The organism is Exiguobacterium artemiae, from assembly GCF_033342815.1.
GTDB lineage: Bacteria > Bacillota > Bacilli > Exiguobacteriales > Exiguobacteriaceae > Exiguobacterium_A > Exiguobacterium_A artemiae_A.
Map to the genome: position 1 here is coordinate 1 of NZ_JAWPEN010000006.1, position 57,671 is coordinate 57,671.

At 48.4% G+C, this 57,671-nt stretch carries 60 protein-coding genes and 1 pseudogene (1 of these 61 running past the window's edge); 20 read left to right on the forward strand and 41 right to left on the reverse strand.

What is annotated here, in order from left to right; genetic code table 11:
• Positions 1-158: 158 nt before the first annotated feature.
• From ccsB to R7V76_RS07570, 6 genes are all read right to left on the reverse strand, one after another.
• Entirely contained in the window at positions 159-1,325 is a 1,167-nt protein-coding gene (gene ccsB / locus R7V76_RS07545; RefSeq protein ID WP_318091871.1) for a c-type cytochrome biogenesis protein CcsB, read from the reverse strand.
• Complete coding sequence (gene resB / locus R7V76_RS07550; protein WP_318091873.1) at positions 1,322-2,863, reverse strand: cytochrome c biogenesis protein ResB; 1,542 nt, start codon at positions 2,861-2,863, stop codon at positions 1,322-1,324. The genes ccsB and resB overlap by 4 nt, the downstream gene beginning before the upstream one ends.
• A gap of 21 nt (positions 2,864-2,884) precedes the next feature.
• The gene (locus R7V76_RS07555) at positions 2,885-3,475 is read right to left on the reverse strand and encodes a redoxin domain-containing protein (RefSeq protein WP_318091874.1); all 591 of its coding nucleotides are present in this window, start codon (positions 3,473-3,475) and stop codon (positions 2,885-2,887) included.
• A gap of 126 nt (positions 3,476-3,601) precedes the next feature.
• Positions 3,602-4,363: a pseudouridine synthase gene (locus R7V76_RS07560; RefSeq protein ID WP_012369915.1), complete on the reverse strand. Its 762-nt coding sequence runs from the start codon at positions 4,361-4,363 to the stop codon at positions 3,602-3,604.
• Complete coding sequence (scpB, locus tag R7V76_RS07565) at positions 4,363-4,935, reverse strand: SMC-Scp complex subunit ScpB (protein WP_012369914.1); 573 nt, start codon at positions 4,933-4,935, stop codon at positions 4,363-4,365. Before scpB ends, R7V76_RS07560 begins: the two co-directional genes overlap by 1 nt.
• Entirely contained in the window at positions 4,925-5,680 is a 756-nt protein-coding gene (locus R7V76_RS07570) for a segregation/condensation protein A (protein WP_214765326.1), read from the reverse strand. Before R7V76_RS07570 ends, scpB begins: the two co-directional genes overlap by 11 nt.
• 94 nt (positions 5,681-5,774) lie before the next feature.
• Here R7V76_RS07570 and R7V76_RS07575 point away from each other — a divergent pair, with 94 nt between their 5' ends.
• Positions 5,775-6,239 carry a DUF309 domain-containing protein gene (locus R7V76_RS07575; protein ID WP_318091875.1) on the forward strand — a complete coding sequence of 155 codons (465 nt, stop codon included), beginning with the start codon at positions 5,775-5,777 and terminating at the stop codon, positions 6,237-6,239.
• Positions 6,240-6,271: 32 nt separating this feature from the next.
• Here R7V76_RS07575 and R7V76_RS07580 read toward each other — a convergent pair whose 3' ends face one another.
• From R7V76_RS07580 to R7V76_RS07625, 10 genes are all read right to left on the reverse strand, one after another.
• Positions 6,272-6,619, reverse strand: coding sequence for a GNAT family N-acetyltransferase (locus R7V76_RS07580; RefSeq protein WP_318091877.1), 348 nt, complete (start codon positions 6,617-6,619; stop codon positions 6,272-6,274).
• Between the two features lie 230 nt (positions 6,620-6,849).
• Positions 6,850-7,377, reverse strand: coding sequence for a type 1 glutamine amidotransferase domain-containing protein (locus R7V76_RS07585; protein WP_318091878.1), 528 nt, complete (start codon positions 7,375-7,377; stop codon positions 6,850-6,852).
• A 97-nt stretch (positions 7,378-7,474) separates the two neighbouring features.
• Positions 7,475-7,912 (reverse strand): peptidylprolyl isomerase, encoded by a 438-nt coding sequence (locus tag R7V76_RS07590; RefSeq protein WP_012369909.1) that lies wholly within the window; start codon positions 7,910-7,912, stop codon positions 7,475-7,477.
• Positions 7,913-8,016: 104 nt separating this feature from the next.
• Complete coding sequence (locus tag R7V76_RS07595; RefSeq protein ID WP_318091880.1) at positions 8,017-9,021, reverse strand: S66 family peptidase; 1,005 nt, start codon at positions 9,019-9,021, stop codon at positions 8,017-8,019.
• A gap of 86 nt (positions 9,022-9,107) precedes the next feature.
• Positions 9,108-10,409 carry a pyrimidine-nucleoside phosphorylase gene (locus R7V76_RS07600; RefSeq protein WP_318091881.1) on the reverse strand — a complete coding sequence of 434 codons (1,302 nt, stop codon included), beginning with the start codon at positions 10,407-10,409 and terminating at the stop codon, positions 9,108-9,110.
• A gap of 51 nt (positions 10,410-10,460) precedes the next feature.
• On the reverse strand, positions 10,461-11,273 hold the full coding sequence (locus R7V76_RS07605; RefSeq protein ID WP_318091883.1) for a purine-nucleoside phosphorylase: 813 nt from the start codon (positions 11,271-11,273) through the stop codon (positions 10,461-10,463).
• A 19-nt stretch (positions 11,274-11,292) separates the two neighbouring features.
• On the reverse strand, positions 11,293-12,465 hold the full coding sequence (gene deoB / locus R7V76_RS07610) for a phosphopentomutase (protein WP_318091884.1): 1,173 nt from the start codon (positions 12,463-12,465) through the stop codon (positions 11,293-11,295).
• Between the two features lie 123 nt (positions 12,466-12,588).
• Complete coding sequence (gene xerD / locus R7V76_RS07615) at positions 12,589-13,473, reverse strand: site-specific tyrosine recombinase XerD (RefSeq protein WP_318091885.1); 885 nt, start codon at positions 13,471-13,473, stop codon at positions 12,589-12,591.
• A gap of 125 nt (positions 13,474-13,598) precedes the next feature.
• The gene (fur, locus tag R7V76_RS07620) at positions 13,599-14,081 is read right to left on the reverse strand and encodes a ferric iron uptake transcriptional regulator (RefSeq protein ID WP_026828821.1); all 483 of its coding nucleotides are present in this window, start codon (positions 14,079-14,081) and stop codon (positions 13,599-13,601) included.
• Between the two features lie 96 nt (positions 14,082-14,177).
• Positions 14,178-14,714: an NUDIX domain-containing protein gene (locus R7V76_RS07625; protein ID WP_290830350.1), complete on the reverse strand. Its 537-nt coding sequence runs from the start codon at positions 14,712-14,714 to the stop codon at positions 14,178-14,180.
• 184 nt (positions 14,715-14,898) lie between these two features.
• On the opposite strand from R7V76_RS07625, the gene R7V76_RS07630 reads away from it, so the two are divergent.
• The gene (locus R7V76_RS07630) at positions 14,899-15,753 is read left to right on the forward strand and encodes an aldo/keto reductase (RefSeq protein ID WP_318091886.1); all 855 of its coding nucleotides are present in this window, start codon (positions 14,899-14,901) and stop codon (positions 15,751-15,753) included.
• 68 nt (positions 15,754-15,821) lie between these two features.
• Complete coding sequence (locus tag R7V76_RS07635) at positions 15,822-16,478, forward strand: type 1 glutamine amidotransferase domain-containing protein (RefSeq protein ID WP_290830347.1); 657 nt, start codon at positions 15,822-15,824, stop codon at positions 16,476-16,478.
• Between the two features lie 68 nt (positions 16,479-16,546).
• On the opposite strand, the gene R7V76_RS07640 is transcribed toward R7V76_RS07635, so the two are convergent.
• The 11 genes from R7V76_RS07640 to R7V76_RS07690 all read right to left on the reverse strand — a co-directional run bounded on the left by R7V76_RS07640 (position 16,547) and on the right by R7V76_RS07690 (position 26,056).
• Positions 16,547-17,170 carry a hypothetical protein gene (locus tag R7V76_RS07640; RefSeq protein WP_318091887.1) on the reverse strand — a complete coding sequence of 208 codons (624 nt, stop codon included), beginning with the start codon at positions 17,168-17,170 and terminating at the stop codon, positions 16,547-16,549.
• A 130-nt stretch (positions 17,171-17,300) separates the two neighbouring features.
• Positions 17,301-17,837 carry a PadR family transcriptional regulator gene (locus R7V76_RS07645; RefSeq protein ID WP_114596260.1) on the reverse strand — a complete coding sequence of 179 codons (537 nt, stop codon included), beginning with the start codon at positions 17,835-17,837 and terminating at the stop codon, positions 17,301-17,303.
• A 135-nt stretch (positions 17,838-17,972) separates the two neighbouring features.
• Complete coding sequence (locus R7V76_RS07650; RefSeq protein ID WP_318091888.1) at positions 17,973-18,566, reverse strand: NUDIX hydrolase; 594 nt, start codon at positions 18,564-18,566, stop codon at positions 17,973-17,975.
• Positions 18,563-19,144, reverse strand: coding sequence for a CDP-alcohol phosphatidyltransferase family protein (locus R7V76_RS07655; protein WP_012369896.1), 582 nt, complete (start codon positions 19,142-19,144; stop codon positions 18,563-18,565). Before R7V76_RS07655 ends, R7V76_RS07650 begins: the two co-directional genes overlap by 4 nt.
• Position 19,145: 1 nt before the next feature.
• Positions 19,146-20,036 (reverse strand): ABC transporter ATP-binding protein, encoded by an 891-nt coding sequence (locus tag R7V76_RS07660; protein ID WP_318091889.1) that lies wholly within the window; start codon positions 20,034-20,036, stop codon positions 19,146-19,148.
• Positions 20,008-20,754, reverse strand: coding sequence for an ABC transporter permease (locus tag R7V76_RS07665; RefSeq protein WP_318091890.1), 747 nt, complete (start codon positions 20,752-20,754; stop codon positions 20,008-20,010). The genes R7V76_RS07660 and R7V76_RS07665 overlap by 29 nt, the downstream gene beginning before the upstream one ends.
• Positions 20,751-21,515: an ABC transporter permease gene (locus R7V76_RS07670; protein ID WP_318091891.1), complete on the reverse strand. Its 765-nt coding sequence runs from the start codon at positions 21,513-21,515 to the stop codon at positions 20,751-20,753. Before R7V76_RS07670 ends, R7V76_RS07665 begins: the two co-directional genes overlap by 4 nt.
• Complete coding sequence (locus tag R7V76_RS07675; RefSeq protein WP_318091892.1) at positions 21,502-22,695, reverse strand: ABC transporter substrate-binding protein; 1,194 nt, start codon at positions 22,693-22,695, stop codon at positions 21,502-21,504. Before R7V76_RS07675 ends, R7V76_RS07670 begins: the two co-directional genes overlap by 14 nt.
• Before the next feature lie 15 nt (positions 22,696-22,710).
• The gene (locus R7V76_RS07680; protein ID WP_318091894.1) at positions 22,711-23,469 is read right to left on the reverse strand and encodes an SDR family NAD(P)-dependent oxidoreductase; all 759 of its coding nucleotides are present in this window, start codon (positions 23,467-23,469) and stop codon (positions 22,711-22,713) included.
• A complete protein-coding gene (locus tag R7V76_RS07685) occupies positions 23,453-24,439 on the reverse strand; it encodes an MBL fold metallo-hydrolase (RefSeq protein WP_318091895.1) in 987 nt (328 codons plus the stop codon). Before R7V76_RS07685 ends, R7V76_RS07680 begins: the two co-directional genes overlap by 17 nt.
• 177 nt (positions 24,440-24,616) lie before the next feature.
• A complete protein-coding gene (locus tag R7V76_RS07690) occupies positions 24,617-26,056 on the reverse strand; it encodes an NADP-dependent glyceraldehyde-3-phosphate dehydrogenase (protein ID WP_318091896.1) in 1,440 nt (479 codons plus the stop codon).
• A gap of 215 nt (positions 26,057-26,271) precedes the next feature.
• Between R7V76_RS07690 and R7V76_RS07695 the strand changes: the two genes are divergently transcribed.
• Complete coding sequence (locus R7V76_RS07695; RefSeq protein ID WP_214765352.1) at positions 26,272-27,150, forward strand: chemotaxis protein CheV; 879 nt, start codon at positions 26,272-26,274, stop codon at positions 27,148-27,150.
• 70 nt (positions 27,151-27,220) lie between these two features.
• Here R7V76_RS07695 and R7V76_RS07700 read toward each other — a convergent pair whose 3' ends face one another.
• Positions 27,221-27,586 carry an Hpt domain-containing protein gene (locus R7V76_RS07700; protein ID WP_318091897.1) on the reverse strand — a complete coding sequence of 122 codons (366 nt, stop codon included), beginning with the start codon at positions 27,584-27,586 and terminating at the stop codon, positions 27,221-27,223.
• A gap of 120 nt (positions 27,587-27,706) precedes the next feature.
• Between R7V76_RS07700 and R7V76_RS07705 the strand changes: the two genes are divergently transcribed.
• The gene (locus tag R7V76_RS07705; RefSeq protein ID WP_012369886.1) at positions 27,707-28,642 is read left to right on the forward strand and encodes a magnesium transporter CorA family protein; all 936 of its coding nucleotides are present in this window, start codon (positions 27,707-27,709) and stop codon (positions 28,640-28,642) included.
• Between the two features lie 138 nt (positions 28,643-28,780).
• On the opposite strand, the gene R7V76_RS07710 is transcribed toward R7V76_RS07705, so the two are convergent.
• Positions 28,781-29,884: a PP2C family protein-serine/threonine phosphatase gene (locus R7V76_RS07710; protein ID WP_318091898.1), complete on the reverse strand. Its 1,104-nt coding sequence runs from the start codon at positions 29,882-29,884 to the stop codon at positions 28,781-28,783.
• Between the two features lie 121 nt (positions 29,885-30,005).
• On the opposite strand from R7V76_RS07710, the gene ytzI reads away from it, so the two are divergent.
• Together ytzI and R7V76_RS07720 are read left to right on the forward strand one after the other, a co-directional pair.
• Positions 30,006-30,176: a YtzI protein gene (gene ytzI / locus R7V76_RS07715; protein ID WP_318091899.1), complete on the forward strand. Its 171-nt coding sequence runs from the start codon at positions 30,006-30,008 to the stop codon at positions 30,174-30,176.
• A gap of 131 nt (positions 30,177-30,307) precedes the next feature.
• A complete protein-coding gene (locus tag R7V76_RS07720; protein WP_318091900.1) occupies positions 30,308-30,865 on the forward strand; it encodes a hypothetical protein in 558 nt (185 codons plus the stop codon).
• 38 nt (positions 30,866-30,903) lie between these two features.
• On the opposite strand, the gene R7V76_RS07725 is transcribed toward R7V76_RS07720, so the two are convergent.
• Positions 30,904-31,491 carry a YdcF family protein gene (locus tag R7V76_RS07725; protein WP_318091901.1) on the reverse strand — a complete coding sequence of 196 codons (588 nt, stop codon included), beginning with the start codon at positions 31,489-31,491 and terminating at the stop codon, positions 30,904-30,906.
• A gap of 150 nt (positions 31,492-31,641) precedes the next feature.
• Positions 31,642-32,463 (reverse strand): endonuclease I family protein, encoded by an 822-nt coding sequence (locus R7V76_RS07730; protein ID WP_012369881.1) that lies wholly within the window; start codon positions 32,461-32,463, stop codon positions 31,642-31,644.
• A gap of 335 nt (positions 32,464-32,798) precedes the next feature.
• On the opposite strand from R7V76_RS07730, the pseudogene amyS reads away from it, so the two are divergent.
• Positions 32,799-34,261: pseudogene (gene amyS, locus R7V76_RS07735) on the forward strand (alpha-amylase).
• A gap of 59 nt (positions 34,262-34,320) precedes the next feature.
• Here the strand turns inward: amyS and R7V76_RS07740 are convergent.
• The gene (locus R7V76_RS07740; RefSeq protein WP_318091902.1) at positions 34,321-34,935 is read right to left on the reverse strand and encodes an NAD(P)-dependent oxidoreductase; all 615 of its coding nucleotides are present in this window, start codon (positions 34,933-34,935) and stop codon (positions 34,321-34,323) included.
• 225 nt (positions 34,936-35,160) lie between these two features.
• Between R7V76_RS07740 and R7V76_RS07745 the strand changes: the two genes are divergently transcribed.
• The 10 genes from R7V76_RS07745 to R7V76_RS07790 all read left to right on the forward strand — a co-directional run bounded on the left by R7V76_RS07745 (position 35,161) and on the right by R7V76_RS07790 (position 45,810).
• Positions 35,161-36,084 carry an AAA family ATPase gene (locus tag R7V76_RS07745; RefSeq protein ID WP_318091903.1) on the forward strand — a complete coding sequence of 308 codons (924 nt, stop codon included), beginning with the start codon at positions 35,161-35,163 and terminating at the stop codon, positions 36,082-36,084.
• A gap of 4 nt (positions 36,085-36,088) precedes the next feature.
• Positions 36,089-37,156: a DUF58 domain-containing protein gene (locus R7V76_RS07750; protein ID WP_318091904.1), complete on the forward strand. Its 1,068-nt coding sequence runs from the start codon at positions 36,089-36,091 to the stop codon at positions 37,154-37,156.
• A 23-nt stretch (positions 37,157-37,179) separates the two neighbouring features.
• Positions 37,180-38,046 (forward strand): ABC transporter permease subunit, encoded by an 867-nt coding sequence (locus R7V76_RS07755; protein ID WP_318091905.1) that lies wholly within the window; start codon positions 37,180-37,182, stop codon positions 38,044-38,046.
• The gene (locus tag R7V76_RS07760) at positions 38,043-39,065 is read left to right on the forward strand and encodes an ABC transporter permease (RefSeq protein WP_318091906.1); all 1,023 of its coding nucleotides are present in this window, start codon (positions 38,043-38,045) and stop codon (positions 39,063-39,065) included. The genes R7V76_RS07755 and R7V76_RS07760 overlap by 4 nt, the downstream gene beginning before the upstream one ends.
• Positions 39,066-39,313: 248 nt before the next feature.
• A complete protein-coding gene (gene iscB, locus R7V76_RS07765; protein WP_318091907.1) occupies positions 39,314-40,570 on the forward strand; it encodes an RNA-guided endonuclease IscB in 1,257 nt (418 codons plus the stop codon).
• Positions 40,571-40,603: 33 nt separating this feature from the next.
• Entirely contained in the window at positions 40,604-42,031 is a 1,428-nt protein-coding gene (locus R7V76_RS07770; protein WP_318091908.1) for an FAD-binding oxidoreductase, read from the forward strand.
• A gap of 10 nt (positions 42,032-42,041) precedes the next feature.
• A complete protein-coding gene (locus R7V76_RS07775; protein WP_318091909.1) occupies positions 42,042-42,638 on the forward strand; it encodes an MFS transporter in 597 nt (198 codons plus the stop codon).
• A 15-nt stretch (positions 42,639-42,653) separates the two neighbouring features.
• Positions 42,654-43,355 (forward strand): ABC transporter ATP-binding protein, encoded by a 702-nt coding sequence (locus tag R7V76_RS07780; protein ID WP_012369872.1) that lies wholly within the window; start codon positions 42,654-42,656, stop codon positions 43,353-43,355.
• Entirely contained in the window at positions 43,355-44,485 is a 1,131-nt protein-coding gene (locus tag R7V76_RS07785; protein ID WP_318091910.1) for an ABC transporter permease, read from the forward strand. The genes R7V76_RS07780 and R7V76_RS07785 overlap by 1 nt, the downstream gene beginning before the upstream one ends.
• A 146-nt stretch (positions 44,486-44,631) precedes the next feature.
• On the forward strand, positions 44,632-45,810 hold the full coding sequence (locus R7V76_RS07790; protein WP_318091911.1) for an MFS transporter: 1,179 nt from the start codon (positions 44,632-44,634) through the stop codon (positions 45,808-45,810).
• A 73-nt stretch (positions 45,811-45,883) separates the two neighbouring features.
• Here R7V76_RS07790 and R7V76_RS07795 read toward each other — a convergent pair whose 3' ends face one another.
• From R7V76_RS07795 to R7V76_RS07815, 5 genes are all read right to left on the reverse strand, one after another.
• Complete coding sequence (locus tag R7V76_RS07795) at positions 45,884-46,978, reverse strand: MFS transporter (protein ID WP_318091912.1); 1,095 nt, start codon at positions 46,976-46,978, stop codon at positions 45,884-45,886.
• Positions 46,979-47,181: 203 nt separating this feature from the next.
• A complete protein-coding gene (locus R7V76_RS07800; RefSeq protein ID WP_318091913.1) occupies positions 47,182-49,752 on the reverse strand; it encodes an ATP-binding protein in 2,571 nt (856 codons plus the stop codon).
• A gap of 229 nt (positions 49,753-49,981) precedes the next feature.
• A complete protein-coding gene (locus tag R7V76_RS07805; protein WP_318091914.1) occupies positions 49,982-50,512 on the reverse strand; it encodes a hypothetical protein in 531 nt (176 codons plus the stop codon).
• Between the two features lie 69 nt (positions 50,513-50,581).
• A complete protein-coding gene (locus R7V76_RS07810; protein WP_318091915.1) occupies positions 50,582-50,998 on the reverse strand; it encodes a hypothetical protein in 417 nt (138 codons plus the stop codon).
• Entirely contained in the window at positions 50,998-53,115 is a 2,118-nt protein-coding gene (locus R7V76_RS07815; RefSeq protein ID WP_318091916.1) for a DNA topoisomerase III, read from the reverse strand. The genes R7V76_RS07810 and R7V76_RS07815 overlap by 1 nt, the downstream gene beginning before the upstream one ends.
• 43 nt (positions 53,116-53,158) lie before the next feature.
• On the opposite strand from R7V76_RS07815, the gene R7V76_RS07820 reads away from it, so the two are divergent.
• Positions 53,159-54,052 carry a DMT family transporter gene (locus R7V76_RS07820; RefSeq protein ID WP_012369864.1) on the forward strand — a complete coding sequence of 298 codons (894 nt, stop codon included), beginning with the start codon at positions 53,159-53,161 and terminating at the stop codon, positions 54,050-54,052.
• 54 nt (positions 54,053-54,106) lie between these two features.
• On the opposite strand, the gene R7V76_RS07825 is transcribed toward R7V76_RS07820, so the two are convergent.
• A complete protein-coding gene (locus R7V76_RS07825; protein WP_318091917.1) occupies positions 54,107-55,567 on the reverse strand; it encodes an MDR family MFS transporter in 1,461 nt (486 codons plus the stop codon).
• Between the two features lie 156 nt (positions 55,568-55,723).
• Between R7V76_RS07825 and R7V76_RS07830 the strand changes: the two genes are divergently transcribed.
• Positions 55,724-56,536, forward strand: coding sequence for an SDR family NAD(P)-dependent oxidoreductase (locus R7V76_RS07830; RefSeq protein WP_290830274.1), 813 nt, complete (start codon positions 55,724-55,726; stop codon positions 56,534-56,536).
• A 62-nt stretch (positions 56,537-56,598) separates the two neighbouring features.
• On the opposite strand, the gene R7V76_RS07835 is transcribed toward R7V76_RS07830, so the two are convergent.
• The 3 genes in view from R7V76_RS07835 to R7V76_RS07845 are tightly spaced (at most 32 nt apart) and all read right to left on the reverse strand, a layout consistent with a single transcriptional unit that may run on beyond the window.
• Complete coding sequence (locus R7V76_RS07835) at positions 56,599-56,973, reverse strand: hypothetical protein (protein ID WP_318091918.1); 375 nt, start codon at positions 56,971-56,973, stop codon at positions 56,599-56,601.
• Positions 56,974-57,005: 32 nt separating this feature from the next.
• Positions 57,006-57,572: an ECF transporter S component gene (locus R7V76_RS07840; RefSeq protein ID WP_318091920.1), complete on the reverse strand. Its 567-nt coding sequence runs from the start codon at positions 57,570-57,572 to the stop codon at positions 57,006-57,008.
• Positions 57,563-57,671 carry the 3' portion of an ATP-binding cassette domain-containing protein gene (locus tag R7V76_RS07845; RefSeq protein WP_318091921.1) on the reverse strand. The gene runs 857 nt beyond the window's last position, so the window shows 109 of its 966 coding nt (coding positions 858-966); its start codon lies beyond the right edge, outside the window — the gene reads right to left on this strand; its stop codon occupies positions 57,563-57,565. Before R7V76_RS07845 ends, R7V76_RS07840 begins: the two co-directional genes overlap by 10 nt.

Below are 57,671 nucleotides of genomic sequence, written 5' to 3' on the forward strand. Positions count from 1 at the left end.
ACCCAAAGTATTGCCCGAGGGGCAATTTAATAAGAGGTGATGAAAAAAATAAGGGATTGCGCATCGTCACGATGGCAATCCCTTATTTTCTTTAAAAGACAGCTAGTTATGTCCCAGCCTCATCCTTAAATGATTATTCTACTATTCGATTTCGTTGCTTACGCGTAAGAGTGAAGACCGGCAACGACCAAATTGACGAAGACGAGGTTGAACATGATGACGGCAAATCCGCCGACACATAACCACGCTGATTTTTTACCGATCCAGCCGCGCTGAATCCGCATGTGAAGATAGAAGACGTAGAACAGCATCGTGATCAAAGCCCATACTTCTTTCGGGTCCCAACCCCAATAACGACTCCAAGCCATCTGTGCCCAGATCATTGCGAAGATTAATCCACCGAGAATGAAGACCGGCAACCCGATTGCAATCGCACGATAGCTGATTTCATCCGCCGTCTCAAGATCAATTTTACGGGCAATCGGTTTGAGGCTTTCTGCCAACCGTTTCCGGAGAATGACGAAGCGGAGCAGAACGTACAGAACCAGTCCACCAATCAACGACCATAAGACCGTATTGACTTTGTTGGCATTAAGGAAGTTCGGCAATTCAACGACAGCACCAGAACCGGAAATGATTTTTCCGTTTTCAGGACCCGTCAAAACGGGCATCGTATACTCGTGTTGCATCGTCGCACCGTTTTTTGCAACGTACTCGATTGTCGAGTTCGTACCGAGTGCATTGAATAATAAACCAACAACGATATATCCGACGACACAAGCGAGTGAGAACATGACGACTTCAAGCCACGTCCGTGTTTTCGATTCTTTGTTGAAGTCGGTCGCATGGATCAGGTACAACAGTCCCGTCGCAAAGCTGACCGCAAGAATTCCTTCACCGAGTGCTGCCGTCGTGACGTGGATTTTCAACCAGACACTTTGAAGTGCCGGAATTAACGGCTGCACTTCATCCGGGAACATCGACGCGTACGCGATGACAAGCAAGGCAACCGGCATCGCCACAAGTCCGAGGACATTGTTGCGGTAAATGCCGTAAACAATCAGGAAGCCGAGTACCATCATCATCCCGAAGAATGTCGTGTACTCATATAAGTTTGAGACCGGAACGTGTCCAGCCCCTGCCCAACGTGTGAAGAAGTAACCGAGTTGCGCCACAAACCCTAAAAGAGCGAGTGAAAAAGCAATTTTCCCGGAACGGCTTGGTCCCTTTTTACCACTTGTTGCGACGGCAAAGAACCCGGTACTGATCAGATATAAGATAAAAGACGTCAGCAGTAAATTACCGCTTAAACTAAGCAGGTTCATTTCGTTTCCCCCTCTTCCCGCAACTTCTGGCGGTCTTCCAGTTGCGGAAGTCCCACTTCAGTCAAGGCGAGATTGACTTCTTTCTGAAGTCCAAGTGCATTTTTGTTCGTAAATCCGGCAATATTGATCTGCCCGTTCCGTTCTTTTAACCAGAGTCTGCGGTGCGGCCAGTACATACCGAGCAACAGCCCGAACATGAAAATCATACCGCCGGCAAACAGGAATGGAAGCGTCAAATCTTTTTTGATCCGAACGCCGGAAATGTTCGACAGTTCTGTACCGGCGAAGCCCATTTTGTATTGGTTCTCATCGCCGCCGACATTCAGTTTAATCCCGATCAGACTGCGCTCACCTTTCGGATGTTCCGGTGATTTGATTGTAAAGACAAACGCCGGATTAACCGGACGCGACGAGTTTGTCGTCGGTTTTCCGTCTTTAACAACGAAGTCCGGCAGGAAGTCTTTTAGTTCGACATCATACCCGTTCTTTAATTTGTAAGTTTCCTGCGGATTACGCAAGTCAACTTTAATCGTATCGATGACTTTGCCTGTTTTTTGATTCTCGATATTAAAGGACATCGTCTTAAACTCCGGATCCGCTGCATATTGTTCCTGGAAGACTTGATAGTTTCCGAACTCGAACGGCTGGTTGACGGCGGTCTCCCCGGATTTAACTTTTTCAAGTTTCGGTTTGAAGTCGTCCGTCATTCCGGTTTTTTTATACAACGTCATTTGGGTATCATAGTTTTTCGGAACACTTCCACCGGCGCGTTTCAACGCTTCTCTGAATTTCTCAGGCTCTTTTGCCGGATCGTAAAACTCAATGTTAAACGAGTTGTTTTCGAGATAATACTGATTGTCCGTCGCTTCGACCGGCAAAGTTTCGCCTTCACGGATCCACATCAGCTCGTCTTCGTGCATGCCGGGGACAATCCGTAACATCGCTCCACCGAAGAACAAGACAAGCCCGATATGATTGATGTACGGACCCCAGCGGCCAAATCGTTGTTTTTCCGCAAGCAGCGCGCCGTCTTGTCGGCGGATCTTATACCCTTTTTTCTTCAGCAACGGTTCAATGGCATCAATCTGTTTAACCGTCCCAGTCGCTTCAGCGCCAAATCGCTGACCGCCCATAAAACGGTCGGACTGGATGACCGGTTGTTTCTTCAGCGCGCGATACAGCGGGAAGAAACGGTCGATCGATACGATGATGATGGATAACAGTAATAATGTGATTAAGCCGATATACCACCAGGATTCAAATAAATTATGGAAACCGAGGGCATAATAAATTTCACCGGCCGTTCCATATTCCTTCCCGTAAAACTCTTCCGGCGGAACTGCTTGCGGAATGTACATTTCCTGCGGGAAGATAGTTCCGACGCCGCTTGCGATGATGATTAAGCCAATCAGCCATAAGCCGACTTTGACGGATGAAAAGAACGTCCATGTCCGGTCGATCCACGATTGATTTTTTCGTTTTGAACGAAGCTCGGCTTCCTCATAACGCATGTCCAGTTGCTTATACTCCTGCTGCATCATAAATTCCCCCTCGATGCGTTACTCGTTTGCTTTTTTAATCATTTCTTCTAACTTCGCCTGATCAATCTCACCTTCATACTTTTCAACGACTTTACCTTCTTTGTTGATGATAAAGGTCACCGGCAGGTTGTAGATGCCATAGGCTTTTTCGACGGCACTGTTCGTGTCCATCAAGACCGGATAATCGGTTCCCCCGATTTCCTTGATGAAACTCGATACGCGGACCGGCGTCTCACCGACGTTGACGGCTGCAAAATTAACACCTTCTTTTTGCATCATCTCGTAGTTGTCGTTGATCAACGGCATTTCTTTTTTACACGGTTCACAGAATGTACCCCAAAAATTGAGTAAAAGTCCTTTGCCTTTGTACTCGTCCATCGTATGTTGTTTTTCTCCATACAAATCAACAAGTGCAAATTCCGGCGCATCATCTCCGGCCAGGACTCGACCGTCCTTATCCCGTGTCGCCTGATCGACAAACTGCATGATAACGACCGCACCGGCGAATAATACCATCGTCATGATCATTAACCGCCAAAATGAACGTTTTTTCTTCTTTTGCTTCGCGGCTGCTAGCCGCTCATCCGGGTTCTGATTCGTTTTTTTCATGTTGCACCGCCTCCAACCATATTGTACTTGAAATCGCTTAATTGTTGACAGAATGTGAAATACGTTAATCGTTTTGTCACAAACAAAGAAAACTCAACCCGCAGGCTGAGCTTCTCGCTTTACAAATTAACGTTTTTTTGTGTTCTTACGTCTTTTCGTAGGGGCAGCTACCGGATCCGCCAGCTCACGCAATTGATTGACTTCTTTTTTCGAAAGTTCACGCCAGTCGCCTGATGTTAATCCAGCAAGCGTCAGGAAACCAAACTGTTCCCGTTTCAACTTGATGACCTCTGCGCCGAGTGTTTCGACCATTTGTCGGACTTGACGGTTATGGCCTTCATAGATGACCATTTCTAAAATTGCCGTATTCTTTTTCTTATCGATATCGCGCATCTCGACGCGTGCTTTACCGGTCTTGAATCCGTCCGGTAAGACGACACCTTTTTCGAGACCTTTGACATGATAGTAATCCGGCACGCCTTTGATTTTGACGATATAACGTTTTGGTACTTTGTATTTCGGGTGAAGCAAGAGATTCGAAAACTCACCGTCGTTCGTCAGGAGCAGCAAACCGCTTGTGTTGTAATCGAGACGGCCGACCGGGAATACACGGTGACCCGGTGGGACGAGATCGACGACCGTTTTACGGCCTTTGTCATCTTCCACCGTCGAAACGACACCTGTTGGTTTATACAGCATGTAGTAGACGTGTTCTTCCCGTTCGAGTTTGACGCCGTCGACTTCAACTTCCGCACGTCCGCCGACTTTCGTCCCGAGCTCCGTGATGACTTTCCCGTTGACTTTGACGCGTCCTTCTGTGATTAGTTCTTCTGCCTTGCGTCGCGATGCGACACCGGCTTGGGCAATAATTTTTTGTAGACGTTCCATTAATTTATTCTCTCCTCTAATGACGGTTCATTCCGGAAAAACAAATCCCCATCCGCTTCGAGTGTTTCTTCAAACTCGAGCGGCGGCAACTCTTCGATACTGTTCAGTCCGAAGTGATCCAGGAAATGATCCGTCGTTTTATACAATTTAGCACGCCCGACGCCTTTCGCGCGTCCGGCTTCATCAATTAATCCTTTTGCACTTAACGTGTGGATCACACGCTCCGTCTTGACACCGCGAATGACTTCGATGTCCGCCCGGGTAACCGGCTGTTTATAGGCGATGATGACGAGTGTTTCCATCGCCGCGCGTGACAGGCTGTCTTCTGCAAGCGATCCGGCATACGCCTGCACATAGGGCGACATCTCTTTGCGGGTGACCATTTTGAACACACCGCCGGATTCGACGATTTGCAACACCCGTTCCTCCGCTTCAAATGTCGTCTGGAGTGCATGTAACTGTTCCCGGGCCGCTGCCTCACTGATTTCAAGAACTTGACTCAGACCACGCGGATCGATTCCATCGTCTCCGACGACGAATAATAAACTTTCAATGATTCGCTCATACGCCAATCTGATTCTCCTCCTTCACTAAGGCACGCAACAGGATATCGTCGCTCATTTGCTCACAGGCGACGACACGTTGTTTGACAAGTTCAAGTACAGCCAGGAAACTGACGACCAATTCTTCGACGGTCGGTTGTTCCGTGAAGAACCCGAAAAATGTCGTCCCTTCATTGGCAAAAACATATTCCGAAACATGAATCATCTGTTGTTCAAGCGTCCGTTCTTCCCGTTTGACGGTTTTCGAACGCCGTACTTTCCAGGCGACGCGTTGACGCATTTTCTCATAGGCACGCAACAAGTCGCTAAAAGACAGGTTCCCGCTGAAATCTTGATTGTCCGGATCGAGATACGTCATCAAGTCTTCCGGCTGTTTTGAAAACAGTTCCAGCCGTGCTTCTTCCTTTTCTTTTAAAACAAGCGCCGCTTCTTTGTATGCTTTATATTCAATCAGTTGCTGAATCAACCCTTCACGTGTCGGATCTTCTTCAAAATCCGGAACGTCTTCGAAATCCGTCTGTTCGACAGGTAACAGTTGTTTACTTTTTAATTGCAGGAGCGTCGCTGCCATGACCAGATATTCACTCGCCACATCAAGTTCGAGATGTTGCATGGCCCGGATATAGGACACATACTGATCCGTCACGATCGAAACGGAAATGTCATACAGATCAATCTCCAGCTTACCAATCAAATGCAACAACAAATCCAACGGGCCTTCAAACGCATCCATCTTTACACTGTATGATTCCATGATTCTCCCTGCCCATCAACGTTTTTTGCGCCTTAGTATACCACACATCACCTGATTTCGACTATGCTATATTAAAAGGAAAGGAGATCAATCCATGCATCCGATTGAACAATTTGCATTTGAATTCAATGTCCAACAAGACTATTTCGAATGCCACGAAGTACTCGAAGAACTGTGGCAGGCCGGTCAACGACAAGATGAATCCCTCGTCGCATTGATTCAGCTCGCCGTTGCCCGCTACCATCATCGCCGGGGAAATGTATCCGGGGCGATGCGGACCTATCCGAAAGCTTTCCGAAAACTCGAACGCCATGCCGGATCACTCGCCGGTCAAGGAATCGATATCCCACGCCTGCTCGCTTTACAACCGTTGTTCATGCAGCCCGACTATATGCATATTCCGTTGCCGCTCGCAGATGATCTCGAACAACGGGTCAACAGTCTGCCGATTGAACCGGTACAGGATTTATCATTCTTGCGGCATAAACATCTGTTGCGCGACCGTCAGGATGTCATCACGGCACGACAGACGGCTCTTGCGGCACGCCAAAAAAAATGAAAAACCGGTCCGTAACTTACATGGACCGGTTTTTATTGATTTTTCCACTTTTCAACAAGTCGACTCGTTTCGTCCGTTGCACCCGTGATTTCCATCCGCAGCATTTTTTCGGCTGCATCCAGTAACATATACGACATCCGTTCTCCGCGGAACGATGGCGACAAGGCGATATGTTTCAATTCAGCGTGGCCATCCACTAATTGAAATCCGATGATGCCGATAAAATCTTCATCCTGTTTATAGAGATACAACTGTTGATTTTCATCTTGTTCATAGGTTTGAACCGTTTCAAGCAAATACTTCGGATCCTTCACTTCACACGAAAAAGCGATTAACCCCATCGCGGTCCGTTCATTCAACTTTTTATATTTTACTAGCATCTGATTCTACACCTTCCTAGTTTCAACAACTCTCAGGAACATGATCAACTGAGACTTGTTTATTCTACACCTTCTCGGCTCGAATTGCTTCATTTTTCGTGAAATCAAGTAAAAAGACGGCCTGATCCATTTGAATTCCCACCGCCCTTCCTTCACTTCGCAAACGAGACCCCCCTGTCACGAAACAGGGAGGCGGGCTCTGACATTATGTGCTTTTACTGACTGTCTGATTACTTCGACCCTTCGAGGACACGGATGAATTCCCGCATGTAATCCGGTAAATCGGGCGGACGGCGGCTCGAGATAATATGTCCGTCGACGACGACGGGCTCATCATGCCACGTTGCGCCGGCATTCGTCATATCGTCCTTGATTCCCGGTGTGCTTGTAACGTTGATGCCTTTTAAGACACCGGCTGAAATCAAGACCCATCCGGCGTGACAGATTTGACCGATCGGCTGTTTCGTTTCGTCAAAATGACGGACCATCGCGAGGACCGAGTCAAACCGGCGCAGTAAATCCGGTGACCAGCCGCCCGGAACAAGAATCGCATCGTAATCGGCCGGATTGATTTCGTCAAACGTTTTATCCGACACAATCGGAACACCGTATTTTCCGATGTATTTTTCACCGGCTTTCTCGCCGACGATGTCGACCGTCGCCCCTTCTTCGCGTAACCGGTGGACCGGGTACCATAGTTCTAAATCCTCAAAGTCGTTACTGACGAGTTGAATAATCTTTTTTCCTGCTAACCGCATCATAAATCGCTCCTTCATTTTTCAGTTCTTGTTGTCAATTCCCGTATTGGGCGAAAAAAAAACTTCCCTTCTTTGATCAAAGAAGGGAAGAAATCACTTACGCTTCGACGCGAATTTCTTTAATGCCAGCGCCTTGTTTCATTTTTGTTGCATGTTCAAGACCTGATGTCACTTGTCCGAAGACTGTGTGAACGCCGTCGAGATGCGGTTGCGGCTCGTGAACGACGAAGAATTGGCTTGACCCTGTGTTACGGCCTGCGTGCGCCATTGAAAGCGAACCGGCTTTATGCTTGTGCGGGTAAGATGTTGATGTTTCACACGGAATTGTTTTACCTGATCCGCCTGTACCGTTTCCGATCGGGCATCCGCCTTGTGAGACGAAACCAGGAATAACACGGTGGAAGTTCAATCCATCGTAGAAGTTCGAGTTCGCAAGGTTCTCGAAGTTTTCTGTTGTGATCGGCGCATCGTCGTTAAACAATTCGAACTCAATTTTATTACCGTCTTCCAGTAAGATATATCCTGTTTTTTGCATGTGTATACCAACCTTTCGCGCTTTTCAGCTGTGGTGTTCGCCGCGGCATCCGCGGCTCCGTTACCTAGTGTATCAAATCTTCGTAAAAAACGCAGGTTTTTTACTCACTTCACTGCGGATTCGAGCATTTCAATCACAACACGTTCACCCGCACTGACCGTTGCCTGAATGCCGTTCGGTAACGGGAAGACCGGATCCGTATGCCCGAAGTCCGCATTGAGCACAATCGGGAAGTCATAACCGCGGGTCGCCCGCAACAGAATGTCCTTCAGCGGGAAGTCTGGATCAAACTCGACTTTACTGTGAAAACGTCCGACGACGATTCCAGAAATCTTCTCATACGCTCCGAGATGACGGAGTTGCGTAAAGTACCGGTCAATCGTCTCCGGCGTTTCACTTTCGTCGTCTTCAAGCATCAGCACCGCCCCGTCGAGCGACGGCATGTACGGTGTCCCGGCAAGCAGCAGCAGTGTCCCGAGGTTACCGGCAACGATCGGTCCCGTCCCCTCACCTGTACGGGCGACAACATAGCCGTCATTCGCGACGTGTGTTCGTCTCCGGTCATCATTGACGTCCCAGCGCAGACCTTCATCCGTCCATTCATCCGACGCTTCGATTGGACCGATTGGATCCGTCTGCATCAACGTTCTTTCAAACCATTTTTTTGTATAGTCATCAAGACCATGCAGTTGACCAAATTGCGGTAAAATCGCCGGTCCGACAAATGTCGTCAAACCGGTTTTTGTCTGAATACCGGAAAGAAGAGCCGTAATATCGCTGTACCCCATAAAGATTTTCGGATTATTCCGGATCAGCTCGTAATCCAGTTCATCAAGCAGCTGATGCGAATTGAAGCCGCCGATGGCCGCAAAAATCGCTTTGACATCCGGATTTTTGAATGCCATATGCAGATCTTGAAGCCGTTCCCCAATCGTACCGGCCGTATGACTGTGAACTGCTGTCGCATTCGGCATTAAAAGAACCTTAAATCCCATCCGTTCCAGTGTTTCAATCCCCCGTTGCAGACGACGCGGTACATAAGCTGCGACCGCAGAAGCCGGCGAAACAATCGCAATCGTATCGCCGACGTTTAATTGAGCTGGTTTCATCTGTGTTCCCCCCTTACATTCTTCATTTCACTATAACAAAAAACAACCGACTGGGAAAGAAACCCAGACGGTTGTAAGAAAACACCTTATTGAATGACAGCGTGGACAAGCGGACGTGCTTCCGGTTTTGTCTCGCTGATGTGATACGCGTGATCCATTTTCTCGATGGCTTGATCGAGTGTTTCTTTGTTCGAACGGAGTGTCGCAATGACATCACCGACTTCGACTTTGTCGCCGACTTTTTTGAACAGGGTAACGCTTGCTGCGTGATCGATGACATCCGTCTTCGTTGCACGGCCGGCACCGAGGATCATGGCTGCGACCCCGACTTCATCCGCGATGATTTCCGAGACGTATCCTGCTTTCGACGCGACGAAATCTTTTTCGAATTTCGTTTCGAGTGCTTTTGTCATATCGTCGACGAGTGAAGCATCGCCGCCTTGTGCTGCGATGAATTTCTTGAAGACGTCGAGTGCTGCTCCGTTTGCGAGACGTGTCTCGAGATCCGCGTACGCTTCGTCAAATGTCGGGTAGAACTCCCCGAGGACTGCCATGTGTGACGCAATCGTCAAGGCGATGACTTTCAAGTCACGGACATCTTTCCCTTGCAGGACTTCGATCGCTTCCTTGACTTCGTTCGCATTTCCGATTTCGTTTCCGAGCGGCTGATCCATGTCCGTGATGACGGCAATCGTCTTCCGGTTAACACTTTTACCGATCGACACCATTTCTGTCGCGAGTGCTTTTGCGTCTTCAAATGATTTCATGAACGCGCCTGAACCCGTTTTCACGTCGAGGACGATGCTGTCAGCACCGGCAGCGATTTTTTTCGACATGATTGAACTTGCAATCAACGGAATCGAGTTAACCGTCGCCGTCACGTCGCGTAACGCATAGAGTTTTTTGTCAGCAGGTGTCAGGTTGCCTGTCTGACCGATGATTGCCATTTTGATGTCGTTGACTTGTGTCACGAATGCTTCTTCCGACAACTCGACATCAAATCCTGGGAATGCTTCGAGCTTGTCGATTGTTCCGCCTGTGTGACCAAGACCACGTCCGCTCATCTTCGCGACAGGAATCCCGATTGATGCGACGAGTGGTGCAACGATCAGACTGATTTTATCGCCGACGCCGCCTGTTGAGTGTTTGTCGACTTTTTTACCATGGATGCGTGACAAGTCGATGACGTCACCCGACTCGACCATCGCCATCGTTAAGTCCGCGATTTCGCGGTCTGACATACCTTGATAGAAAATCGCCATCGACATGGCTGACATTTGGTAATCCGGGATGTCACCGTTTGTAAATCCTTCCACCATCGCTTTAATATCGGCTGTTGGTAACTCGCCACCGTCTCGTTTTGTTGCAATCAAATCTACCATACGCATAATAAGTTCCTCCTCAAGGGGTCGTTCGTATTTTTTATCGGTTTTCGATGCTTACATTTTTTTAATCGAACCACGGACAAGTGACAGGAAGTGGGCACGGACGCGTTCCGTCGTCTCGATGACTTCATCGTGATGAAGCGGTTGATCGAGAATGCCGGCTGCCATATTCGAGACGCACGAAATTCCGAGTACACGCATATCCGAGTGACGGGCCACAATGACTTCAGGCACTGTCGACATCCCGACGACATCCCCGCCGAGTAACCGGGCAAGTTTCACTTCTGCCGGTGTTTCGTATGTCGGACCCGTATTTCCGAAGTAGACGCCTTGACGGACGTTGATGCCGAGTTCGTCAGCCGTTTCCTGCGCAAGACGCAACAATTCTGCGTCATACGGCTTCGACATATCCGGGAAACGTGGTCCCATCTCATCAACGTTTTTCCCAATCAACGGGTTTGTACCGAAGAAGTTGATGTGATCCGTGATCAACATCAAGTCTCCCGGTTCAAATGCTTCGTTACAAGCACCGGCTGCATTTGTGACGATCAGTGTTTCGACACCGATTGCTTTCATGACACGGACCGGGAATGTCACCATTTCCATCGAGTAGCCTTCATAAAAGTGGAAACGTCCTTGCATCGCAACAACTTGTTTGCCTTCAAGCGTACCGAAGACGAGTTGTCCGGCATGGCCTTCCACTGTCGAGACCGGGAAGTTCGGGATATCGCTGTATGGAATCGCAATCGGATTCTCGATTTCGTCTGCCAGGACACCCAGTCCTGATCCAAGAATCAAACCGATTTCTGGTTTCGCCTGCATTTTGCTTTCTAAATACGTACGTGTTTCATTCCAATTGACTGTCATCTGAATCGCTCCCTTAAAATTAAAGTTCTGACAAGAAACTCTTTCCGTGTGCCGGCATCTTGACGTTGAAGTTATCGGCAACCGTCGCTCCGAGATCGGCAAACGTTGAACGGATACCGAGATCTTTCGCAGCTCCGTTTTTCGAATAGACCAACAGCGGGACGTATTCACGCGTATGATCGGTTCCAGGATGGACTGGATCATTTCCGTGGTCTGCCGTGATGATCAACAAATCATCCTCTTGCAGACGGTCAAAGACTTCCGGCAAGCGGGTATCGAATTCTTCCAGCGCCTGACCGTATCCTTGAGGATCACGACGGTGACCGAACAACGCATCGAAATCGACGAGGTTCAGGAAGCAGAGTCCTGTAAAGTCACGATCGAGTTGCTTAACGAGTTGATCCATACCGTCCATGTTTGATTTTGTCCGAATCGCGTCTGTCACACCCTCACCATCGAAGATATCCGCAATTTTACCGAGCGAGATGACATCGAGTCCGGCTGTTTCCAGTTCGTTCATGACAGTCCGGTCAAACGGTTTCAGCGCATAGTCGTGACGGTTAGACGTCCGGACCCATGCTCCTTGCTCACCGAGGAACGGACGGGCGATGATCCGGCCGAGCATGTACGGGTCGTCGCGTGTAATATCACGGGCATATTCACAAATCCGGTACAGTTCTTCGAGCGGCACAACTTCTTCGTGTGCGGCGATTTGCAGAACCGAGTCAGCGGATGTATAGACGATCAATGCGCCGGTATCGACGTGTTCCTGTCCGAGTTCATCGAGGATTTCTGTTCCAGATGCCGGTTTATTCCCGATGATTTTCCGTCCCGAGAATGTTTCCAGGCGACCAATCAAATCTTCCGGGAATTTCTCGAACACGCGGAACGGCGTATCAATCCGCAGGCCCATGATTTCCCAGTGACCTGTCATCGTATCTTTACCGGCCGAGACTTCTTCCATCTTCCCGAAAGAAGCAATCGGTGCAACATCTGCAGATACACCTTGAACCGGTTCGATATGCGACAAACCAAGCTGAGCGAGATGCGGCATATTCAGACCATTCCGCTGTTCTGCGATATGTCCCAGTGTATGCGCACCAAGATCACCGAATTGTTCTGCATCCGGTGCTTCTCCGATTCCTACAGAATCCATGACGACTAAAAATACACGTTTGAATGATTGAGCCATATTAAAATTCCTCCTATATGCTTATTGCTTATTACTGAAATAAATCCCGTTTGAATTTTCCCGTAAACGGACTAGACAAAACACCCTATTTGTCTGAAGTCAGACCTTTTGATGGTAAAACCATCACGCACGTGGATGATGGTTCTTGTAGACATCATGCAGTCTGGCTTTATTGACATGCGTATACATTTGCGTCGTCGATAAATCCGCATGCCCTAACATTTCCTGGACGACACGTAAGTCGGCTCCGTTCTCGAGAAGATGGGTCGCAAACGAATGACGCAAGACGTGGGGCGTGATATCTTTTTCAATCCCCGCTTCTTTCGCCCGGCGTTTGATCATCTTCCAAAACCCCTGCCGCGATAACCGATCGCCGCGGCTGTTGAGGAACACATAATCCGTTTGTCGCCCGCCGAGACTGTTCCGGGCCAGTTCGAGATAAATCGAGACGCTGTCAATCGCCGTCTGACTGATCGGGATAATCCGGGTTTTGTTACCTTTTCCAAGACAGGACAGGTAACCAAGTTCAAGTTGCAAATCCCCCAGTGTCAGTTGTAACAGTTCACTGACACGCATACCGGTTCCGTAGAGCAGTTCAAGCATTGCTGCATCACGCCGGACGAGCGGGTCATTTCCGACGACTGAGTCAAGCAGTCGGACGATATCGGTTTGACTCCAAACCACCGGCAATTTTTTATCCGGCTTCGGTAAATCAAGATGACGCGACGGGTCGTGACGGACGATTTGACGTTCCACCAAAAACTGATGAAACGATCGAATCGAGCTCGTCGATCGCCGGACCGTCGATCGTGATTTTTGCGCCTGTAACAAGGATTCAATATGAAGGACGATCTGGTGGCGGGTGACTTCTTCCGCGGACGAAATCCCCTGCTGTTCAAGCGTCGTCAAATACTGGTTTAAATCATTTCGATAAGCAGCTGCCGTGTTCGCTGACATCTGCCGTTCAATTACTAAATAGTCGATAAATGTCTCCAGTTGTTGCCTCACTGAACTCATCCTCTATCATTAAGAAATCGCTTACTTTCCCATCATATCAAAGGTGTAAACCGTTGTGAAGAGGTCTGACCTATATTTTTCAAAAAGAAAAACCGCCCTCTTTTAGATGAGGACAGTCAGACGGTTTGTGTTTGTGATTGCTCCAGTGCTTCACGTGCATGCCGCTCCTGGCATACCCGGCATACACCATGAAACGTCAAACGGTGATCCTTGATTTTAAATTGGAAACGCGTGACGATTTCTTTTTCGACTTCTTCTAACATATCATCCAAGATTTCCTCGACGGATCCGCATTCGATACAGACGAGGTGATGATGCGAGTGACTCGCACCTTCCTGCCGTAAATCAAATCGGGATACGCCGTCTCCGAAGTTGACTTTATCAACGACTTCAAGCTCCGTTAATAATTCAAGTGTCCGGTAGACCGTCGCAAGTCCGATGTCTGAGTTTTTTTCTTTGACCAATAAAAAGACATTTTCCGCACTTAAATGGTCCGACTCATGTTCCAGTAAGATCCGTACGGTCGCTTCACGTTGGGGAGTCAGCTTATATCCTTTACCGCTCAGCTGTTTTTTAATGCGTTCAACACGACTTTCCATCATAGCGCCCCCTTTGGTCGAAACTGATGGTTTTATCATAGCCGATAATCCGTGGTTTTTCAAATTAAAATGATTATCAACTGAAAATCATTCGCTTTAGAATGATTTTAATGTACGAATGTGCCAATGCTGAATCGCCATGATCGTTTTCGCATCGACAATCGTCCCGTCCGCTACAAGTTCAAGCGCCCGTTCAAGTGTCAATGTCTGGTTTTCGAGAAACTCATCGGCATCCAGCTGGCGCTCTCCCGCAGTCAAACCGTTTGCTTCATAAATATGTACGCGTTCGCTGCAAAAACCAGGAGCTCCGTAAAAATCAAACACGTGGTTCAGCTCAGTTGCCGTGTATCCCGTTTCTTCTTTCAGTTCACGCCCTGCGCACTCTTCCGGATTTTCCCCTTTTTCCAACTTTCCGGCCGGGATTTCAATCGACAATTGCTCGAACGCTTTCCGGTATTGCTCGACGACCAACAAATCTCCTTTTTCATCAAACGCGATGATGGCGACTGCACCGTTGTGATAGACCAGCTCGCGGATCGACGTATTACCGTTCGGCAGACTGACGACATGTTTCTCAACGTTAAACACTTTTCCTTCATAAATAACTTCGCGCTCTAATGTTTTTTCTTCCATCCTGAACACCTCTTCTAATCGGATTTCTTCTCTTTCTCAGTATGCCTGTTTTTTGATTCTTGATGCAAGTCTGTTTCTTTTCCATTGCAATGCCCATTCCGTACAAATCCACCCGGGAACATCCTGGATCAAATATGCTAAACTGATACACAGTAGCACCAGTCGAAAGAAATGAGGGATTGATATGACATTAGGTTTAGGTACGATGACGATTTTAAAACGCGGTCAAGAGGAAGCAGCCGAAATTCTTCGGACAGCGCTCGACGAAGGAATCGTTCACTTCGATACGGCGGATGTCTATGCCAACGGCGCAGTCGAGTCATTGATTGGACAGACATTTTCACCGGAAGACCGCAGCCGGATCTTTTTGGCATCAAAAGGCGGCAACCGGATGAATGACACCGGGACCGGCTGGACGTGGGACCCGAGTTACGACTACCTGAAAAAAGCATGTTTTGAGAGTCTGAACCGTCTCGAAACACCGTATCTCGATCTCTATTATGTCCATGGCGGAACGATGGAAGACGATCTGGATGCCTCGATTCGTGCCATGAAAGACTTGCGGGAAGAAGGACGGATTAAAGAATACGGACTTTCGTCCCTCCGTCCGAACGTCATCAATTACTGGCTTGACCACAGTGACTTCAGTTATTTGATGACACCGTATTCGCTGCTCGACCGTCGGATCGAGGAGTTATTGCCGCGGTTGCAAGAACGCAACATCAAGCTCGTCGCCCGCGGACCGCTCGCGAAAGGTCTTCTGACGACGGAAAGCATGTCACGTCTTCAATCGGTTGACCGGTTTGAACAATACGACAAGGAGCAGCTGGAACATGTCCTGTCGACGTTACAGGATTATCCGCTTCCTGCCATGGCTCTGCAGGCTGTTGATCAGCAAGCCGATATCGTGTTGCCCGGCGCATCGAGCGTGTCGCAACTGCAGGCGAATCTGCAGGCGATGCGGGAACCGTTGACTGTTGAACAGATCGCACATGTCTTGTCGCTTCTACCGGTCCACACGTACACAGAACACCGGTGAGGTTTGAATATTTTATCGGAAGGGAAACTTCTTCTTTGTAACGTTATTACAGAGGAGGAGTTTTTATCATGTCAAAAATTTTAATCGTATCTACAAGTGCTGACGAAATGAACGGTCACAAAACCGGTTTATGGTTCGAGGAGTTTGCTGCTCCATACAACCTGTTTAAAGAAGCCGGTCATGATGTCACGGTCGTTTCGGTCAAAGGCGGCGACGTACCGATTGATAAAGCATCAATGGTTAAAGAAATCCTGCCTAAATTCCAGGAAGCACGCCGTGCCCTGCACGATACGACGCCACTCGCAGACGTCGATCCTGCTTCATTTGACGCTGTTTACTTCCCAGGCGGCCACGGAGCAGTCGTCGACTTCCCGAACAACCCGCTCGTTGCCGGTGCCATTGAAGCGATGGTCCGAAAAGACGGCGTCGTCGCGTCAGTCTGCCACGGACCTGCTGCCTTTGCACATGTCACGATTGACGGAAAACCGTTCGTATCAGGTCGTCAAATCAACGGCTTCACGGACGAAGAAGAAAAATCAACAGGACTCGAAGACAAAGTTCCGTTCTTGCTTGAAACTACATTACGCGGTGAAGGAGCAACCTTCCTGACTTCAGATGCCGGAAAAGAATTTGCTGTCATCGACGGTAATGTCGTCACAGGTCAAAACCCTGCTTCAAGTGAAGCCGTCGCTAAGCTTGTCATTGCTAAGCTCGCAACTGTCTAACTTAATCCTGCAAGCAACAAACCCCTTTTCGGTACAGATACCGAAAAGGGGTTTGTGTTGTTTTAACTTTACGGTAAAACCCGCTCATACGCTGCGATTTCACGACTCAGTTCTTCAAGCTTCTGTTTTTGTGTTTCGTACTGTGGCGAAAGCTTGAGATGCTCCTGCTCTAAACTCGTTTGTTCCGCCGGAGTGAAGGCACGGGGAACAATCCGTTCCCGACGGTACCACCGTTTCGGAATAATCGTCGGTTCCGGACCCGATTTCAACAGCTGATCGACTTGATCATAGGCTGAACGGACTTCTTCAAGCTGATCTTTGACAGACGGATGTTCCTGACGCAATTGTTCGAGACGTGTCGCGACGAACGGTTGCGACTTCAACACCAGCTGTTGTTTAATCGATTGCTTCAGAATCTGTTTGACTTGTGACCGTTGCACATCTGATTCAGCTTCGTCTGCTACGATTTCAAGATTCAGCTCTCCCGCTTCATCTAAAATCTGTTCCATTTCCTCAAACGATAACCAGACCAACTGTTGCGTGACAAACCGGTCAATCACTCCGGATTCTTCATAGTAGTCACCGATTTCTCCGCCTAATTTTAATTCTGCGACAGCGTAATGGACTTGATGTTCAATCATCTCATCCGTGACTTCATCCAACCATTCTTCATAATCTGTAAATACACTCACGTTCGTAGTCCTCCTCTAATCCCTTTACAATTCATTTACTGTACCATATCGTCTGTCTCGAATGCTCTTTTGACGACGCAAAAAAACAATCCCCTGTTTTGACAAAGGATTGATGATATCACTGTATGGTTCAGACATTCGCCTGACTTTTCTTTATTTCTTCCATCGCCCAGTCGCACCAGTCGAGATAATTCAGCATCATGCGTAAGCCGTATTCACTCGTCAAGGTTTCCCCGAGCGTTGCCCCGTTTTCTAAATGATCTTTCCGCCAGACCTTCATCATATCGACGGCAAACTGGTGATGCCGCTTCGATTCTTCCAAATACAAAATCGCTTCATCCGGCGGCAACAGATGCAGCAAGGATACTCGCATCAAGTTCTCATCTTTCATCTTCGGCTTGAACTCACTTGGCGCACGCAACCAGGCGACAAGTGCCGTTTGACCTTCTTCCGTAATCGAATAAACCTTTTTATCGGGTAAGTCTTCTTGGACGATGTACACACTGGTCACAAGCTGATCTTCTTCCATTTTCAACAATTCACGGTAAATTTGTGTATGATGCGCCGTCCAAAAATGGGTCATCTGCTTTTTGAACGTCGTACTTAAATCATATCCGGTCGCTTCTCCCTGAGTTAGCAGTCCGAGCAATGCAAATCGTAACGCCACTGGCTGCACCTTCTTTCATCAAATGTATATATTGTTAATTATCTCAAAGAAATGCCCATTATGCTACTTTTTGCCTAGCTTTACCGTAAAAAAAACGAAAGGACTGCCGCATAAAAATGCATGACAGTCCTTTCGTTATATCTGCTGGACACGATATGCTTGAATTCCTTCATTCACACGTCTAAAGTAGGCAGACGGATGCGGTACGAACTGATCGCGGCGGATGATTTCTTGATCCACGGTCTTAAACGTTTCTGCTGTCTCATCCGTCAGCCGGTCAAACTCGGAAAATGGTAAGGCAATCAATCGACTGACTTCTTCTGTTTGCAACACGTAACGTTCGAGCGGCATCGATTCATTTGTCAGGAACAGATGGACACGTTCACGATCTTTTAAGTCCCCGAGTATCAACTCTTCCAAGAAGACGCCCAGTGGAAACAGTTGCTCAAACTGCCGGACGAGACCGATCTCTTCTTCAAGTTCGCGGATTCCGTCCCTCGGCGTCTCATCTGCGAGCAAATGTCCGGCAGCCGTGATATCAATCAGTCCCGGGAAATCTTTTTTCTGTTTCGCCCGTTGTTGCAAGATCACGTGGCCTTCCTCAAGATCGATGACAAAACAATGAAACGTTTCATGCCACAATCCCTCTCGGTGGATTTTCTTGCGGGTTGCCGGATACAGCGGTTGACCGATGGAATCAACGACCATTAACTGTTCTGATTCGCTCATCGCAACACCTTCGAAGCTTGATAAAACCGCTCGCCGACCGTATACAATTCAGCAATCAAAAAGAGGATTGCAATCCAGATGATAGCACTTGGAAACAGTAACATGGCAGTCAGAAAAAGAAACCCTTCCGTCCGTTCGACAAGGCCCGGTTGATACTGGAATGACTTAAATCCATAATTTTCGCTGACCGCTCCAATCGCAAGAAACATCGTCATACCAATCACGAATGAGGCGACGAGTAATAAAATGACGACTTGCGTCTCCGGAAAACGTAAGGCAATCCCGATCAGAACGGATAATTCCACAATCCGGTCGAGCACTAAATCGAGAATCGTCCCGATTGGTGTCGTTTTTTCCCGGCGTGCCATCGTTCCATCGACGACATCGAGTGCTCCGGACAACCATAATAATAAAATTGCAATTCCCGTCATATCGTTATACACAAAGAAACCGGTCGAGGCACCGATGATGCCGGAAATGATAGTGACCTGGTTGGCGGAAAGCCCCATCTTCTTTAATAAGGTCGCCATCTGCTCAAAAAGGGGCTGGACGACTCTTCTTGCGCGTGTATCTAACATACTACCCCTCCTTTCTCACAAGATAAGCTGTCACGTTTTCAAGGAAAGTCTCTGTCGTTTGAACAACAAGACGCTCACCTGTCTCGCGTTCGACTTCATAAAAACGAACACCGTACTGCGTCAGCTCTTTCGTAATCGTAACACGTTCCTGTAATCCATTCGTCGGTCTTAAGACCAACTTCACTTCCGATAACGAATACCAATCACCGTCCAGGTACACGCCGTCTCCGAAAAACGGACTTTTTTCCGCCAATTCCACCGGATGTCCCTGATCAATGATTTGTCCTTGTTCCATTACGTAGACATAGTCCGCCATCGCCATCGCTTCCTCACGGTCGTGCGTCACAAGTAACGTCGTCACGCCTTCCGCGACCGTCAAGCGCCGGATCAGCGTCCGCAGTTCGCGGCGGCGCGGTAAATCGAGACTCGAGAACGGTTCATCGAGCAACAGAAAATTCGGACCGCTGGCCAACGCCCGGGCAAGGCTGGCCCGTTGTTGTTCTCCGCCGGACAGTTCATGGACAAAAGCATCTGCCCGACCGGCTAATCCGACTTTCTCCAACCATTGTTGCAAATCCTCATGATGACCTTTTGCCATACCAAGACGGATATTTTGACCGACTGTCAAATGAGGAAACAGTAACGGACGTTGAAACAACATCGTCACTCCCCGTTGATTCGGAGCAGCATGTGTCATGTCGATCTCTCCGAAACGGATGTTTCCATCCGATACTTTCTCAAGACCTGCAATCAATCGCAACAGTGTTGTTTTCCCGCTTCCGCTCGGACCGACCAAAGCGACACATTGTCCCGACGTAATGCGTAAATCAACGCCCTGCAAGACTTGTTTCTGACCAAATCGTTTATTGACGTGCTGAATCGTAACGTCCATCTAACAGCCTCCGAACTAATCGCACCCATGCTTCGAGCAGCATGAGTTGCACAAAATAAATCAAAAAAGGTAAAACAAGCAGCCAGATCGTCGCTTCTTTCGCTGCAATCAAAGAATTTCCGGAATAAAGCGGAAACGCTTCAAGCGCGATCATTTGAACGACACCGCCTCCGATTAAGGTGACGAGCGCATATTGGCTCAAGGCAATAACCGTTACGAGCAGCGTGACAGATTGGATGGCAGAACGCATCATCGGGCCTGTCAAAAAAACAAATCGTTTTATACGGCTCGGTTCAATCAACACCATCTGCTCCATCATCTGTTCTCCCAGTGCCTGAAACGCATTCGTATAGATCCGAATCGTATACGGTAACGTCGGAAGCAGTAAAACCAGGAGCACTCCGACAAATTGATCGGCAAGCCCTAACCGGATCCAGGTCAGATAAAGACCAAACGACAATAATAAAACCGGTAAAAAGAGAGGTAAACTGATTAATAGTTCCATCGAGCGGATGAGTCGTCCCGCGCGGAACGCAATTGCCTTTCCAGTAATATAGCCGATCGAATGATTGAGCAGCGTCAAGGCAACAATCATCGAAATCGTCGTTGCCAAGGTTTCAAACAACCGCGGATTCCAAGTCCAGGTCGACGGAATCAATCCGAGCAATGGAACGAGGATCAGTAATCCTGTCACTCCTGTTATGATTCGTCTCCTCATTCGATTCGCCCCTTACTGATCCGTTCCGTTAACGGACGAATCATTCGTGTGAACAGCAATAACAGCAAAAAAAGGATGCCGGTCAAGAGGACACTGATGGCAAATGCTTCCGGTTGACGGGACAAATCGCCTTGCGTATATAAATCAAACGTATAGACGCCAATCAGCTTCGGATACGTCACACCGAGCAACGCCGGGACTTCGTAAGCAAACAAGGTGAAGGCAAAAACGATAAAGGCTGCTTCCAGAACAGGAAACAGCAAAAATACCCCTTTTCCGTGCCAAAACCGTTTTATCCGTGACAAACCGAGCATCAATCCCAGTTCTTCATAGCGATGGTCGAGACGCCGGTAGACCGGCAGTAAATAGAAAAAGACAAACGGGATTTCCTTGTAGAGATACGTCAAGATGATACTGAATTGATTCACCTCGTGCGGACCAATGACCGGGAAATCACTCAGGTAAAGAATGGCTAGATAAGCTGCACCAAGATGGGGTAAAAATAACGGGACGGCCAGGATTTGCGCAGCCCATCCCGTTTGTCTGGCAAAAAAACCTGCCAATCCTGCCCCGATCAATACAGCCAGTAAGGTACTGCTGACTGCGACATAGAGACTGATGCCGACACTTTCCAAAAATACCGGATCTGCGGACAATTGCTTGTAATCTCCCCAAGTCGTCATCGAAAGACTGATGAACAGACCGTATCCGACCATGCCGACAATCAGCAGCGTTGCAGGCCAGGCATTACCGCGCCACACGTTCCGGCCAGTCTTTCCGAATCATATCAAAGATGGCCGGATCCAGTTCAGCACGGACTTTCCCCTCAAATGCTGCCGGTTTCGGTGTCGATTCCGCTGCCGGAACCTCTTCAAACGCCTGCTGTTCCTTCTGGCTTACCGTCGTCAAATCGAGGCTCGTGCCGTCTCCCCAGTAAGTACCGTCGAATTTCTTGAGTTGGGCGTCCGGTGACAATAACGTGTTGATCGTAACGAGTGCTCCATTCGGATTCGGTGCGTTAAATGGAATCGACAGGAAGTGGGTCGACGCGATGGAACCGTCTTTTAAGATCAGCGGACGTGTCTCTTTCGGGAATGTCCCTGACTTTACTTCCTGTTCAGCCCGTCGTTCGTTAAAGCCCATCGTGAAGGCGACACTGCCTTTGGCATACAGTTGATCAAGCTGAGCGAGCGTCTTCGGATACGTTTTACCTTCTTTCCATAAATAAGGCTTCAATTCGTTTAAATACGCCCATGTTTTCTTAAAGTTCGCTTTCGGGTCCTTTAACGTCTCTTTCGACTCGAGCCCGTACATGACGTGACGGACAAACGCATTCCCTGTAAAGTCCGTCACTTCCGGATACGTAAATTTTCCGGGATTTTCCTTGACCCAGCTTTTGAGTTCCTGCAAGTCTTGGGGCGGATTTTTGACACTGGTTTGATCGTAGTGGAACGTGTATTGAACTTTTCCCCACGCGGCTTCGAGATGATCCGTCGGTGTTCCGCTGTCCGATCCTTGCGCCTGCGGATCGACGTATTTCATGTTCGGCAACACTTTTGTGATTTCACCGTATAACAAGTCGTCCTTTTTGGCGTTCCGGAAGTTGTCACCGTTGATCCAGACGACATCGATGACACCCGTTTCTTTCCCGGCTTTCTTTTCCGCCCGCAGTTTTTGAATCAAGTCGGCTGTTTCAATCGGAACCCGCTTCAATGTAATCTTGTGCTCTTTTTTTAATTTTGGTGCCACGTACTCATCGATATAGGCGTTGATCCCCTCATCGCCGCCCCACATATACATCCGGACGGTCGTCGCATTCGCGTCTTTCGCAATTGACGTATAGGACGATCCTAATACTTTCTCCTGGACCGGTGCTGCAGGAGAGGCACATCCGGCAAGGAGCAGTCCTGTTGCTGCGATGGCAGTCATCTGTTTTATCATGTGTGAAAATCCCCTTTATTTTTTATCGAAGCCTGACTTCCCAAGCCATTCAATGACCCGTGGAAACCATCCGTAGGCCTTTGCCGAACCTTCCATCCAAAACGGCGCATTCACCTCGCGTTTTTCCCGGACCATGGCCCGTGTCACCGTTCGTGCTAATTTTTCTTTTGACAGGACGATGTTCGCAACGTTTTTTTCGTATTTCCGGCTGAGATCCGCCCGGACAAAAAATTCCGTCGCAATCGGTCCCGGATTGACAGTCATGACATGAAGACCCTGTGGCTTCAGTTCGAGACGCAATGCATTTGAAAACTGATATAACGCCGCTTTCGTCATGCAATAAATACTCGACTTCGGTGTAGGCAATTTTCCGGCTTGACTTGCCACGTTGACAATCATGCCATCCGGACGAAACAGCGGAAGACAGGCTTTCGTCAACCGGATCGGAGCTAGAACGTTGACCCGGTTCATCGATTCAATGGTTTCAATCGTCGTGTCCTTCAAAAAACTGAACTCCCCAAACCCGGCGTTGTTGATTAGTACATCAATCATGCCATACCGTTCGGCGATTTGATCAGCCAGATGCTCCGGTGAATGTTCTAAATCGTAAACGATGTATTCCGCCTGAAGGGTTTTCGCCATCTGTTTCAGCCGATCTTCCCGCCGGGCGACTAAAATCAAATTTGCCCCGTGCCGGTTCAGCTCGTAAGCGAGTGCTTCCCCGAGACCGCTCGAGGCACCGGTCAAGACAACTGTCTTATTGATGAGATTCATGTGCACTGCCCTTTCTCGTATACCGTAAAATCCCGTCTTGTTTTTCGACAACGATCTGTCCGCTGGCTACAAGGTAGTCTAGACGGGCTTTCATCTCACTCATGACAAGCGGGAACGATTTCTTCAACCGGTTCCCATACGTCACTTGCGCAAGCTCAAACAACGTTTTGGAATCTGTGATATGCTTCAGCAACTGTTCACCGCGCGCTTTCCGTTGTAACAGACGTTCTTCGATTAAGGACGGAACATCGCGAATCGGTTCGCCGTGCCCGGTGTAGGCAATCTGAATTTGTTCGCCCTGCAGTTTACGGAGAGAGCGCATGTACGCGAGGACCGGTCGTTTCATATCCGATTCATCTCCCGGCTGCGGCTGCTCCAGCAACGGATTCGGTTCAACGCGCGCCAACAGATGATCGGCTGCAAACAGGACACCCGATTGACCGAGAATGCCGATTTGATCGCTTGCATGACCCGGCAGTTCAATGATCCGATACGCGCCTGACGCCGTAATCGCATCGCCTTCCTGCAGGACATGATCGAGTTGTCCTTTGCCGAGCCATTTTAATGCCGATAAGTAACTCGGTAAAAGTGCCCGTATATCGTCCGGTACTCCGAACGACAAGGCCAATCGTTGCAGGAAGTCATCCCCTCTGCTCAAAAAGGCTTGGTCTTGTTCTAAGTAGGGCCGCAGTCGTGCATGTCCATAAATCGGAATCCCCTGTTCAGAAAAACGGTAAGCAAGCCCCGCATGATCCGCATGGTGGTGAGTCACGATCACTTTATCGAGCATCGAAACCGTCATCCCGATTTTTTGGAGACCGTCCTGCATCGCTTGCCAGGCTTGTTCCGTATCCGGACCACAATCAATTAAAATATTTTCCGAATCGGTCCGTAACACATAACAATTGATATCTCCGACCGGGAATGGTGTCGGAATCGGTAACGTAAAGATTTCATCCTCTTGTCGCATCGGTAAACCCCTCTTCTCTCTGGATGGTTTCCTTCATTATAGAGAGAAAGAAGCGGCAGCGGCAAACTTTGTCGCCCTCAAACCGTTAAACCTTTAAAAAGAATACGCAAGATACCGTCCGTTGGATGCAAAAAAGCGACCTTTCCGCAGATGAAAGGTCGCTTGGATCAAACTATCTTATTTTAAGTTCAGAACGGTTAATTTATCACGTGTCATTGAAGCGAGGCTTCGTCCGACACCTTGAACACCGAGACCCGATGATTTAACGCCGATGAACGGGAAGTGATCGGGACCACGTTCCGTCCGACCGTTGATTTGGACAGAACCTGTTTCAAGCGCATCCGCGACACTGAATGCTGCATCGATGTTTTCCGTGAAGACACTGGCTTGAAGGCCGTATTCCGATTCATTCGCATAAGCAATCATTTCTTCAACCGAGTTGACACGAATGACAGGTAAGACCGGTCCGAACGGCTCTTCCCATGCGATACGCATATCGCGTGTCACATGGTCAAATAATGTCGGCTCAATCAAGTTCGCTGTCCGGTTGCCGCCTGTGACAAGCGTTGCGCCTTTTTCTTTCGCATCTGTAATCAAACCTTCAACGAAATCAGCTGATTTTGTATCAATCAACGGAACGACAACACTTTCGTCTTCCGGTGAACCGACTGTCAGTTTCGCGATCCGGGCTGATAATTCTTCCACCAACGCATCCGCCTGTGGTTCAAGAACGAATACCCGTTTGATGGCTGTACAGCGTTGACCAGAGTACGAGAACGCACCGCTGATGATGTGGTCTGCCGCTAATGACAAATCGGCATCCTCAAGAACAAGCGCCGGATCTTTTCCGCCGAGTTCGAGGACGAGCGGAATCATCGCTGATTGACGTGACAAGTGTTGTCCCGTCGCTGTTCCGCCTGTGAAGGTAATCATGTTGATACCCGGGTGAGCCGTCAAATAATCTCCGATGACCGAACCGCGTCCTGTCACGAGGTTGACGAGACCTGACGGCAATCCTGCTGCGACAAGGGCTTCGACCATTAACGTCCCGCTGATCGAACCTTGTGTTGCCGGTTTGAAGACGACGGCATTTCCTGTCATCAAGGCAGGTGCCAGTTTCGCTGCTGCCAGGTTGACCGGGTAGTTAAACGGTGAAATCGCCAGGACGACACCAAGCGGCGCTTTTTTGATGATGGCGATTTTTTTTGCACTTCCGCCTGGGAACGAGTCCCCTTGCATCATTTGACCGTCAAAACGAAGACCTTCTTCTGCTGTGTAACGGATGATTTCTGCCGTCCGCTTGACTTCTTTAATTCCGTCAGCCAGCCCTTTACCGACTTCACGCATGATGACTTCGCCAATCTCGTTCGCACGCTTTTCGAGTTCTGTTGCCCAAGCATGGAGCAATTCAGCGCGTTTATTGGCAGGGACTTTCGCCCATTCTGCCTGTGCTGTTTTAGCAGACGCGATTGCCCGGTCTACTTCTGATTTTGTCATCGCTTGAACACGACCGACTGTATCTTCTTTATAAGGCGAAGAAATTTCAATGGTTTCATTGGATTCACTTTCCTGCCATTGCCCGTCTAATAAGTATGTGTATGTTGTTGCTGTAGTCATTCCACTCGACCTCCATTTATTTTTTCTCTCTCACTTCAGTGTGTGGCTGCATAGCCTATTGTAATCAATTGGTCAGACAAATGCCAAACTTTTTGCTTAACATAAAATGAAAGCGATTTCAACAACTTTTTTATTCTTTTTGCGGTGGAAGAATTGCTTTTTTCTGCCGATAACTAGTCAGAAGTGTAGTGCAGGATGGAAAGGGGCTCGATTACGTGTACAATCAACACGATATTTTATTAGAAGCTGGAACAAATGAGTTGGAAATCGTTATTTTTCATTGCGGACCTTACACGTTCGGCATCAATGTCATGAAAGTCCGGGAAATCATCGTTCCGTTACCGATGACACCTCTCCCCGGCACACCGGATGCCGTCAAAGGTTTGATTGAACTCCGGGGTGAAGTCATGACGGTCATCGACTTACCGACGGTCATCGGCGTCGCCCATGAGGAAACGACAGACGACCGGTTGATCATCTGTGAGTTTAACGGTGAAAAGAGTGTCCTCCGCGTCGATTCCGTAACGGAAATCCGCCGTATTTCGTGGGAACAGATTGATACACCAAACGAACTTGCCCGCGGGATCGAAGGATTAACGAATGGTGTCGTTAAGACCGGAGACAAGATGATCATCTTGCTCGATTATGAGAAAATTGCGCTCGAGCTGTCACGCAAGGATATCTTCGCCCGTGAAGAAGGCCGTCGTGTTTCGCCCCGCAACCGCTCCAATAAAACCATCTGGATTGCGGAAGATTCGGAAATGCTCCGGACGTTGATCATCGAAACGCTGGAAGAAGCCGGTTATGACGGCTTGAAGTGGTTTATCAACGGCAAGGATGCCTTCGATGCGTTTGAGGCAGGCAGCAACTGTGATCTCTTAATCACCGATATCGAGATGCCGAAAATGGATGGACTGCACTTGACGAAAAGATTACGTGAAGATGACCGTTACACGGATTTACCGATCGTCGTCTTCTCGTCCTTGATTTCGGATGACCTCCGCCATAAAGGTGAGTCTGTTGGTGTCAACGCCCAGATTACGAAGCCGGAAATTGGTCGATTGATTGAAACCGTCGATACATATGTCCTGTAATCACTATTTTCCTAAACAAAAAACCGTCTCCTGTCTGATCAGGAAACGGTTTTTTTAGATATTTTTTATTTTAAACAAAATCACTGTTTTTTCCGAGAAACACATCCAGCCAGTTTTTTCTAAACCTTGTCATACTGTCCTCGATCCGGAGCAAGACGTCGGTCGCATTAACGACTGAACCTGTTTCCGCCTCTTTTTCCAGTAATTCAAAATCATCCGCTAAGTCATCCGCCGCAACGGAATAGGAGGCACCCTTAAGTAAATGAGCTAATTTTTCTGTCTGTTCGGCATCGTTTGCATCGACCGCTTCCTTCAATTCCGGAAACTTCCGATCAAACTGGGCAATATACGTCTCACCGATTTTTTGTAAGAACACATCATCGCCACCGGCAATCAAACGCAGTTCCTCTAACTTCTTTTCATTAAAAAAAGGCATCTTTTCCCCTCCTCTTTTTCTATATTATCATTAATCGTTTTAAAAAAAAATCTGAGAATCATTTACACGGTCTATAGAGTATTCCTATAATAAAAAAGTGAAGAGCAGGAGGGATAGACAATGTTGACGATTTATCGAAGTGATGTGACGGGGGCAGTCAACGAAATTCAGGAGTTTACGAAAGGTTCCTGGATTCATCTTGTCAATCCGACAAAAGACGAAGCCGATCAAGTCATCGCTGCTACGAAAATTCCTGAGGATTTTATTTATGACCCGCTTGATGTCGAGGAAAAACCTCGTTTTGAGAAAGATGATGAAGGTTTGTTGATGATCGTCGACGTTCCTTATATTGAAGAAGAATCATCCGGACGCCGTTACAATACGATTCCACTTGGTATCATCGTGACCTCAAGACACTTCATCACTGTCTGTTCGCAACAGCTGGACGTCTTGACGTTGTTCTCAGGCGGGAAACTCCGCGCGTTCCGAACGAATTACCGTTCCCGGTTCGTCTTTCAAATCCTCTATAAAGTCAGTTCGTCGTATCTTCGATTCCTACGGCAAATTGACCGTCGGATGGATGAGCTCGAAGAAGAACTGCAACGTTCCATGCGAAATCAAGAAATTTTCCAATTAATGAACTTACAAAAATCACTCGTGTATTTCATGACTTCCTTGAAGTCAAACGACGGAGTACTCGATCGCATCATCAAAACGCCGAGTCTTGAAAAACATGAAGACGACGAGGACTTACTCGAAGATGTGTTCGTCGAACACCGTCAGGCTATGGAAATGGCTCAAATCTATAAAGATATCATCAGTTCTACGATGGATACGTTTGGTTCCGTCATCTCAAACAACGTCAACTTCGTCATGAAGTTTCTCGCATCCATCACGATTGTCATCTCGATTCCGACGATGATTTCCGGAATGTTCGGGATGAACGTGCATGTGCCGTGGGAAGGCGAAGTCATCGGCTTTTGGATTGTCTTTGGCATGATGATTTTCTTCTCGGGGCTGGCTGCCTTTATTTTATGGCGCCGCCGTTTCTTTTAGTTAAAATCCGTCAGCTTCATAAAAAACCACTTCCTTTTGAATGCTTTAGTCTGAAAAAGAGTTCGGAGACGATTGTCTCTTCAGCTCTCTCCGGCTAAATTCATCAAAGGAACGTGGTTTTTTTATCGTTTCATTTAATTAATTGATTTCGACGGTAACGAGACATAAATCGTCCGCATCATCACTTTGATCCGGTTGAATCAATTGATGGATCGCCGGTCCTTGTTCCTGAATCAATTCCCGGATTGCACTGATACCTTCATCAATGCCTTTACTGTATAATTCCATAAAGCCATCGGTATACAAGTAGACACACCCTGGCGAAACAAGGTCAATCGTTTGGCTCGTATACTCCGAATCTTCAAACATTCCGACCGGCAGTCCCGTATTCTCAAGCGGAATGATTTGATTCCCCATCCGCAACAAGCCTGGCGGATGCCCGGCATTGGCATAACTGAGTTTCATTTCATCCAGTTCGATGTACAAGTACACGGCCGTAAAGTAAATTTCTGTTTCATCGCCCGGGAACAGACGGCTCATCTGTTTGTTTAACTCCTCAAGGACTTTCGCAGGATCTCCGATACGGTGTACGAGTTCAAATAAAATCGAACTCATTCCCATCGTGATTAAAGCGGAGGATACACCATGTCCCATGACATCAAACAGAATGATACCGTATTTTTGCGGCGAAATCCGGTACCAGGCATACATATCACCCGCCAGTTTTTTCGACGGAATGTACGTCGCCATAATCCGGATGTCTTCGTCCTCGATATTGGCACTCAAGACACTCTGTTGCAGCTTTTGTGCTAAATCAAAGTCTTCCTGCAATACCTTTTCATACCGCTTCCGGGCGTCGATCGCCTGCTTGAGCGACATCGCGTTCCGGACACGGGCGAGCAGCTCCGTTTTCCGGATCGGCTTTGTCGTATAGTCGGAAGCACCGGCATCCAGTCCATCCGCAATATCCTCTTCATTTGATCGACCGGATACGATGACGATTGGTAACTCGTCCAAACCAAAGCGTTTACGAATTAAGCGTGTCGCATCGATACCGCTGATTCCGGGCATTTCAACGTCAAGTAACACAACATCCAGCGTCTCGATGAACATTGGATCTTCCATCAGCTCCATCGCTTCTTCCCCGCTCATCGCCTTGACTACATCGTACCCTTCGTTTTCAAGCAAGCGTTCTAAAATCATTAAATTCGTAAACTCATCATCTACGACCAGTATACTCATGTTGTCACCTCACTCTATCCATATATTCATTGAAAATAGTTTAGCATACAATTTACATTTTCGTTTAGACGAAAGATGCTTTTTCCGTCATACTAAAGAAGAATGAAAGGAGGAATGGATCATGTGGCTTTATGTCGTCTCCATTCTAATCATCGTCTTCGTCTTAGTCGCTTCAATCCTTGTGATTTCAAAGGGTTACGGCTACAAAGGCAATAAAGATGACATCGAAATCGATTACGATGAAATCAACCGTAAATTATCTGAAAAACACAATGATGAACATCGACCGTAAGACATTCAGACCGTCTCAGACCATCATATCATTGGATGGTCTTTTTGTTGTATTACAAATGCATGTTTTTAGTTGTGAGATAAGGGTATATTCCTATCATGGTCAAATCATATTCTAAGGGAGTGTCAATCATGCAACCAAACTTACCAAACGATCCACATGCCGTCCACGCCGAAAACCCGAACCGTCAGTTCGATCAGGAAACTTCATCTGGTCGTCAAGTCAGTTTACTTACAGGAATGCTGCTTGGCGCAGTCGTCGGTGGTCTCCTGACGTTACTCAGTTCGTCGAGCCGTCAAAATACGAAACAAAGCCTGCGCGGCGCGAAAGACTCGGTCTCGACGCTCGCTTCATCAATTAAAGAAGATCCGTCAGGCAAAGCATCACAAGTCATCAACCAAGTGAAGAGCGCTTCAAGCATCATCCAAGAAGTCGCATCAGACGTTCAAAACGTCTACGATAAAGTCAACACAGAGCTCGATACGGTCAAATCAGACGCTTCATCGGTCAAAGAGACTGTCAATGAAGCGAAAGGTGACCTGAACTCGATCAGCAGCAAAGTCGTTGAAGCAAAAGACGTGGCGCTCGGAAAAGAAGAAGCACCTCCTGAGCATCAACCGAACAACACTCATCAAAACGACTCCAATCAAGATGACTCTAAACAAAATGATTCGCAACTCAATAAATAAATTCGACGCATCTTTCCGGTTATCCGGAAAGGTGTTTTTTACTGAAAATATTTTACGACAATCGCCACACGCTCCCGCATGCCGTATCGCAACACACCAGACAGTGGTGTCGCAGCGGGAATCGCGTCGGTCTTCAGATTCATTTGTGCTGCCTCTTTACGGGCCCGGTATAAATGAAAGTCCGACGTCACAATCGAGACACGGTTTTCGGATGCCGGCAACAATCGTTTTGAAAACGTCAGGTTTTCGGTCGTCGAAGTCGATTGATCTTCCAACAACAAACGTTCTTTGCTGATTCCTGCTTGAATCATCCCGCGTCGCATCGCTTCCGCTTCCGAAATCGCTTCTCCGTCCCCTTGTCCGCCGCTTAAGATAAATGTCGTGTCCGGGAACTGCTTTCCGTACCGGGCAGCCGCTTCAATCCGGTTACTTAAAATCAACGAAGGTGTCTCTCCTTTGACACCGGCTCCAAGCACGATGACATACGGATGCTTGCCGTTTGCAAGCGGTCGTTCCCCCTTCGTGACGAACCAACCGATACTGAACCAAAATACGGTGAGCAATAAGAGTAATCCAAGACCGGCCTTATAAAAACGGCGTATGATATGTTTAAATGTTTTCTTCACGATTATGTCCCCTCAGTGGTAAAAGTCCTGCCGTTTAATTTTCACTTCTTTTTATACGCCGGATCCAAAAAAAGGTTTCACATCGTTTTCTCAGTCAAAAAAGAGACACGTCCGAAAAAATCGGTGTGTCTCTTTCAGATGTATCTGACATTAATTTCCCCAAATTGATGTCACGTATTCCGGATGATCGATAAATGGATTCCGGTTTTTTTGCCACTTTTCAAAAATAATGTCATTGCGTCTGATTTCCGTCGCATCGACCGGATCAAGCTTATTCCAGGCTTTCAGCGTCGACAGTTTTCCGTGGAGTGGATTCGCACCGTTGCTGACATTTTCCGATGCTTCCAAATCAATTTCACCGCCACCTTCATAACGGACAGCCATATAGAAGATCATACGCGCGATATCGCCTTTGACACGTGTCGGCGGTTCCCATGAATCGCTGTCGCGGTAACAGTCGCAACCGGCATACTTCGTGCCGCCGTTATCAAAATCAAGATTCCCCCGGGCACTGTTGACGACAACATCTTCAGCGCGCAGATGATGCAGATCCGTTCCGGGTCCGTTGCTTGTTCCGAAATCACCGTGCGACTTCGCCCAGACGTGCTCACGGTTCCATTGACCAACGTTCCCGCCGTTATTGCTCTTCGCAATCGATTTCCCCGTGTACAGTTCAATGACATTATTCGCATTGTTTGGATCTTGATCCGTTTCCTTCAGAGCAGTCCAGACCGTGTCATACGATACTTGTGTATGGTTATCAATGATGTCATGTAACGAAGCTTTTAGTGCTGCCCCTGTTTTACCTGACGCCGGCAGATAATACGCGTCGATCGTCGATTGTGACGTGACCATCTGCGGTCCGGCAACGATTTTGGTCGGTTCTGTCTTAGCGATAACCGGTGTAAACGAAATTGACCCGAGTGCGAGTGCAGCGACAAGCGCTCCGCTGATTTTCGACTTCCAATTCATACTGTGTTTCCCCCTTGGTTACATATGTACGAGCTCGTCTTACCTCCTCATTTTTACACCTCCTTTTACCTCTTGAGAAGCTGGACAAAAGACCTTGAAATCCGGCAAATAAAACTGAATCAAAATTCATCTCCTTGTTCAAGAGTCCGATGGTCCTGTTTTTTTCCTGAGAACAGGTCAATCGATCGATGATTCTTCTATCAAAAAAATATTCCAGGTTCAAAAGTCACGAAAACAAGATGTTTAGAAATAAACGCCGCGGATGATACGTTAAATTTCAAGAGTTGATATACTGTAAATGCAAACGCTTTCATAAACTTACAGGAGGTCTTTTCATGAAACAAAAACGCTTGATTGTCGCGACCCTCGCGACCGCTACTTTTCTAGCGCCACTTGTGCAACCGATTGCAGTAGGTGCAACGGCGGATAACGGTACGATGATGCAGTATTTCGAATGGTATGTCCCGAATGACGGCAACCACTGGAATCGTCTCGGCAGTGATTCAACGAAACTCGATCAACTCGGGATCACGTCTGTCTGGATTCCGCCCGCTTATAAAGGAACCACACAAAATGATGTCGGCTACGGGGCTTATGATTTATACGATCTCGGCGAATTTAATCAAAAAGGAACCGTCCGGACGAAATACGGAACGAAAGCTCAACTCAAAACGGCGATCAACCAACTACATACAGCCGGCATCGACGTCTACGGGGATGTCGTCATGAACCATAAAGGCGGAGCGGATTTCACGGAAGCCGTTACAGCCGTCGAAGTCAACGGTAGCAACCGGAATCAGGAAATCTCTGGCGATTATCAAATTCAAGCCTGGACCGGATTTGATTTTGCCGCGCGGAACAATACTTATTCGAACTTTAAATGGAAATGGTATCACTTCGACGGAACGGACTGGGATCAATCCCGTTCGAAAAGTGCCATCTATAAATTCCGCGGAACCGGAAAAGCGTGGGATACCGATGTCTCGACCGAAAACGGAAACTATGATTACCTGATGTATGCCGATATTGATTTCGATCACCCAGAAGTCCAGCAGGAAATGAAGAACTGGGGCAAATGGTACGTCAACGAACTCGGTCTCGACGGATTCCGTCTCGATGCCGTCAAGCATATCAAACACGGTTACCTTGCCGACTGGCTCGCAAACGTCCGTCAGACGACCGGAAAACCGTTATTCACGGTGGCTGAATATTGGCAGAACGATCTCGGGACGCTGCAAAACTATTTGAGCCGGACGAACTATCAGCAATCAGTCTTCGATGCTCCGCTTCATTACAAGTTCGAGCAGGCAAGTAAAGGCGGCGGCTACTATGACATGCGGACGATTTTTGACGGTACCCTCGTCAAGAGCAATCCTGTCCAGGCCGTCACACTCGTCGAAAACCATGATTCCCAACCCGGACAGTCGCTCGAGTCGACGGTACAATCATGGTTCAAACCGCTTGCTTACGCTATGATTCTGACGCGCGAACAAGGATATCCATCGGTCTTCTACGGTGATTACTACGGAACGAAAGGCACGTCGAACCGTGAAATTCCGGCGCTTGCCTCTAAAATCGATCCGTTGTTAAAAGCGCGGAAAGACTTTGCCTTCGGAAAACAAAACGATTATCTCGATAATGCGGACGTGATCGGCTGGACACGTGAAGGTGTGACCGACCGGGTGAAGTCTGGACGGACATCACCGGTAACAACACCGCTTCCGTCACGATCAATCAGGACGGCTACGGTCAATTCTTCGTCAACGGCGGCTCGGTTTCCGTATACCGTCAGCAGTAAGCTCATACAAAAAGCCGATTTCCGAAGGACTTTTTCCGTCCTTTGAAAATCGGCTTTGATCATTCAGACAGTCCGATGCTGCTCCGGACATGTTCGTCCTGTTCGATCGCTTCGAGTAAAAAGTGGGCGACGTCCGCCCGGTTGATTTGCTTCGCCTGTTCCGGGACACCAACCTCCGCCTGACGATACAAACCGGTCAAGGGACCGTTCATCAATCGAAGCGGTCGCGCGACCGTATACGCGACATCGGCCTGCTTCAACAGTTCGATTGCCTGCCGGTGATCTTTTAACGGATTTTTGAGAATTTGTTGGGCGAGTAATCCTTGTGCACCCGGAAGTTCCTGATCGACTCCGGCGGAAGCGACATAACCGATCCGTTCGACCCCGTTCACCTTCATTGCGTTCACGATTCGTAAGAGACTCCGCTCGAGAAAGCCGCTGTACGACAGGCTCTCGGTTCCGAGGGCTGTCAGGACCGCCTCTTGTCCCTGCATAGCTTGATTCACCGCTTCCTGATTAAGTACATCACCTTCGATGACTTGCAGTTTTCCGTCGGTCAACTCAAGTTTATCCGGGTTACGAACGAATGCCGTCACCGTATGCCCGTGGGCGATTGCCTGTTTGACCAACTCCTGGCCGGTTTGTCCGGTTGCTCCGAAAATAATCAGCTTCATAAAAACTGCCTCCCTTTATCTGTTCTTTTATTCAAGTACCCTTCCCCTTCAGTCCGTAATCGTCCGGTCTTTTTTCCTGAAACAGAAAATAGTTTCTTCTTGTTTTCAATTTGTGCTAAAATTCAGTTAATATTAATGGATATTTTTTCCTTAAGTTGATTTATTTTCTGGATTCCTGACAAAACAGCTGCTTGAATTTCATTTCATGATATGGAGGCGTACATATTGAAACTACAACAATTAAAAGACCAGCTCAATACCATTTACCTAGGAAAGTCCGATGTCATCGATTTGTGTTTAACGGCCTTGATTGCCGAAGGGCATATTCTGCTCGAAGATGTTCCAGGGACCGGGAAGACGATGCTCGCGAAAGCTCTTGCCAACAGTTTTGACAGTGCTTTTTCCCGGATTCAGTTCACAGCGGACCTCCTGCCGTCTGATGTCATCGGTTCCGACTTCTTTAACATGAAAACACAGGAATTTGAGAACAAACGCGGACCGCTATTCGCGAACGTCGTGTTGATCGATGAAATCAACCGGGCTGTCCCACGCACCCAATCGGCTCTGCTCGAAGCGATGGAAGAACGTCAAGTCTCGATCGGCGGAACGACGTATCAGATGCCGGCTCCGTTTTTTGTCATCGCAACGCAAAATCCGATTGAGTCTGCCGGAACGTTCCCGCTCCCGGACGCCCAGCTTGACCGGTTCATGGTGGCGATCGAAGTCGGTTATCCGAATCTTGAACACGAACGGCAACTGTTGAACGAAGTTTTGGCCAATGTCCGGAAACAGGCAATCGGCATCGCAACGGGCGGTGACCTGATTACCTGGCAGGAAGAAGCCCGCCGTGTCCACGCCTCTCAGGACGTCCTCGATTACATGCTCGCCATCGTCCAAGCGACCCGTCATCACGCCCTTGTCGAAGTCGGCGTCAGTCCCCGCGGAGCAATTGCTTTGCTTCGGGCATCACAAAGCTTTGCGTTCCTGAGCGGACGCGATTTCATCATTCCGGAGGACGTCAAATACTTGGCAAAACATGTCTTGTCCCACCGCTTGACGCTGACACTCGAAGGCGGTATCAAAACGACAAAAGCCGATTTGTTACTTCATCTCCTTGACGATATCCCGGTTCCGGTCGAGATGGGGTGACAGGATGCACATCGAACGTTCCGTTCCTTTTTGGCTCGAGCGCCGGCTTTTTTCCGTCTATGTCATCTTGACGTTTGTCTTCTTATTCATCCCGGGACTCTCGTTGCTCGGTTTTCTATTTGCTGCCGTTGGAACCATCCATTATGTCGTCGGACAGACCGAAAAACAATTACGGCGGGACATGGCCTTAGAGTGGAAACATTACGAACCGTTGATGTTTAATCAGGAATTGGCCTCATTACGCCTGCAGCTTTTTGGTCTCGAAGCCCTGCAAAAGTTGGGGTTAAAAACCACGCTGCGGTTGCATACGGAAGATGGTCTGATTTTTCCCGACATGGATCCGCTTCATCCGCATACCTATCACGCCGCCATTGAATCGGACGAACAACTCGAGATTCCGATTCAGGCGATGCGGCGGGGACCGGCTCATTTTGATGAACTCACATTAACCATCCGGCTCCCTTGGCGGATGGGTGTCTATCTTTTTACCTTTGATGACTTTCCTCAATTTACGGTCCTTCCTTCGTTGACGGCACAGGCGACACCGCTCCTGTTAAACCGTCTGCGGATCGGGGACCGCGCGGATCGCTACTCACCGCTGAAAAACAAACTGGTTCAACTGGGCGCTAAACCGTATACGTCAGAACCATCCAAGGAAATTGATTGGTATGCGACAGCGAAAACCGGCCGGTTGCAGGCAAAAGTCTTTGAAACGAGTAACCAGGATACGTTCACGCTCGCCTTGAATCTGTCTGGACCAAGCGGCTACGGATTGCATACGAATTTCGAGACGTTTCTTGATCAGACGGCCTTTCTGGTCAGTGAACTGATCAAGGAAGGATGTAAGGTTGAATTGTTCATCAATCATCTGGATGTAAACAACCGGATGACTCATTTGAAGTTGCAGGAAGGACAGCCGCAACTGAAACAAATTCTATTGACGCTTTCGACACTGTCGACGCGGGATACCTATATTCCGACCGGACAATTCGAGCGGTATGTCACACGCCGGAAACACCGCAACAGTCAATTGATTCAAATTGGCAATGATCTCATTCAGGCTATCGGTTAAATTGCTAGTGTAGGAGGAACAACATGTCGTCGTTTATCATTCGTAAAACTACTCAACTTGTATTTGCTTTTCTTGTTTTAGTCGGGATCAGCGCTCTGCCGGGTTTAATCGTTCAGATGCGGCCGGATTTTCCGGGCTATTTCAAAATGGTCCAACAACAGCTCGGTCTGTTGACGACTTCCGCTCCGTTGACTTATTACAATGTCACCGCTTCTGAAAAAAGACCGCTGATGCCTGATCTCCAGCCGTTCATCCAGGAAACGCTCGTCATTTTCACCAGTGCGCTGATCTGTTCATCGGTCGTGGCGTTGCTTTATGCCTTTTTGTTTTACCGGACCGGTTCCAAAACCCGCTCCATCCTGACACAATCCGCCCGGCTCCTTGAAATGATTCCCGATTTATTTTGGATCATTGTTTCCCAGTCCATCATCGTTTTTTTATTCAAAACGACCGGATTTAATCAAATTGAAATTGCCGGCGGATTCGCAGACTCGATTCGTTTCCTGCCGATTTTGACTTTATCATTGACGACTGTCTTTTTCTTCATCAAATGGTTGACCGGTCGGATTCAGGAAGAACAGCATGCGAGCTATCTGGAGCTGGCCCGTGCTAAAGGCATGCACTCGACCCAACTGTTTTGGCAACATTTGATGCCCAATCTGTTTTATCGGTTTTATCTGTTTTTCCGGACCAACACCATTACGATTCTGTCGAGCCTGGTCGTCATCGAGTATGCTTTTAACGTCCAGGGACTGTTCCGTTTTATCTTGATTAATCAAGATTTTTCGGTATTACTCGTCTTGTTGCTCCTCATTTACGTACCCTTTTTCATTTTGGATACAGTGGCAGAACTTTGTATCCCCCGCTCGTGGAAAGGAGAGATTTCATGAGACGTGTTTTACTGCGTGACCCCGTCTTTTGGATGTGTCTGCTGTTCTTCGGGACCTTTCTGATACTCAGTTTTGCCAATTCCGTATTTCGTGATGGACAGGTCGATCAAATTCAGAATCTCTATTCAAAGGATGGCACATTTATCGCCACCTCGCCGCTTGAACCGTCTGCGGGGCGGTGGCTCGGGACGGATCGGTCCGGAAATGATTTGTTTCAGGTGATGATTGAAGGTGCCAAGTGGACGATCGGTATTTGCGTCAGCATCGCTTTCGCCCGAATCGCTCTCGCGTTGCTGATTGGTATTCCGCTTGCTTTTCGGAAGAAACGGCTGTACACGGCATTACGACTGCTGTTAGACGGTTTCTTGATCCTGCCGATTTCGCTGATTGCACTATTCATTCTGTTACCGGCTTTCCAGTTCGTCGATCCCGCCGAGATTCCGTCGACGTTCTCACGGGTCTTCCTTGAAATCAGTGTTTTGACGTTACTCGGTTTACCAGCACTCGTGCTGTATTTCATCGGCGAAACCCGTCAACTGCTCGCTCAAGAGTTCATGCTTGTCGCCCGGACACTCGGCGGGCGTCCTGGCTATCAATTCCGGACACACATCTGGCCGCATCTGTTGCCGACGTTGACGATTGTCTTCATGCAACAGTTTGTCCAGACATTGATGGTCCTGATCCATCTCTCGTTGTTCGGCATATTTTTCGGTGGAACACTTGTCTTGTTTGAAGGCAATGCTGCCCCGACGATTTTTGAATGGGCTTCCCAGTTCGGTTATTATTTCTTTCAGTTCACGGCCGTCTCTTGGATCAACCATCTATTTTTAGTTCCGGCAATCGCTTTGGCTTTGCTCGTGTTCTTTGCCAATCTACTGACGAGCCGCCTCGAGCGTGCTTACCGCTTGCGTCGACAACAAATGATTCCCTCTGTCCCGCTTGCTGCAGCAGACGCGGAAGCCGCGGCGGCCCGCTTATCCGACCCGTTTGATCCGGTCGACATTTCAATCAAATCATAGGAGGATGTGTCAATTACCCATCACTAAAGTGACGGGCTTGAAAGTGACGGGCTTGTGAAAGCCTGAAATTGACTAGTCTCGGTTCTCACGAACTCCGTTGGTTGGGTCATGACACCTCTCGGTGCCCGTTCTAGCCGTTTGCTCTGTCGTCTGTGATTAAAAGTCCTGTTGGGTCGGGACGGTGTTGCAGATGGAAAAAGCCCTACCAACATTGACGAAGAACAATAAACTCGTAGGAGGAAAACGTAATGTTCGTTTTCGTACTAAACCATCATGGTGAACCATTGATGCCATGCAAACCAAGTAAAGCACGAAAATTATTAAACAATGGCAAAGCGAAGTTGGTCAAACAAACTCCATTCACCATTCAGCTACTGTTCGGATCAAGTGGGTATAAGCAAGAAATTTCACTGGGCGTTGATGCCGGAACGAAACATATCGGTTTCTCAGCGACAACATCCACTAAGGTATTGCTCGAAGGAGAAGTACAACTGCGTACTGACATCCAAGACCTACTGGCGACACGACGTGCTATGCGAAGCGCAAGAAGAAGCCGGAAGACACGTTACCGTCAAGCGCGTTTTTTTAATCGTAAGAAACCAAAAGGGTGGCTTGCGCCATCCGTTCAGCATAAAGTCGATGCCCATCTGAAACTCGTCCGGATGATTCATCGTCTGTTGCCAATCAAACATCTAACGATTGAAGTCGCTCAGTTCGACATCCAAAAGATCAAGAGTCCTGACATATCGGGTGATCTGTATCAGAAGGGAGACCAACTCGGTTTTTGGAACGTCCGGGAATATGTCTTCTTCCGAGACAAGCACATCTGTCAGCACTGCAAAGGAAAATCGAAGGACAAGATCTTGAACGTCCATCATATCGAAAGCCGTCACACTGGTGGGGATGCACCAGATAACCTCCTCACACTCTGTGAGACATGCCACAAGAAGATTCACAAGGAAAACCTGGAGCATCTTTTCCAACGGAAATCACGTTCTTTCCGTGATGCCTCGCAGATGACAGTCATGCGTTGGTTCATCTACAATGCTGTCAAAGAAACGTATCCCTACATCAAACTGACCTATGGCTTCCTCACGAAGAACATACGCATCCAAAATGGACTCGAGAAGCGTCATGCTGTCGACGCACGTTGCATCAGCGGGAATCCATTATCGGAAGAACCGAATGTGTCGTATCTTTTCCGACAGGTACGCGCGAACAACCGTCAACTGCATAAGATGACCATTGGTAAAAAGGGTAAGAGAAAGGCGAACAAAGCGGAGCGTTTTGTCCACGGCTATCAACTGTTCGACAAGGTACACTACGAGGGACAGACGTGTTTCGTTTTCGGAAGACGTAAGACCGGCTATTTCGATCTTAGGACGCTACAAGGAGTCCGTGTTCATAAATGCGCTTCGCATAAGAAACTGACACTACTTGAAAGAGCGACGACATGGCTCGTCGACATCCAACCAGAAGGAGGTGGAGGTCGGCTCCTCCCATGACTGAAGCCACGGGCCTCCGCCGACCTATAAACAATGAAACGAATAGCTGTTGGTACCGTCATGGTAGTGTATATGACGGTTTTTAGTTTTTCACTTTGGACTTATCAACATCCGGTCCTGACTAGTTCCGACCAGTCGAAGTTACTCCCGACCCGTGTCAAACAGATTCGTTCGGCAACATCGACGAACGATCTCAAGTCCTGGGTTGCACAAGCAAAACAGCGGCAGGAAACCGTTTCTGTCGCCGGTATGCAACACAGCCAGGGCGGACAAACCTATCTGCCGGATACAACAGTTCTCGATATGACGGATTACGACCGAATTTTGGAATATACGCCGGACAAGCACCGGATTACAGTCCAAAGCGGAATCACCTGGGCCGAAATTCAGGACCGGATTCAGCCGGATGGACTGGCGGTTCAGGTCATGCAATCCCAAAACATCTTTACGGTCGGCGGTGCCCTCAGCGTCAATGTTCATGGCCGGGATATCCGCTACGGTTCCCTACTCGATACCGTCGATTCCTTCCGGCTGTTACAAGCGGACGGTACCGTCGTCCATGTCAGCCGAAACGAACATGCTGATTTGTTCCGGCTCGTTCCTGGCGGGTACGGTCTGTTCGGTATCATTTTGGACGTTACATTAAAGCTGACAAACGACGAATGGTACGCCGAGCAGACTATCGGCTTAGATTATCAGGATTATCCGGCCTACTTCCGGCGGCACGTCCTCGGTAATGATGACGTCCGCATGCACATCGGACGCATTTCCGTTGCACCGGACGGGTTTTTCAAAGAGATGTATGTGACGAATTATCATAAAGCCGAACGAACGGTTCCGATTGAAGAGGAACCGCTTAAGCAGGAAACAATCATTGCCCTGCCGAAAGCGTTACTCGGTCTCTCCCGGTACAGTGACTTCGGCAAAAATAAGTTGTGGTCCTTCCAAAAATCGTATTTCCTGAAGAAGAGCGGCACGTTCGAATCCCGTAACAATGTCATGCGGTCCGACAGTGCGTTCATGGAGTATACCAGTCCAGGTCGGACCGAATTACTCCAGGAATATTTCGTGCCGGTCGATTCGTTTGTTTCCTACGTCGATCAACTGCGGTCGATTTTGACAGCCCATGAACTGAATGTCTTGAATATCACGATCCGGTATGTCGAGCAGGATGAGACAGCTGCCTTATCCTATGCGAAACAGGATATGTTTGCCCTCGTCTGGTTGATCAATACGGAAACGGATCCGGTATCGATTAAAGAAACGAAACGGATTGTTCAAAAGTTGATTGATGCGACACTCGAACATCAGGGCAGTTACTATTTGCCGTACTACCCGTTCGCGACACGCAGGCAGTTCCATGACGCGTATCCACATGCTGCTGCTTTCAAAGCCGCGAAACAAAGGCAGGATCCCGCTGGACTTTTCATGAACCAATTTTATCTCGACTATTTGAAGTAAGGAGACAATGATGAACTATCCACTTTTTGTTCGTATTCAAAGCATGATTTTAATGAGCAGCAGTATCATTTTTCCATTTTATTTATTGCTTGTCCGGCAAATTGGCGATTCCTATGCCCAGTTTGGTCTGGCCTACGGTCTCTTCACGCTGACGTCAGCATTCGCTTATCTCGGAATCGGTCGGTTGAGTGACCGGTTCGGGGACCGATCATTGCTTGTCACCCACACGTTCGGGATGGCGCTGATTTTACTGTATGTTCCGATCGTGACCTCCATCAGTCATGTCTACCTGATTCAAATCATTATGGGAATACTCGGGGCATTGCAAAAGAACACGGAAAAAACCATTCTCGCCCGGCAGGAACTTGCCTTGACGACGGTCGGCCGGGCAATCGGCCGCTATCATTTCAAGACGTCTTTATGGTCGGCACTTGGCATCATTGCTGCCGGTTATCTGATTGACTTTTTAACGATCGGCAGTCTGTTTTACATCATCTCTGCCGTCTATTTGTATGTCACGGTGCGTTTACTGTGGGACCGGCCACGTTCTGAAAAAAAACAGATGGATCCTTCATCGTCAAGCAGCGAAGCGGGTATAAAGAAGTAGAAGGGATGTGATGGCATGATTGACGTGACCCATTACTCACAAACATTCGGAAAACGAACGGTCTTGACCGATGTCCAGTTTTCAATCGGTCGTGGTGAAATCGTCGGATTGATCGGACCAAGCGGTTCCGGCAAAACGACTTTAATCAAGTCCTTGATCGGTCTGCAGCAACCGACGACCGGGACGATTACTGTTCTTGGAACACGACAACCCTCGCTCGCACAAGCTGAGAAAATCGGTTATATGGCACAATCTGATGCGCTCTATGAAGACTTGACGGCACGGGGGAACCTCAAATACTTCGGAAAATTATACGGTTTGAAAAAAGCACGGCTTCGGGCCCGGATCGAAACCGTCCTTGAATTCGTCGACTTAAAAAAAGATGCCGATCGTCCGATCCATCAGTTTTCCGGCGGAATGAAGCGGCGGCTCAGTCTTGCCATCGCTTTGATTCATGAACCGAGTCTTTTACTGCTCGATGAGCCGACGGTCGGGATTGACCCCGCCCTAAAAAAAACATTTTGGCATGAATTTGAACAACTGCGTCAATCCGGTGTGACGGTACTCGTCACGACACACGTCATGGATGAAGCCGAGCGTTGCGATCGTCTGTTATTAATTCAGCACGGTCGCCTGATCGAAGCCGGTACACCGGACGATCTGATTCAACGCTTTGGTTCCATCGATGAAGCTTTCATTCAAAAGGAGCGAGTCTGATGCAAACTCTGACGGTAGCGGAACGTGTCATTTCACAAATTTTTCGGGATAAACGGACGATTGCGATGATGTTTCTCGCTCCGCTGTTTGTCCTGTTCTTACTGTCAACGATTCTCGGCTCGAGCTCGGATGATGTGACGATCGGTACGGTCGATCTGCCGACAGCCTTTCAAGATACGTTAAAAACAAAAACCGATACCCGCACCTTTAAAGACAAAACAGCCGGTGTCACTGCCATGAAGGATCGCGAAATCGACGCCCTGATCACCTTTCAACAGAATCAGCCGCAAGTTTTGATTGAAGGCGGCGATATTTCAAAAAATGCAGCGGCGCTTCAAGTCATCCGGGAGACATTGATTACAATCCAGGGACAACAAGCGTCTGTTGCCAATACGAAACTTACGGCAGCCGTTAAACAGTTACAGCAACAGCTGACTCAATTGACGAATCAAACGTTTGAAACACCGCAACCTGTCGCACCGGCCGTCACTAAACCCGACATCCAGTTTTTATACGGCAATCCGGACGCTGAATTGTTTGACCAAATCGCTCCTGCCTTAATGGGCTTTTTTATCTTCTTATTCGTTTTCATCATTGCCGGTGTCAGCTTTTTACGGGAACGGTCGAGCGGCACACTGGAACGGACACTTGCGACTCCGCTCAAACGGTCGAGCATTGTCTTCGGTTATTTCGTCGGTTTCTTTTTATTCGTCACGATTCAAACGATTCTCATCCAACTGTTCATCGTCAACGTACTTGACGTGACGCAACAGGGGAACTACTTCCTGCTTTTGTTCGTCAATCTTCTGACGGCAAGTGTCGCCTTGTCACTCGGCTTACTGCTGTCGAGTTTTTCCCGGACGGAATTTCAACTGATTCAGTTCATCCCTTTAGCAATCGTACCTCAGATCTTTTTCAGCGGACTGTTTGATTTGAGTGATGCGCCGCTTTGGGTGGAAGTCATCAACCGGTTAATGCCGTTGACTTATGCTGCGCACGCCTTGCAAAATATCATGACTCGGGGCTACGGGTTGCAGGACATTTGGGTCGACCTCGTCGTGCTGGCGGGATTTGTTGTGTTATTCGTCGCCCTCAACATGCGGGCGCTCAAAAAACAACGCCCGGTCTGAGTTCATTGACCTCATTTTCCCGACTCCATTGACAATCCATTTTTTTCCTTATACAATCAAAAAAAACGCGAAATGAGGCTGAACGATGTAAATTCATCTATTTACCTACCCACTAACTAAATACGAACGATGTGGAGGTTTTATAGATGAACCGATTTACAACTTTACTGGTCAGCCAGTGGGTAGCAAATGCGGGAGATGCGCTCTACATCGTCGCTCTCATCGCTACCCTGTATGCTGAAACCGGACAGGCCAGCACTGCTGCCCTGTTTCCGATTGCCGTGACAGCAGGCATGACGATCAGCGGATTTTTCTTTGCCGATCTCGCAAGAAGGTTCCGTCATGCTTCGCTTTTGTTATCCAGTCAGCTTTTAAAAACGATCAGCCTCGGTCTGATTGTATTTCTTGATTTACCGTTCGGTTATCTGCTTGGATGCGTCGTCTGGATTGCCTTTCTCGACGGATTTGCCCGACCGCTCGAAAGTGCCTTCCTGCCGCGCATCACGGATAATCTTCAAAAAGCCAACAGTCTGGTTCAAGGTACAAACCAAGTTGTCCAACTGGTAATGTGGCCGCTTGGTGCGATTTTTGTCAGCCTCGGCTCCCCCGGTCTCGTCCTGACGATTTCATTCGGCTTGTTTGTTTTGGCAAGTCTCTGGACCGGTCTGTTTCGTCATCAGGTCCGTCAACTCGCGGATCCTGTCGAAGAAACGCAGGAAACACCATCGTTCCGGTCGAGCTTCCGCTATACATGGACGACTGAACCGGCCCGGCTGAATACGACGTTGCTCGGCATCGACGCCTTTGCCAGTACCGCCTGGATTTCAGCGTTATTCCTTGTTTATATTGATACGCATCTCCATGTATCTGACAGCTGGTGGGGCATCTTAAATGCCTTTTACCTGCTCAGCATGATCGGCGGCAGTTATTACATGCTCCGCCGAACTAAGTCTGCTTCCCTGTTAACGCTGAGTGTGGCGTTATCGGTTGGAGCCACCGTTTTATTTGCATTTGCACCGTCTGTCGTCTTTGCCGTGGTCGCCTGTGTATTGCAGGGCGCTTCTAACCAACTACGGGCGATTGAGCTGACTACCCGTTTACAGGAAGCGACGCCAGCCGCCCGCTTACCGTATGTCTACAGCATGCAACAAACCGTCTATACGCTCAGCTTTTGTCTCGGCAGTCTGCTGTTCGGATTGCTTGCGGACCGTTTGAGCATCGAGACCGTCTACTGGATTGCGGCCGTGGTCGCCCTGCTGATGTTCCCGGCAGCCCGGCGTTTGCATGATGCCGTTTCGATCAAGCAGAAACAGCGCATCTCATAAGACAAGCACACCAAAGAGAGGTTTTTTCAGGTATCACACCTGGAAAAGACCTTTCTTTTTTATCTGTTCGTTGCTATCTTTTTTGATGAAATACCAGCAATCCTGTTCCCATCAACAGACAGACAAGTCCAAGCGAGAAATAGGCTCCGTTAAGACCTGAACTTTGACTGATTTGACCAAACCCCAATCCGATTCCGATCGTCACCACACTCTCAAGCATCGACAGCATTGAACTGCCGGTCGCCCGAACATCATCCGTCAATATGCCCTGCAACCATGTCGTCAGGACTGGTTCCGACCATCCGTAAATCAAAAACAGACCTATTAAGACAAGGACGGACCATCGACTGTCCATCACAGCGAGCAAGATAAAACCGCCTCCATACATAAGCAGAAGAACGCTGAGCGGAACGAACGGACGGTCCGGTTTAGGCAAAAGATTACCGAGTCCCTGGGCAACCATCAAGCCAATCAAGATAATCCCAAACCAGGAGACGGAAATGCCTTGATCCTGAACATACAATTGCCAAAACTCATCCAAGAACGTGATTGTCACCCCAAACGAAATGCTGAGTAACGTCACCCGGATAAACGAAGGAACAAGGTTCCACCGACACCAGTCGTAACACGTAACAGAAACTGACGGTTGTCCGGATTTGTCCGGTTCAGTCAACAAGCAACTGACAAAAACAGCCGCCGTCAAACAACCAAGCGAGAGATAATAATGCATCGTCAGCTCATACAGTGTCGCAAGCCATGCTCCAATCAGCGCCGCACTACCGGTTGCTGCAAGGTCTGCCGCGTTTATCCGACCAATCGTTTTCTCAAAACGGTCCTTTTCCTCCAGTTGCTCCATCGTTTCGTAAATCAACGCTTCTTCCGCTCCGCTGACAGCGGCACTTCCGATTCCGGCTAACACCATGGCGAGTAAAAAGGACGACAGGTCGTACGCGTGAAGCAAGATTACAAACGATAACGTTTCAAATAGGGTTCCTGTCAGCAGACTGATTTTCCGTCCCAACCGGTCAGCGAACAAACCAAATGGGACTTCTAGCATCACCACCGTCAGGGCAAAGACAATTTCAGCATAGACGACGTCCTGCACCGTCATGCCGCGTTGTTGCCAAAACAACCGCTCAATAACGTAAGCCGGCAGACATGCGGTCAAACAACGAATCAGATACAGCAGTCGAATATTCCATCGAAGTCGAACTTAGCAAGGTGGTCGTATCTGTTTCACGGTGAATTCCTCCTTTTTGAATGGTATTCTGTCACCTGTTTTTTACTTTTCCCGTTTCTGTTTCTTCCGAATCGGGTTACATCAAAAAGCAGACAACGGATAGTCCGTTGTCTGCTGCTGTTTCAGTCTGCTTATCTTTTATGGTCTTTCGCGTGTTCCGTTCCGGTAATCGTTTCAAGCGAGCTCACTTGCACAAACGGCAATTCCACCGTAAAGATTGAACCGCTCCCTTCTGTTGATTCCACATGGATCAAACCCTCGTGAGCACGGACGATTTCCTGACAGATCGCAAGACCAAGACCGGTCCCGCCGATTTTCCGGCTGTCGGAATTATCGACCCGGTAAAACTTACTGAACAGTTCCGGTAAGGCGTGTTGCGGAATCCCGATTCCTTCATCAATGATTTGGATCCGTAACCGGTCCTCCAGCTCTTCCAGCTTAAGCTCAATCTCTCCGCCGTCCGGTGAATACTTAATGGCATTGTTAATCAAATTCCCGAATAACTGCCGCATTTTCGGTTCGTCCGCTTCAATCCAACGAAGCGGCCGGTCGCCGGTTTCGAGTGTCAATTGATGATGATTCGTTGAACCGGCATGGAATTCGGCAACTTCCTGAATCAAGTTCCGAAGATCGAGTTTCACGAACTGATACTGTTGCTGACTCGATTCCATACGCTGAACATCAAGAAAATCATTGACGAGACTCGTCAGACGTTGCGTCTCCGAATGAATCGTCGTCAAGTACCGTTGCTGACGATCGACAGGCAAGTCTTTTGCGAGCATCAACTCGGTATAACCAAAGATTGAGGCAAGCGGCGTCCGCAACTCATGGGATACTGTCGAAACAAACTCGGACTTCATCCGGTCGATACCGGTTTCAATCGTCACGTCCCGCAGGACAAGCATCGTTCCCCGGAAACGACCGCCGTATTGAATGCCTTCCGCGTACACTTGAACGAACCGTTCCTCTTTGTTTAAGGATAAAGACAAGCCTTCGGTCGGAATATCATGACGGCAGACCCGGCTCATATATTCAAGAAACGCCTCGTGCTGGTCGACCTGGACAGCCAACTCTTCGATTTTGACATCAAGTGTCATCAATCCCTCGTTAAATTGATCATGGGACGGATGATGGAATAAGGCCAGTAATGGTTTATTGGCAAAAATCTTGTCATCTTCGATGTAAATGACCGCTTCACGGATCGAATGCAACAGTTTCGATGTTTTCTCGCGTTCCCGCTCGATTTCATCAAAGACCCGCATCCGGAGCAAAGATAAAGCCAATTGGCGCGAAAATGACCAGATTTCTTCCGTTTGATCTTCATTAAACTGATCCCGATAACGGACCAGATAAATACTGGCAATCATCGTATTGGTCGACGGATCCATGACCGGAACGACCGTTTCATACATGCTGTATGGATATGGCAACGGATGATCACTCGTCACTTGTTTCGTCGAACGGACGGCATGCTTGTGCATCCGTGCCCGTTCCAGTAATGAAATCGAAGAGTGTAACAACTGATGTTGCTGATCCGGTGTCATGCCGTACGACACGATATCCGTATAGCGGTCGTCGTCAAGGAAGACAATCGCACCGAGCTCGGCATCTGTAATCGTAATCAACTTTTCAATGATGGCCGGATACGCGGTCAGCGTTTCACGAGAAGCGAGCGTTTCCGTCAACTCATTGCGGTACCGCAAATGCGTTTCATTTCGCAACGTAATATCGAGCGCTTCTTCCAGTTCCTCTTGTTGCATCTGCAGCTCTTCCTGCTGGGCCACCAGTTCTTCCTGCTGACTCTGCAACTCATCGTTACTTGAAACGAGTTGCATCTTTTGGGCAGAAATCGATGCTGCCATCTGATTAAAGGTCGTCGTCAGTTCGCCGATTTCATCCCGGGCGTTTACGACCTGGATTGGCGTCGCGTCCTCGCCTCGTGCGAGACGGCTGCTTTCCCGGTTCAACTGACGTAACTGTTTGGTCAAACGCAAGACAAATGGACGAACCAGCAGCACAATAATCAGCAACAGGACAGCAAGATTAATGAATCCGAGTACCTGTGAAGCGTTCACCTGTTTTCCGAGCTTTTCTTGCGCCGCGAGCTCTTGTTTGTTTAAGGAATTGCGGTACTTCGTAAAGACGGTCTCCATGTCGACGATACTTGAGCTCATATCAGCCGCACTTTTCGTCTTGATGTTGAACTTCCGTTTCGGATCAAGTGTAGGCGCTTTCGTGACTTTCCCGAGCGTTGCCATCTGCAGGAACGGTTCCGTCACATCCCCGTCTTTTTTGGCAGCAACATAGTTCGTCAGACTCGGCATGACACGTTGTGTGTACGCCGTATACAGCGATCGGGCGTCTGTTGCATACTGCTTTTCTTCTTTAAAACGGGCATTTTTCTCAAACCACGTAGTTTGTTGATTGATATTATCCTTTTTACGTTCAATTTCTTCGAGCATTGCTTCATCACCTAATAAGACGAATCCGCGCATTTCATACTGAAGACTTTGCCATGATTCATATAAGTTCGTCGCACGTGTCCGATGATCGTTTAATGTCAGCAGTTCCTGACGTGATGTCTGAACCTGACTTTTCGTATAAAAATAAACGCCGGCTGAGGTCAGCACGAGTGTCAATATAATCATATAGAAGGCAGACATGATTTGGCGTCCAATCGTTCGATTAAGCCATGACTTCATCTATTCATCCCCCTCTACTGTAAAAACTTAAATTGATTGTTTCTAAGTCTTATTCTAAAGCTTTTTGAAGCAAAACCACTAAATATGCTCAAAAAAGACCACTTTTCATCTAACTTTAATCTAAACGCTTGTATGTTACAAACAGATGTCACAAAACAGGAGGATTCGAAGATGATTTGGGGATTTTAACCAAAAAAAGTCCGCTCCGGTAGACGGAACGGACAGCTATTTAAAGATTAGAATGACTGGAATGATCCGTGTTTTGTTGGTTCACGTGCATCTGATGATGGTCATGGTGATGCATACCCGAATGACGGCGAACAGGTTCTTCATCCGCGAGCGGATCCCCCATCAACACACCGAGTCGCGCATATTGGGCCGCGATGTCTTTTTTCGTTGCCTCCTGTACCTGATCCGTCTGTTGAATCAACGATAAAATTCCTTTCGCCAAACGAATCGGTTCGAGATTCGTCTTTTCGACCGGAAACGATGACAAGGAGCGGAGATAATCCAGATACCGCTGTGCACTTTCCTCTGACGGTGTCACGAGTTCCGAAGCATGATGCCGGAGCGACTTCGTCAGACTGTGTGTCGATGCTCCCTGTGTCATCATCGAAAACAGACCGATTACGAAAACACATACGATGATTCCAAAAAAGATCATCATAAAAACCGGCATTCCGGAAAAAAAACCGTCACCTTCGACATACAGCAACAGTCGGTTACTGTTAAGCGATGAAGCGATTACTGATAACGACATAAAAACCCTCCTCGTTTCGTGTGATAGTTACTCTTACGCAACACGAACAAGGAGGGTTTCCGTTTTTTGTTAAGTTTCTAAGGAAACTTCCGCATTAAACCAGTCTTCAACGAACAGGTACCCGTTCGGAACATCGATCTGATAAGAATACAGGACGGCGAAATCACCGTCCGTCATCATCGGTAAGGTCAGTTCCCGCAAGACTGCTTTCACCTCTTCCGTCATGACGGTTTCATAGCGGACGAAATCGTCTTCCCGGGTTTCCCGCTCCGTTAAATACGGCAACAGCAATGCTTTTCCGAACGATTGGGGATCATCGATGACTTCGGCCGTCACCCCGAATAATTCTTCCGCTTCTTCAATCAGGGCGTCGGCCTGTCCGATCGTCACTTCGTTCGGGAACCAGACTGTCAGTTTGGTTCCTTCTTTTAAAAATTGTTCGAACATCGGTATAAAGGTCTTATTTCCCATCAAATCGTAATGCATCAAGCTTCTCCCTTCACGAACTCAAATTTCAATTGGTGTTGTTCCAAGTACAGCATCGCCTGGAAGGTCCGGCCGTTTTTTTTCATCTCAAGCGGTTTTGTTTTTCCATTCGCAAGCATTTTTTTCAGCTCGGTTTGTGTCAGGCGTGCCCCGAGAATCGTTTTCGGCAGGGTAAAGCCGCAATTGTTTTTCTGATAGGCACTGCACCCGTAAAACTTACCCCGATCAAGCAACTCCGCCTGACAGACGGGACAGATGCCGACCGGCCGGTTCGTAGCGCCGCGCGCCCGTTTGGCCGGTACCTGAGTCGGATCGACTTCGAGTTGTTCGACCCGTGTTTTTGCATCCTGGACTAAATGCTGGGACAGCTTCTTCGCTTGATCGACAAATTGAGCCGCGGATGCTTCCCCTTTACCGATTTGGTCGAGCCGGCTTTCCCACTTCGCTGTCATCTCTGGAGAAGCAAGGATACTGCCGCTGACGGCTTCAATCAAAATCCGCCCCTTTGCTGTCGGATGGAGTTCTTTTTTCTTCACTTGAATGTATTCCCGGCGTTTCAGTCCGTCGATGATGCCGGCACGTGTCGCTTCTGTTCCTAGGCCCTCGATTTCCTTCATGATGGCTTGCAGTTCATTTTCGAGCACTTTCCCGGCCGTCTTCATCCCGAGAATCAACGTTCCTTCCGTATAGCGTTTCGGCGGTTCCGTCTGTTTCTCGAGCAGCTTCGCTCCTTTGATCGGTACCGGCTGACCGACTTCCACTGCCGGAAGTTCCTGCTCTTTCGCTTCGATTTTCAAGACTTTCTTGAAGCCGAGTTCGAGCGACCGGCTGCCTTTCGTCAGGAAACGGTCCTGTTCCCGTTCCGTAATGATTTCCGTTTTTTCCGACCGGGCATCCGGCGCAAACGCCGCCAGGAAACGGCGGACAATCAAATCATAGACTTGCGCATCACGTCCGGACAGTTTCGCGACGGCACCCGCTTCTTCCGTCGGGATGATGGCATAGTGATCACTGACCTTCGCGGAATTGACGTACCGTTTATTATTCGTCAAATTGTTCGCCACAAGGTCCGTCAGTTCGGTATACTCCGGCTGTTTCAGAAGCCGTTTTAAAATTGCTGGAAACTGGCTCGCCTCGTCTTTTGAGACGAAGGACGAATCCGTCCGCGGATAACTGATCCAGCCCCGGATATAGAGTTTTTGCGCAATATCGAGTGTTTCCTTTGCCCCGAGTCCGAAACGGCGACTGGCTTCCGTTTGCAAGAGCGATAAACTGAACCAGAACGGCGGTTTTTCGACTTGTTCCGTCTTCTCGACCGCTGCGACGGTACCGGTTCCTGTTGTTCGGGCAACGATCGCTTCGGCGAGGCTTCGTTCCGTAATCTTCGTTTGTTTTTTCAGATTGATGTATTTTCCGGTATACCGTGTAAAGTCGGCCTCGACTTCAAAAAACGTTTCCGGACGGAAGTTCTCAATCTGTTTTTCCCGTTCGACGATCAACGACAATGTCGGCGTCTGAACCCGTCCTAGTGAAAAGACGTCAGCGATGCCTTTTTTCTTGAGCAACGTCGTATAGGCCCGAGAAGCATTCATCCCGATTAACCAGTCGGCACAGGCGCGGCTCATCGCCTCATGAAACAGATTTTCGGTTTCTTTGCCGTCGAGCAGATTCGCGAAACCGTGATCGACGGCCTGGGGGGTCAGACTTGAAATCCAAAGGCGCTGAATCGGTTTTGCGTTATTGGCCAATCGGAGAATCAATCGGACGATTGCCTCTCCCTCTCGCTCGGCATCCGATGCTATAATGATGGAAGTCGTCGTCCGTTCGTTCAGTAACTTCTTGATGACTTGAAAGGTTTTGCTTTTTCCCCGGGACAACCGGTAGTCGAACCGTTCCGGAATGATCGGGAGATGGTCATAGTTCCATCGTTTCCATTTGGCATCGTAATGGGCCGGTTCCTGGAGTTCACATAAATGACCGACGGCATAAGCGAGCTTTGCCCCGGCCGGAAACCGGTCACACGGTTTGATTTCGATATATCCGTCCCGTTTGACCGATGGATACGGCGCTGCGAGTTTTTCAGCTTGTTTTGGTTTTTCCGCAATGATTAATTGCATTGGTTCACCCTCATTTCCTTACTTCAGACACGCGGAGGTTAACATGCCCTATTTCACTTTATTCATGGCACTCTTTTTTATCTCGACATCTGCAATTTTTGTTAAATGGGCCGAAACCCCGATTGAAGCGGTTGCTTTTTACAGAATGTTGTTTTCGACACTGTTGCTGTTACCATTGATTCACCTGAAAGAATTACTTAGTCTCAGTTCAACGACTATCCGACATATGATATTAAGCGGAATTCTCTTAGCCGGTCATTTTTGGCTGTGGTTCCTGTCCCTTGATTATACGACAGTTGCCAGCTCGACGCTCTTCGTAACCGCGAGTCCGATTTTCGTTTTAATCGGCAATGCCGTTTTCTTCAAACAGCATCCGTCGAGGAAAGCTCTCTTTTTCGTCGGTGTCGCTTTAATCGGCGGCGGACTTGTCGCTTATGGTGACATCGCGGTTGGTCCAAGAGCACTGATCGGAGACGGACTCGCCCTGCTTGCGACGATTCTTGTCGCCGGTTACTGGCTGCTCGGTCAGCACGTCCGGACAAGTGTCTCGACGAATACGTATTCATTCGGCGTCTATGCCGTATCTTCCGTCGTTCTGTTACTGTTTTCGCTCATTCAATCGGTCAATCTAGTCGGTTCATTCCAAACCGATTGGAAAATCTATATTTTACTCGCTGTTTTCCCGACACTGCTCGGCCATAACTTATTCAACTGGGCCTTGTCACGTGTCAGCGCCAGCATCGTCAGCATCACGATTCTCGGGGAAGCCGTTTGGGGAATGATTTTCGGATACTTCCTGTTCCAGGAATCATTGACGTGGATTCAAATCACCGGTGCTGCCTTACTGCTCGTCGGAATCGGTCTGTTCCTCCGTCGGAATGAACGTGATATCCGGGAACAATTTGCCAAACAAAATGCCGCGACGACTGCGGAATAAAAAATAAATACCAGTCAGCCATCTTCCGTTAGAAGATTGTCTGACTGGTATTTTTTAATTGGTCGGATCTTCCGGACGGACTTTCGGCAGTCGGAAGGTCATGAAAAAGGCCAGAATGGCACAGACGAGGCCCCCGATGAAGACGAGATGCAGTCCGTTTGCGAGTGCCTGTTCCGCGGCCGATTGAACGTCCGCTCCGTAACGGGATGCCGTACCCGACTGAAAAAACGGATCAATCGAGTAGCCGGAAAGCAGCTTCGAGTCGGAAAATGCCTGGATGATCGACATATTAAACAAGGTCCCGAAGATCGCCACACCAAGCGTTTGTCCGGTCGTACTCAAAAACGAGTTGACGGCAGTCGCTGATCCGCGGAGCGACCAGTCGACCGAAGTCTGCAGGACGACCATAAAGACGGGTTGTGCCAGTCCAAAACCGATTCCGATCAACGAAACGGCAAGATAGATAAAGACATCACTCGATTCCCGGCCGATTCCGATTAAAATCGCCATCCCGATGACGAGTAACCCCATTCCGGTCATCGTCCGGTAGCGCGGCGAGGCAATTCCGATCGTGCGTCCGCCGATGATGGCAGTCAGTGTCCAAAACAACGACAGCGGCATCAGCATAAAGCCGGCTTCCGTCGGACTTTTCCCGAGCACGCCTTGCGCGAAAATCGGGATGTAGGCCGACATCGAGACGAGTACCCAGGCAGAAAAGAAGACCGCCAAATTGATGACGAGAATGACCGGATGCCGGATGACCGCCGGTGGCAACAGCGGATCCGCCGCTTTTTTCTCGACCCGGTAAAACCAGAACAACAGGACCACACTGACGGCAAAACTGATTAAAATCAGTGGCTCGGCAAATGATTCGGATTCACTTCCCGATAATAATCCGTACAGTAATGCGCTCATGCCAGTCGCAAATAAAATGGCTCCCCGGTAATCAATCTTCCGTGACGTCTCGGTGACATTTTCTTTATAAAACAAAACGATCATGATGAATGAAATCAGAGCAAATGGTACATTCAATAAAAAGATGTAACGCCACGATAACGTCTCGACTAAAAAACCACCGACGAGCGGACCGGCGACACCCGAGATTCCCCAAACCGCACTTAAAACGCCTTGAATTTTTCCGCGTTCCTCGTATGTATATAAATCCCCGATGATCGTCATCGCAATCGGCAAGACGGCTCCCGCTCCAATCCCTTGCGCGGCACGGAACAGAATCAGCATTTCCATCGATTGCGCCAATCCACAGGCGAGCGACGCGACCGTGAAGACTCCGATTCCGAACAACAGGACACGTTTTCTTCCGTACAAGTCTGCCATCTTTCCGTAAATCGGTGTTGAGACAGCCATGAACAGTAAGAAACCGGCGAAAATCCAGCTGACGAGTTTTGCGCCGTTTAACTCACTTGCCATGACCGGTGTTGCCGTCGCAACGATCGTACCTTCAATCGCCGCTAAAAATGTAGCTAATAACAAAGCAATCGTGACATTTTTCCTCAAGAGACTCAGCTCACTTTCTTTAGGTGTATCCTTTCTTTATCATACCTTGAATCGGCGGACTTCTAAAAGGAGATGCTTATCGAGCAGGAATCAAGGGAACAATAGGGAATGATAAAGATTAGAGAATGAGTCATCAATTGAATGGAGGAGTATGATATGTTACGAAAAACCGCTTTGATTACAGGTGCTTCCGGTGGAATCGGTCTCGATTTGGCTGTTTTGGCGGCACGCGACGGGTTTGATTGCGTGTTGATTGCCCGCAATGAAAAGAAACTGACGGAGCTCAAGCATGTCCTTGAAAAACGTTACCAAATTAAGGCTTATACATTCGCAGCCGACCTTTCAAAACCGGACAGTGTCTCGCGGATCCTCAGTTTCCTCGACGAACATGAACTGACGGTCGATCTGTTGTTCAACAACGCCGGTTTTGCGACATCCGGCCGCTTTGCAGAAATCGATCCGTCCGAAGATTTAAATTCAATCCACGTCAACGTCGTCGCCTTGACAGAGCTGACGAAACGGTTGGTACCGGGAATGCTTGACCGCGGATTCGGGCGGATCTTGAATGTGGCCTCTGTTGCCGCCTTCATGCCGGGACCTTACATGAGTGTCTATTACGCGACAAAAGCGTATGTCCTATCGCTGTCCGAAGCACTCGCTGCCGAACTGGACGGTTCGGGCGTGACGGTCACCTGCCTTTGCCCGGGACCGACCGATACGAACTTCTTTGACCGTGCACAGATTACGTTACCTTTCAAAAGTATGCCGTCTCATCTCGTCGCCTTTGCCGGATACCGGGGAACGTTAAAAGGCAAACGGGTTGTCGTACCGGGAGCGAGCAACCGCGCCATGGTGACATTTGCGAAATTCCTGCCGCGCCGCCTTTTGACGGAAGTCACGGGACGCATTCAAAATCCAGATCAGCAACAACAAGAAACGCCGGTTGAAGAATTTGCTGTCTCCAACTGATCCAGATATAAAAAAGACGTCCCTTCTTTCCATACCGGAAAAGAACGGACGTCTTTTTTGATTCAGTTCGGTTTCGGACGATGCATATGATCCGTCATCCATTTTTGAACATTTTTCGGAATCGAGGTGTAGCGGTATACATACCGAAGAGTGACTGCTCCCGTCACCATGACCAAATAACCGCTCGACAGGACTAATAACCAGGCGACAATCGACAAGAAGAGATCCGTTTCAAAAAAGAGATGCCCGACTAATCCGCCTTCTGCAGATGTAATCAGCATCGCTCCGGGGAAAATGGCTGCTGCCAGTAAGTAAAACCCTGCATACCGCCCCCGAATCGTTTCCTTCAACAATAAAATACTCCCAAATGCCAGACCCAAACCAGCAATAAGTAACAACCCGACGAGATACGTTATGGACAGCGGCGAACTCAGCATCACGCTTCACTCCAATCGAATGGGATTACTTATCATGTACCCTGTTTTCCAGCAAACGAATGCAGAATCCGTAAAAAAATCGGATACAGCAACCAGATGAAAACAGCGTTCGAAACACCGTGCAACAAATCAAAAAAACCGCCTGTCAAAAGGAGTGTAAAAAACGCTTCCCGCGAAAAATCCGTAAAGATCAAAAAACCCAAATTGCTGATCCATCCATATAAAAAACCTGCCGCCAGTCCATAAGCCGTTAGAATCCACCGCGTCTGCATGCCTGGTAACATACAGAGAAGACTGATGACCGTATAGGCAATGATTTGAAATAATACGAAAGGACCACTTCCTAAAAATAAACTCGTCAATACGACTACAAGCATCCCGACAACCGCCCCGGTGAACGGTCCTACACAGGCAGCGACCAAAAGGACCAGTGCCGTCGCCGGCTGGACGTTCGGAATGCTTGCAAAAATCAGCCGTCCGGCAATCGCTGCCGCTGTGACCAGCGCAATGAACCGAAGCATCGCCTCTGACATCGGACGCTTTTCAAAATATAAAACAATTACACTGATGATGAGGACTGCCGCTCCGATCAGTTCCATTCGTATAACCTGCTTTGCTCGATGAAAGTAGAAGTTGGACCGTCAAAAGCAATTTCCCCCTGAACCAGATAGACGACTCGGGTTGCATAAAAAATTAAG

Bases quoted from the DNA above. Each gene is read 5' to 3' on its own strand.
- ccsB (WP_318091871.1), bottom strand. From the start codon at position 1,325: ATGAACCTGCTTAGTTTAAGCGGTAATTTACTGCTGACGTCTTTTATC.
- resB (WP_318091873.1), bottom strand. From the start codon at position 2,863: ATGCAGCAGGAGTATAAGCAACTGGACATGCGTTATGAGGAAGCCGAG.
- R7V76_RS07555 (WP_318091874.1), bottom strand. From the start codon at position 3,475: ATGAAAAAAACGAATCAGAACCCGGATGAGCGGCTAGCAGCCGCGAAG.
- R7V76_RS07560 (WP_012369915.1), bottom strand. From the start codon at position 4,363: ATGGAACGTCTACAAAAAATTATTGCCCAAGCCGGTGTCGCATCGCGA.
- R7V76_RS07570 (WP_214765326.1), bottom strand. From the start codon at position 5,680: ATGGAATCATACAGTGTAAAGATGGATGCGTTTGAAGGCCCGTTGGAT.
- R7V76_RS07575 (WP_318091875.1), top strand. From the start codon at position 5,775: ATGCATCCGATTGAACAATTTGCATTTGAATTCAATGTCCAACAAGAC.
- R7V76_RS07580 (WP_318091877.1), bottom strand. From the start codon at position 6,619: ATGCTAGTAAAATATAAAAAGTTGAATGAACGGACCGCGATGGGGTTA.
- R7V76_RS07585 (WP_318091878.1), bottom strand. From the start codon at position 7,377: ATGCGGTTAGCAGGAAAAAAGATTATTCAACTCGTCAGTAACGACTTT.
- R7V76_RS07590 (WP_012369909.1), bottom strand. From the start codon at position 7,912: ATGCAAAAAACAGGATATATCTTACTGGAAGACGGTAATAAAATTGAG.
- R7V76_RS07595 (WP_318091880.1), bottom strand. From the start codon at position 9,021: ATGAAACCAGCTCAATTAAACGTCGGCGATACGATTGCGATTGTTTCG.
- R7V76_RS07600 (WP_318091881.1), bottom strand. From the start codon at position 10,409: ATGCGTATGGTAGATTTGATTGCAACAAAACGAGACGGTGGCGAGTTA.
- R7V76_RS07605 (WP_318091883.1), bottom strand. From the start codon at position 11,273: ATGACAGTCAATTGGAATGAAACACGTACGTATTTAGAAAGCAAAATG.
- deoB (WP_318091884.1), bottom strand. From the start codon at position 12,465: ATGGCTCAATCATTCAAACGTGTATTTTTAGTCGTCATGGATTCTGTA.
- fur (WP_026828821.1), bottom strand. From the start codon at position 14,081: ATGGAAAGTCGTGTTGAACGCATTAAAAAACAGCTGAGCGGTAAAGGA.
- R7V76_RS07625 (WP_290830350.1), bottom strand. From the start codon at position 14,714: ATGGAAGAAAAAACATTAGAGCGCGAAGTTATTTATGAAGGAAAAGTG.
- R7V76_RS07630 (WP_318091886.1), top strand. From the start codon at position 14,899: ATGACATTAGGTTTAGGTACGATGACGATTTTAAAACGCGGTCAAGAG.
- R7V76_RS07635 (WP_290830347.1), top strand. From the start codon at position 15,822: ATGTCAAAAATTTTAATCGTATCTACAAGTGCTGACGAAATGAACGGT.
- R7V76_RS07650 (WP_318091888.1), bottom strand. From the start codon at position 18,566: ATGAGCGAATCAGAACAGTTAATGGTCGTTGATTCCATCGGTCAACCG.
- R7V76_RS07655 (WP_012369896.1), bottom strand. From the start codon at position 19,144: ATGTTAGATACACGCGCAAGAAGAGTCGTCCAGCCCCTTTTTGAGCAG.
- R7V76_RS07660 (WP_318091889.1), bottom strand. From the start codon at position 20,036: ATGGACGTTACGATTCAGCACGTCAATAAACGATTTGGTCAGAAACAA.
- R7V76_RS07665 (WP_318091890.1), bottom strand. From the start codon at position 20,754: ATGAGGAGACGAATCATAACAGGAGTGACAGGATTACTGATCCTCGTT.
- R7V76_RS07675 (WP_318091892.1), bottom strand. From the start codon at position 22,695: ATGATAAAACAGATGACTGCCATCGCAGCAACAGGACTGCTCCTTGCC.
- R7V76_RS07680 (WP_318091894.1), bottom strand. From the start codon at position 23,469: ATGAATCTCATCAATAAGACAGTTGTCTTGACCGGTGCCTCGAGCGGT.
- R7V76_RS07685 (WP_318091895.1), bottom strand. From the start codon at position 24,439: ATGCGACAAGAGGATGAAATCTTTACGTTACCGATTCCGACACCATTC.
- R7V76_RS07690 (WP_318091896.1), bottom strand. From the start codon at position 26,056: ATGACTACAGCAACAACATACACATACTTATTAGACGGGCAATGGCAG.
- R7V76_RS07700 (WP_318091897.1), bottom strand. From the start codon at position 27,586: ATGCCTTTTTTTAATGAAAAGAAGTTAGAGGAACTGCGTTTGATTGCC.
- R7V76_RS07705 (WP_012369886.1), top strand. From the start codon at position 27,707: ATGTTGACGATTTATCGAAGTGATGTGACGGGGGCAGTCAACGAAATT.
- R7V76_RS07710 (WP_318091898.1), bottom strand. From the start codon at position 29,884: ATGAGTATACTGGTCGTAGATGATGAGTTTACGAATTTAATGATTTTA.
- ytzI (WP_318091899.1), top strand. From the start codon at position 30,006: ATGTGGCTTTATGTCGTCTCCATTCTAATCATCGTCTTCGTCTTAGTC.
- R7V76_RS07720 (WP_318091900.1), top strand. From the start codon at position 30,308: ATGCAACCAAACTTACCAAACGATCCACATGCCGTCCACGCCGAAAAC.
- R7V76_RS07730 (WP_012369881.1), bottom strand. From the start codon at position 32,463: ATGAATTGGAAGTCGAAAATCAGCGGAGCGCTTGTCGCTGCACTCGCA.
- R7V76_RS07740 (WP_318091902.1), bottom strand. From the start codon at position 34,935: ATGAAGCTGATTATTTTCGGAGCAACCGGACAAACCGGCCAGGAGTTG.
- R7V76_RS07750 (WP_318091904.1), top strand. From the start codon at position 36,089: ATGCACATCGAACGTTCCGTTCCTTTTTGGCTCGAGCGCCGGCTTTTT.
- R7V76_RS07755 (WP_318091905.1), top strand. From the start codon at position 37,180: ATGTCGTCGTTTATCATTCGTAAAACTACTCAACTTGTATTTGCTTTT.
- R7V76_RS07760 (WP_318091906.1), top strand. From the start codon at position 38,043: ATGAGACGTGTTTTACTGCGTGACCCCGTCTTTTGGATGTGTCTGCTG.
- iscB (WP_318091907.1), top strand. From the start codon at position 39,314: ATGTTCGTTTTCGTACTAAACCATCATGGTGAACCATTGATGCCATGC.
- R7V76_RS07770 (WP_318091908.1), top strand. From the start codon at position 40,604: ATGAAACGAATAGCTGTTGGTACCGTCATGGTAGTGTATATGACGGTT.
- R7V76_RS07775 (WP_318091909.1), top strand. From the start codon at position 42,042: ATGAACTATCCACTTTTTGTTCGTATTCAAAGCATGATTTTAATGAGC.
- R7V76_RS07780 (WP_012369872.1), top strand. From the start codon at position 42,654: ATGATTGACGTGACCCATTACTCACAAACATTCGGAAAACGAACGGTC.
- R7V76_RS07785 (WP_318091910.1), top strand. From the start codon at position 43,355: ATGCAAACTCTGACGGTAGCGGAACGTGTCATTTCACAAATTTTTCGG.
- R7V76_RS07790 (WP_318091911.1), top strand. From the start codon at position 44,632: ATGAACCGATTTACAACTTTACTGGTCAGCCAGTGGGTAGCAAATGCG.
- R7V76_RS07800 (WP_318091913.1), bottom strand. From the start codon at position 49,752: ATGAAGTCATGGCTTAATCGAACGATTGGACGCCAAATCATGTCTGCC.
- R7V76_RS07805 (WP_318091914.1), bottom strand. From the start codon at position 50,512: ATGTCGTTATCAGTAATCGCTTCATCGCTTAACAGTAACCGACTGTTG.
- R7V76_RS07810 (WP_318091915.1), bottom strand. From the start codon at position 50,998: ATGCATTACGATTTGATGGGAAATAAGACCTTTATACCGATGTTCGAA.
- R7V76_RS07815 (WP_318091916.1), bottom strand. From the start codon at position 53,115: ATGCAATTAATCATTGCGGAAAAACCAAAACAAGCTGAAAAACTCGCA.
- R7V76_RS07820 (WP_012369864.1), top strand. From the start codon at position 53,159: ATGCCCTATTTCACTTTATTCATGGCACTCTTTTTTATCTCGACATCT.
- R7V76_RS07830 (WP_290830274.1), top strand. From the start codon at position 55,724: ATGTTACGAAAAACCGCTTTGATTACAGGTGCTTCCGGTGGAATCGGT.
- R7V76_RS07835 (WP_318091918.1), bottom strand. From the start codon at position 56,973: ATGCTGAGTTCGCCGCTGTCCATAACGTATCTCGTCGGGTTGTTACTT.
- R7V76_RS07840 (WP_318091920.1), bottom strand. From the start codon at position 57,572: ATGGAACTGATCGGAGCGGCAGTCCTCATCATCAGTGTAATTGTTTTA.